Consider the following 53015-nt stretch of genomic DNA (forward strand, 5'->3'; position numbering starts at 1 on the left):
GGCCGCACGCACGCCGCACGGGCCGGCCAGCACCGCGAGCGGCAGCGGCTCGCCTGCACGCGGTGCCCAGTCCGGCGCGGCGAGCCAGGCCAGCGGCTCGGAAAACAGCAACGTGCCGTCTTCGCGCGGCGGGTCCTCGCCCGGCTCGTGCCGCACGATCACCGCATCGAACCGGCGTTCGTCGTATTGCGCGAGCAGGTTCGTCGACGTTCCGAGATGCATTTCGAGCGACAGCCCCGGGTCCTGCCGATGCAGGCTCGTGAGCACGGCCGGCAGGTCGGGCACGGCGACATGCTCGCTGACGCCGAGCGCGAGCCGGTGCGTGCCGGCCGAGATCGCGCCGAGCGCGTGGTCGTGCGCGTCGAGCAGCGCGCGGGCGGCCGGCAGGAAATTCTCGCCGTCGGCGGCCAGCTTGACCACGCGCGGCGTGCGCGCGAGCAGCGGCTTGCCGAGGTGCGCTTCCAGCCGTTTCAGCTTCAGGCTCACGGCCGACTGCGTGGTGCCGAGCGCATCGGCGGCGCGTGTGAAGCTGGCGAGATCGGCGACCAGCACGAACGCGCGTACGGCATCGAGGTCGAGGACTTTCATTTTCGATGTAAATGGATGAAATATTCATCAATGACTGTTCATTATAGTTCGGCGCGCCTAACCTGACGCTGTGTTTCCGTTCGTCAACGTCAACTTCACCGACAGGAGCAGGACCATGCCATTCACCCGTATCGCAGTCCGCGAAGGCAAACCGGCCGCGTACCGCGCGGCGCTCGTCGATGGCGTGCATCGCGCGCTGATGCACACGTTCAACGTGCCCGAGGACGACATCTTCATGGTCGTCACCGAGCATGCGGCCGAGAACTTCGTGTACGGCCGCCACTACCTCGACATCGAACGCAGCGACGATCTCGTGATGATCCAGATCACCGCGAACAATACGCGCACGCTCGAGCAGAAGCGCGCGCTGTACCGGGCGATCGCGGACAACCTCGCGCAGCAGCCCGGCGTGCGGCAGCAGGACGTCTTCATCAGTCTCGTCGAGGTGCTGAAGGAGAACTGGTCGTTCGGCAACGGCCTCGCGCAGTACGCCGTTTGACCTGCGACAGGGCGACAGGGCCAGATCGTTGCCTGCCCGTTTTTGCGGCGTGTACTATGGAAGCAGCTTCACGGACGACGCCGGCGCGATCGGAAGACCCGCCGGCGCTTCTTCATGTGCAGGAGCCTCCATGTCGCGTGTGCTGGAAATCGTGTTGTCGCTGTCGCTGTCGCTGGAAGGGTGGCCGGCCAAGGCTGCGGGTCGTGCCCGCGGCACGCAGCGTGATTTCGGTGCCGAACTCGTGCGCGCGTGGCGGATCTGCCCGCAGGTCCGGATGCGCCGCGGCCATGAGCGCGTGACGATCGAGCCGTGCCAGATCGAGGAGGCCGAGCCGAGCCCCGGCACAAGCTGGTGGACGTGGGTCGAGTCGAACGCGCATGGAAGGCGGGTCGTCGCGTCGCGCACGAAGGTGTTTGCGCCGGGGGTCACGACGCGCGAACTGTTCGACGCGGAGCATGCGGGCATCGTCGTCGCGATGCCGTTGCCCGTACCCGAGGCGGCAGGCGAAGTTGACGGCGTCGCGCCGGATACGACCGGGCGCGCAGAGGCCGGCATGCAGCCGGAATCGTCGGCGCTGCGCCTCGTCAGCGAGCGGCGGCGCGGGCGGTGGGCCGACGACAGCGGCGTCGTGGTCGAGATGACGCTCGACGACGTCACGTTGCATCGCGGCGGCGAGCCGCCGCGCCGCTATGTCGAACTGCGTCTTGCCGCGCCGGACTGGGAAACCCGGGCCGCGCGCACGGCCGCGCTGCACGCGTTGTTTGCCGCGGCGCGCGAACTGAGCGGCGCGTGGCCCGCATTCGTCCAGCTGACGAGCGTGATCGATCGCGCATGTGCGGACGAGCCGGCCGCCAGCGGGCCCGTCAAGGCGCAGCCCGTCGACCTGACCGGCGTGCGCACGCAGCGCGCCGCGCTGTTCGCGTTGTCCGGCGACATCACCGCGCAATGGCTGGGCAACGAGGGCGGCGTGCTCGAGTACGACGATCCCGAATTCGTGCACCAGATGCGGGTCGCGCTGCGCCGCCTGCGTACGCTGATGCGCTTCTTCCCGCGCTTTGCCGACCGCCAGTGGCGGGACACGCTCGGCGCGGACATGCACTGGCTTGCCGCGCTGCTCGGCACGGTGCGCGACTGGGACGTGTTCGCGATCGAGAGCCTGCCCGCGCTGATCGCAGCCGACGGCGGCGACGGCGAATGGAACGGCACGCTCGACGCCGCGCGCGCGCAGTGCGTCGCGGCACGGGGCGAGCTGCGGCAGGCGCTGCATTCGGCCCGCTACGCGCGGCTGACGCTCGGCTGGCTCGAATGGCTGGGCTCGCTTGCGCTGCCGCACGCCGAAGACGGCGACGCACCCTCGCTGCGGCGCCACGCGACGAAGCGCGTGCGGCGGCTGTTCGGCCATCTGTACGCGTCGCCATCGCTCACGTCGCTCGACACGGCTGCGCGCCACCAGGTGCGGATCGATGCGAAGCGGCTGCGCTATGCGCTCGAATTCTTCGCGTCGCTGGCGTCGCGCCGCACGCGCACCGAGACGGTCAAGACGCTCGCGCGCGTGCAGAGCGTGCTCGGCGAAGCCAACGACACGATAGTCGCGCTGCATCATCTCGAGAAACTGGCGGCGCCGCCGTACCAGCTCGGTTTCGTGCGCGGCTACGGCGCGGCGCTCGAGCAGCGCGCGGCGCGCGACGCCGAGACGCTGCTTGCCAGCCTGCGGCCGCCGAAGCTCGACGGCAAGCCGGGTTGAGCGGCACGCGCCGACTATAATGGCCGCCTGATTCCGGCCCGATTCCGGCTCCGGTCCAATTCCCGCACGTATCCCGATGACCGACGCACCGCATTCTTCCCCGTCCGCCGAACCGCTCGAACTGGGCGGCGAGCTGTGGCTGCGCGCCGGCGAGCAGACGCTCGGCGGCGCCACGCGCATCGCGCTGCTCGCGGCGATCGGCGACACCGGGTCGATCACGCGCGCGGCGAAGGCCGTCGGCCTCAGCTACAAGGCCGCGTGGGATGCCGTCGATACGATGAACAATCTCGCGGGCGAACCGCTCGTCGCGCGTTCGACGGGCGGCAAGGGCGGCGGCGGCACGACGCTGACGCCGCGCGCGACGTCGTTGATCGCCGCGTTCCGCACGATCGAGCGCGAGCATCGCCGGTTCATCGAGGCCGCGAGCGCGGCCGTGGCCGGGTTCGACGTCGACTGGGCGCTGATCGGCCGGATCGGGATGAAGACCAGCGCGCGCAACCAGTTGTTCGGCAAGGTCGCGGCGATCGTGCGCGGCACCGTCAACGACGAGGTCACGCTCACGCTGCCCGGCGGACAGCCGGTCGTTGCCGTGCTGACGCACGAGAGCGCCGATGCGCTCGGCCTGCAGGTTGGCACGGATGCCTGCGCGCTCGTGAAGGCGTCCTGGGTCGTGCTCGCGGCCGACGATGGCGAGCACGCGTTGAAGGTGTCCGCGCGGAACCAGCTGCGCGGCCACGTGGAAACCGTCGCAGCGGGCGCGGTGAACAGCGAGGTGACACTGGCGCTCGACGGCGGCGGGACGTTGACGGCCGTCGTGACCAACGACAGCGTCGATGCGCTGCAGCTCGGTGCCGGCCGGCGCGCGATCGCGCTGTTCAAGGCGTCGAGCGTGATTCTTGCGGTGACGGGCTGAGCGGCGGCGTACCGGCGCGCTTCGGCTGCCGTGTGACGGACGGAGCGAAGCCGGCGTCGCCGCTGTATCGGTACGGCGCCGGCTTCGTTTCCGCTTTCCGCTTGTGCCGCTGCTGGCGGCTTCTCTCAGGCTCCAACGTGCTTGCCACGACGACCACGACCACGGCCTCGCGTGCTCAAGCGACGCGCGTCGGCCACTCGGCGTGCGGCGTCGCCGCCTGCACGCGTCCTTCGCTCAACTGCACGACCTGGTCGCCGAACGCGGCGACATCGTCGGGATCGTGCGAGATCAGCACCATCGGGATGTCGAGCCGCGCCTGCAGCTCGGCGAGCTCGTGACGCATGCGCTGGCGCATTGCGCCGTCCAGTGCGGCGAACGGTTCGTCGAGCAGCAGGATTCGCGGCTGCGCGACCAGTGCGCGCGCGAGGGCGACGCGCTGTTTCTGTCCGCCGGACAGCTGAGACGGATACTGCCCCGCGAGCGCTTCGAGATCGAACGCTTGGAGCCAGTACGCGACTTCCGGCGGCACTGCTTTCGCGCGCGGGTTGCGTAGCCCCGGCGTGAGCCCGAACGCGATGTTCTGGCGCACGTTCAGATGCGGAAACAGCGCGTAGTCCTGGAACAGGTACGCGACGCGGCGTTCGCGGGTCGGCACGTCGATGCGGCGCGCGGCGTCGAACAGCGGTTCGCCGTTCAGCACGATCGTGCCTTCGTCGGGCGACAACAGGCCGGCGATTGCCTGCAGCGTCATGCTCTTGCCCGCGCCGGACGGCCCGAACAGCACGACGCGCTGCATCGTCGCGGTGAACGACATGTCGAGCGTGAAGCGGCGCTCGGCATTCGCGTAGGTCTTGCGGATGTCGACGACGAGGCTCATGCGGGCCTCCGCGGAAGCCGGCCGGCCACGCAAGACGATGGGCGAGGCAGGCGCGTCATGTCAGCTGGCTCCGCCGGGCACGCGACGGCACGAGCCAGCCGGTCGCGAGCAGTACGAGCACGCAGGTGATCGACGTCACCAGCACGAGGAAGTTGGCCGTGTTGTCGTCGCCGGCCTGCACGGCCGCGTAGATCGCGACCGACAGCGTCTGCGTGCGGCCGGGCAGGTTGCCCGCGATCATCAGCGTCGCGCCGAACTCGCCGAGCGCGCGTGCGAACGCGAGCAGCGCGCCCGCGAGAATGCCGCGCGTGGCGAGCGGCAGCGTCACGCGGAAGAACACCGCCGCTTCGCCGAGCCCGAGCGTGCGCGCGGCGCGTTCGAGATGCGGATCGACGCCTTCGAACGCCGCCCGCGCGGATTTCAGGATCAACGGAAACGCGACGACCATCGACGCGATCACCGCGCCTTGCCACGTGAAGACGAGCTCGATGCCGAGCCTGTCGAGCCATGCGCCGAACACGCCGCGCCGGCCGAGCAGCACGAGCAGGTAATACCCGAGCACCGTCGGCGGCAGCACGAGCGGCAGCGTCAGCACGGAATCGACGACGTCGCGCAGCGGCGAGCGCCAGCGCGCGAGCATGAACGCGGCCGCGACGCCGAGCACGATGTCGAGCGCGGTCGCCCAGCCGGCAACCTTCAGTGACAGCAGCAGCGGGACCCAGGCGTCTTGCATCGCGTTACGCTCACTTGCCCGCGGGCTTGAAGCCGAACGTCGACAGCACGGCCTGGCCTTGCGGCGACGCGACGAAGTCGATGAACGACTGCGCCTGCGTGGCGTGGCGGCTGTCCTTGACCACGGCGATCGGGTAGGTGATGGCGGTCTTGGTCGGCACCGTCAGTGCGACCTTCACGCGGCCCGGCATGATTGCCGCGTCGGTGCCGAACACGAAGCCTGCGTCGACTTCGCCGCGTGCGACGTAATCGAGGCTCTGGCGCACGTTGGCTGCCAGCACGCCCTTCGCGCTGACGGCGTCCCACACACCGGCCGCGCGCAGCGCGCCTTCGGTGTAGCGGCCGACCGGCACCGATGCCGGGTCGCCGTACGCGATGCGCTTCACGCCGGGGGTGGTCAGGTCGTTCAGCGACGTCGGCGCGGCCGCGTGGCTGTCCGCGGGCACGATCAGCACGAGCGAGTTCGCCGCGAAATCGCGACGCGTGCCGGGCACGATCACCTTTTCGTTGGCCGCACGATCCATCGCCTTCTGGTCGGCCGACGCGAACACGTCGGCCGGCGCGCCCTTGGCGATCTGCTGCATCAGCACGTCCGACGCGCCGAAGTTGAACAGCACCTTGGTATCCGGATGCTGCTTCTCGTACGCATCGCCGACGGCCTTGAACGCGTTCGTCAGGCTGGCGGCGGCCGACACGACGAGTTCATCGGCGGCGGAAGCAGGCGCGCTGAACGCGACCCCGGCGGCAAGCGTGGCGATCGGCAGCAGGCGAAGCAGGGTGCGGCGAAGCGGACGGACGGTTGAGCGCATGGCGAGTTCGTTCGAATGGGTGGAAACCGTAATCGTAATATAGGGCGGGTTATAACGCTCGACATACCGCACATGCGACGGCGCGCATGGAATGGTCAGACGTGAAAAGGAGGGCCGGCCGGGTGGCCGGTCACGTACGGAGCGTCTGCGACGACGACTGGGTGCGCTGCAGCGACGACGGCTGCGATGCGGGGCGGTAGTTCGGGTTGGCCTTCCAGCGCGCGCGGACGAACGGGCGCTCGTGGCCCGACAGCTGCAGCGCCACCTTGGTGACCCAGCGATGCGACGGCACCGTGATGCCGTGCAGCGCCACGGTGACGAGCGCGAGGCTCGCGACGACCGCGGGCACCGACCAGCGGTGCGGCACCGCGCGCCACGAACCCGCGATGAACGCGAGCGCGGCGATCGCGCCGACGATACAGCCGGTGATCGATTCGGACGGCGAATGCGCGTCGAGCGCGACGCGCGACACGCCGACCGCGACGCCGGCCGCGAGCCCGAGCGCGATGCCGGCGATCCGCACCGGCGTGCGCGTGCGGATCAGCGCCAGGAAAATCGCGACCGGATAAACCGACGTCGACAGCATCGCATGGCCGCTGAACCCGGTGAAATCCCACTTGCGGATGCCGATGCCCCAGCCGAGGAACGCGATCTTCGTCAGCGCGACCACGCCGATCGCGGCCGCGAGCACGCCGAGCCATGCGGCCGCGCGCTGCCACGAGTAGCCGAGCGCGAGCCAGACGGCGATCGTGATCGCGAGCGGCAAGGTCAGGCCGGCGCCGCCGAACGCGGTGATCATGATCCACAGGTGAGACGACAGGTCGAACATCGGGAAGGGGACGAACGAAGGCGGGGAAGATGCTTAAATCAACGCGCGAGCCGGAAAGAACGACTACAACGGATACAAGCGGCGAAGCCCCAGTATAGCGCCGCGTGCGCCCGAGCCCCGTTTTTTGCGCGGCCGGGAAATATCCGCGTGCAGGAAAAATCCCGGAAACAATGTTATGGTGCATTGCACAAAGTCGAACGCTGCATCCGCTGTGGTGCCCCTATTTTTCCTGACTGCGAGCCCGATCGATGACCAAAAGTCTGACCAAGGTGTGGCTGGGCGGCATGAAACGCATGCTGTCTCCGGCCGCCAAACGCGCGGCGCGCGATGCGCAGCGCATCACACGCGACGCACTCGAGGCAGCGGCGTCTCCCGCCGTATCGGATCTGTCCCCGCCGCGCGAATCGCGCGTGCGCCCGCGCGCGGCCGCATGGGCGGCAGGCGAATGGACGCGTGGCGAACATCCGATGGCACCCGCGCTCGGGCGCCTCGTCCAGCATCTCGCTTACGGGCTCTACGTGCCGCCCGGCCGCCGGCGTGGCGCGATGCCGCTCGTCGTGATGCTGCACGGCTGCCAGCAGTCCGTCGACGAATTCGCGCAAGGCACGCGGATGAACCTGCTGGCCGACAAGCATGGTTTCGCGGTGCTGTATCCGGAGCAGTCGCTGCGCGCGCATGCGCATGGCTGCTGGCACTGGTATGAAGATACCGACCGCGCGGGCCGCGGCGAGGCGAACGCGGTGGCGTCGCTCGTCGACGCGCTCGTCGACGAACACGGTTTCGACGCATCGCGTGTCTATGTCGCGGGACTGTCGGCCGGCGCGGGCCTTGCGTCGCTTCTTGCACTGCATCATCCCGACCGCTTCGCGGCGGTGGCGCTGCACTCGGGCCCCGCGCTCGGCGAGGCGAATTCCGGCATTACCGCGATGGATGTGATGCGGCGCGGCGTGCGGCAAAACCCGGCTGCAGCCGTCGATGCGCTGGTCGATGCCGCCGCGTATCCGGGCATGCCCGCGCTGATCGTCCAGGGCGACGGCGACCACGTGGTGGCCCCGAAGAATGCCGACCAGCTGACGGTTCAATTCATGCGCTTGAACGGGCTTGCCGACAGCCGCGGCGCACTGCGCGGTGGCGAGCGGGTCGAGACGCGCGACGCGGGCGCGCAGATCACCGATGTCTGCCGCGACGGCGAGCCTGTCGTGCGGCTCTGTCATGTGAAAGGGCTCGATCATGCGTGGGCCGGCGGCGATGAAGCCGTGCCGTTTCATGCGGCGGTCGGCCCTGATGCGAGCGCGATGATCTGGGCCTTTTTCGAGGCACAGCGGCGCACTGTGGCGACCGAACGACGCATCGTCTGATCGACGCTGGCCAAGAACTAGGGTTTTCCCTATAATCCGGGAAAACCCTAGTCAAAGAACCCTTGGATTGCGAGATCGACCATGTACCTGCTGAGCCACCTCTTCCTGATGCTGACCAAGAACGCTGAAACGGCCCGTAAAGAGCGCGCCGAGGCGTACCTGTCCGAAGCCACCGATATCTACGATCTCGAATTCCGCATGCGCAAGATCGATCGCGAATCGGCGATGAACCGCCCGTATTCGTTCGGCGCGCGCTAAGCAGCGCAGGGCGGGCCGGCCGGTCCGCCATTCCGGCGAGTCACGCAGCAGAAAAGGGCGCGTGCGGCTACATGCCGCACGCGCCCTTTTTGCATGCGTGGCGTTGCGTCGCGTCAGATGACCGTCAGGCGCACCGGTACGTTGTTGCGCGTCGCGTTCGAATACGGGCACACGTGGTGCGCCTTTTCGACCAGCGCTTGCGCGTCGGCCTTGTCGAGCCCCGGTAGCGACACGCGCAGCTCGATGTCGAGCCCGAAGCCGCCTGCGTCGTTCGGCCCGATGCCCACTTCCGCCGTGACCTGCGTGTCCGCCGGCAGCGCCTTCTTGTCCTGGCCGGCGACGAATTTCATCGCGCTCAGGAAACAGGCCGAGTAACCTGCGGCAAACAGTTGCTCCGGATTCGTGCCTTCCGCGCCCGTGCCGCCGAGTTCGCGCGGCGCGGCCAGCTTCACTTCCAGCTTGTTGTCGGCGGATACCGCGCGGCCGTCGCGGCCGCCCGTGCTCGTGGCACTGGTCTTGTACAGAATGTTCATCGTGCAGCTCCTGTCGGGAAAAGGGAGGAAAAGCGGCCCAGTCGAATGGGTGTCGCCGGCCACGAGGAAAATATAGAACACAAATGATTAGTGTGCAAATGAAATTTTGAAGAAAAAGCCCGACAGTGCCGGGCCGGTTCGCCGATGCTTTCCCGTCAGCGTTCGTTGGCGGCCGACAGCGCGTCGCGCAACTGGTGGAGATCGGCGCGCAGCCTGACCAGGAACTCGGGGGACTGCTGCATCGCGCAGAACAGATCGGCGGGTACCGAGCGCGCGCGCTCCTTCAGTGCACGGCCTTCCTGTGTCACGCGCACGTTCACGACGCGTTCATCGGCCGCGCTGCGCACGCGCTCGACGTAACCGAGCGCCTCCAGCCGCTTCAGCAGTGGCGTGACCGTGGCCGGGTCGAGGTCTAGCCGCGCGGCGATGTCCTTCACGGCGATGTCGTCGCGCTCCCACAGAACGAGCATCGCGAGATATTGGGGATAGGTCAGCGACAGCTTGTCGAGCAGCGGCTTGTACGCCTTCGTCATCGCGTGCGAAGTCGAATAGAGGGCGAAGCAGAGTTGCTCGTCGAGCGTCTGGGGCAACGGGGGCGGGCGGTCCATCATTCGGGCGGCGCGTCGAACGCGCGAACAATTTGTACGCAAATCATTTTGCGCGCAAAAGATCGGGATGAACAGGGGGGCGGCCGGCGCGGGGCGGTGGCCGACGGAGGCGGGGGAACGGAGGAGGCGCCGGGCGGTAACCCGGCGCGAGCGCGGCGGGCCGGCGACACGCGCCGGCCGGGGAGACTTCAGCGACCCGACGTGGTGGTCGTCGCGCCCGGCTCCTGGATGCCGAAGCAGCCGCGATAGGTCGCGTAGAACGAGCAGTACAGCATCGTGACGATGACGATTGTCACCGGCATCATGATCGTCAGCGCATAGGCGCCGGCGCCGAGCGCCTGCAGCAGCAGCGACAGCGCGAGCGACGTGCCGAGCGCGACGCCGAACCACAGCGCGCCGTACACGACGAACGCGCCGCGATTGCGCCAGCAGCTGACGACGCTGAAGAACAGCGCCTTGGCGGGCGGCACGTCATGCCACGCGACCAGCACCGGCGCGAACCAGAACAGCATCGCGACCGGCAGGTAGAGCAGCGTCGCGAACATCAGCGCGCCGAACGTGCCTTGCGCGGCGAGCGTTTCCGGCGTCGCGCTCGCTTCGTCGGCCGCGCCCATCATCACGTGGAACAGCGCGCCGCCGTCCACGAACGACGAGGCAGCGAACACGAGCACCATCGACGCGACGTAGATCACGCCGAGCACGAGCAGCCGCTGGGTCGCGACGGTGCCGTACGAGCGGAAGCCGTCGATGAGGATCGTCGGCATCACGGGCTTCCCGGCCACCGTATCGCGGCATGCGGCCATGAAGCCGACCGCGATGCCGGGAATGAACACCAGCGGCAGCGCGGAGCCGATCACGGGCACCTGCGACACCAGCGTGATCGCCAGCAGGTACGTGAAGAACAGCGTGATGAACGCGAGCGGGTTCCGGCGGAACAGCCAGATGCCTTGGCGGAACCAGACATAGCCCGTTTTCGCGGGCACTTCGATCAGTTGCATGCGGTTTGGATCTCGGGAAGCACGGGCGTATGCGCGATACGCTCGCGCAGGATGCGTTCGAAATGGCCGGGGTCGTGCGGCTTGAGCATCTCGGCCGCGCGCGGCAGGTAGAAGTCGTACAGGCGCGACACCCAGAAGCGGTACGCACCCGCGCGCAGCATGTCGCTCCAGTGGCGGCGCTCCTCGGCCGTGAACGGCCGCACGGTCTGGTACGCGCGCAGCAGCGCATCGGAGCGCGCGACGTCGAGCACGCCGGTCGCGAGGTCGACGCACCAGTCGTTGACCGTGACCGCGACGTCGAACAGCCATTTGTCGCAGCCCGCGAAATAGAAGTCGAAGAAGCCGCCGAGCCGCACGTCATGGCCGGTGCCGGGCGCCGCGTGCGCGAACAGCACGTTGTCGCGGAACAGGTCGCAATGGCACGGTCCGGCCGGCAGCGCCGCGTAATCGTCCGACGCGAAGAAGCTGGCCTGATGCGCGAGTTCGCTTTCCAGCAGCGCGCGCTGCGCGTCGGTGATGAACGGCGAGATCGCCGGCACGTTCTCCTGCCACCACGGCAGGCTGCGCAGGTTCGGCTGGTTGCGCGGATAGTCGCGGCCGGCGAGGTGCATGCGCGCGAGCATCTGCCCGACCTCGATACAGTGTTCGACCCCCGGCGCGAGTTCGGCGGAGCCGTCGAGCTTCGTGACGATCGCGGCCGGCTTGCCGTGCAGCTCGCCGAACAGCGCGCCGTCGTCACGCGGGATCGGATCCGGCACCGGTACGCCGTGGCCGGCCAGATGGCGCATCAGGTCGAGGTAGAACGGCAGTTGCTGCGCCGTCAGGTTTTCGAAGATCGTGAGGACGTATTCGCCGCGCGTCGTCGTCAGGAAGAAATTGCTGTTTTCGATACCGGACGGAATGCCGCGGAACGCAAGCACGTCGCCCAGTTCGTAGTGGCGCATCCATTGCGCGAGATCGGAGTCGGAAACAGCTGTGAAAACGGCCATGCGGGATGCGTCAGGTCAGGGTGTCGGCACGCGGGCGGCGTGCGTCGCGACAGCAGGTGAAGGGAAGCGGCGCGCGGCGTTCGGTGCGGCGCGCCACGGAATCAGTAGCGCAGGTTCAGCGACGGCAGGCGCGTGATCGGGATGCCCGCGTCGTGCGGCTTCGGCGACGTGTCGGGCGTCGAGCTCATCTGGTAGCGCGTGCCGAAGTTCGACTTCACGTCGATCTCGACCGGCTTGCCGCGATCGCGGTACTCGGTGACTTCGGTGCCGTTCTTGCTCTTTTCGTGGAAGCTCGGCGTGCGGCGGATGTCGGCGAAGTCGACTTTCGACGTGACTTCGGCGCCCGGCCGGTTGATCTTGCGGAGATCGGGCAGGCCGGCGGCCTCGTTGGCCTCGGCCCGTGCCTGCGCGTCGGCGTCAGGCGTGCCGCCGGCGGCGTAAGCGGCGCTGGCGGCGGCAAACGCGGCGGCAGCGACGACGAGAATGAGCGGCTTCATGATGAGTCTCCAGTGAACCCACCGATTTTAGCAAATACTGCGCACCATCCGGCCCTCGCGTGCGTGGGGGCAGCCACAAGGGCGACCGGGTTCCGTGGTAATGTCGTCGGATCAGACGAGGTGATGAAAATGAAGAACGATTTGAGCCGCCGGCACCGTGTGCTGACGCCCGAGAGCCCGTCGGTCGAGGCTTTCGACGATCCGGTCGCCGCCGTCGCGCGGCTGTCCGCCATTTACGACACGAACACGGGTTTCCTGCGTGACGCATTCGCGCGCTATCGCCGCCACGAACCGATCACCGAGCACGTGCGCGCGTGCTACCCGTTCGTGCGGATCCGCACCGATGTCAACACGCACGTCGATTCGCGCCGCTCGTACGGTTTCGTCGCGGGCCCCGGCGTGTTCGAGACGACGGTCACGCGCCCCGACCTCTTCGCGAACTACTATCGCGAGCAACTGCGCCTGCTGGCGAAGAACCACCATGTGAAGATCGAGATCGGCGTGTCGTCGCAGCCGATTCCGATCCATTTCGCGTTTCCCGAAGGCATCCATCTCGAGGGCGAGCTCGACCGCGACCGCCTGCTCGCGATGCGCGACATCTTCGATACGCCCGACCTGTCGTATCTCGACGATCGCATCGTCAACGGCACGTTCGAGCCGGCGCCGGGCGAGCCGCATCCGCTCGCGCTGTTCACGGCCGCGCGCGTCGACTTCTCGCTGCACCGGTTGCGCCACTACACGGCGACGTCGCCCACGCATTTCCAGAACTACGTGCTCTACACGAACTACCAGTTCTACATCGACGAGTTCGTGAAACTGGGCCGCACGGTGATGACGGAGAGCGACGATCCCGAGGTGCGCGCGTATCGCAGCCAGTACAGCTCGTTCGTCGAGCCGGGCGATGTCGTGACCTACAACGCGAACCTCGGCAGCGAGCCGGCCGAGGGCGCCGCGCCGCCGCGCCTGCCGCAGATGCCCGCGTATCACCTGAAGCGCGCGGACGGCAGCGGGATCACGATGGTCAACATCGGCGTCGGTCCGTCGAACGCGAAGACGATCACCGATCACATCGCGGTGCTGCGTCCGCACGCATGGGTGATGCTCGGTCACTGCGCGGGGCTGCGCAATACGCAGCGTCTCGGCGACTACGTGCTCGCACACGGCTACGTGCGCGAGGATCACGTGCTGGATGCCGACCTGCCGCTGTGGGTGCCGATTCCGGCGCTCGCCGAGGTGCAGCTCGCGCTTGAGCGCGGGGTGGCCGACGTCACGCGGCTCGATGGCGTCGAACTGAAGCGCGTGATGCGCACGGGCACCGTCGCGAGCGTCGACAACCGCAACTGGGAGCTGCGCGATCATCGCGAACCCGTGCAGCGCCTGTCGCAGAGCCGCGCGATCGCGCTCGACATGGAAAGCGCGACGATCGCCGCGAACGGCTTCCGCTTCCGCGTGCCGTACGGCACGCTGCTCTGCGTGTCGGACAAGCCGCTGCACGGCGAGCTCAAGTTGCCGGGCATGGCCGATACGTTCTATCGCGGGCAGGTCGACCAGCATCTGCAGATCGGCGTGAAGGCGATGGAGATCCTGCGCACGAACGGGCTCGACAAGCTGCATAGCCGGAAACTGCGGAGCTTTGCGGAAGTGGCGTTTCAGTGATGTGAGCGGCGGCCCCGGGTGCGGTGCGCGTCGCGATGTCAGGCGCAATCGCGAACCGGGGCATGACGGGCTTCAAGGCGGCAGGCGTGCACTTGTACCGCTCCATCTGGCCGTGCGTAGCCACTCGCGGTGGCCGCGTCGCGGCCTTAGTACTGGAACTCGATCATTTTCTGCAATTTGGAAGTTGTCCTATTGGTTGCCCTTGTCATCGAGAATATGCTCTCCTGCGCGGCGTTATTCGACGCCCGTACGAAGGAACGGCGAACAGTCGATCCGATCGATTCCTATCAAAATGAAAGAGGGCATACCTGATGAAAATCAATCTCTTGCTGGCTTCCCTGATGTTCACCACATCTCTGTCGGCAATGGCTGCAACCGCGGTGATCGGCCCGTCCAATCCTTGTGCACCCGTCGCAGTAATCGGTCCGTCCAACCCCTGCAAACCCGTCGCGGTGATTGGTCCCGGCCCTGTCAAAAAGTGTCCGTGCTATTAACCGAATAAGCGATTAAACAGGTGCGCTCGCCCTTGGGCGCATCTCGTCCGTGTATTGCTTTTTCGTGCCGTCCGGCACGCTGCTGTGCGTGTCGGACAAGCAGCTGCGCGCCGGGGTCAGCGCGCGGCTTTGGCGGCCGGTTCGTGCGATCCACTCCGAGCCGTTTCCAACATCGAATCTCGCACCGCATCGACGACCCGACCCGCATCCGCCTGTCGCTTGATCGCCAGCCGCCATTCCCCGAGCGCCCGCAGTTCGGCGCCACCGAAATATTCCATGATGTCCGGCAGGCGGCGCACGACGCCGCGGCTACCCCAGCAGCCGTCGTCGATTTCCGTTGGAAAGACCCACACGCGCGTCGCGACGGCATCGACCGGCAGGCCCTCCGCGCGCGCGACGGCAGCGGTCACGTCCGCGATCAGCCCGGCACGCGCGGCATCCGTGTACTGACCTTCCGGCACGGTCGGCACGATCCGGTAGATCGGCGCAGGCGCGACAGCCCCTGCGCGATACACGGCTGCCGGCCGATGGACGAAGATCCAGGTCACGTCCCGCGTGCGCGGATTGTCGGGATCGAGTCCCTCGTGACGGATCAGCGTTCCGGTCAGTTCTTCCATCAGTTGGGCTTCGGCCTGCGGTGCGAGCGCACCTTCGGGAATGTAGACGTCGATCATCGGCATGATGGTGTCCTGGTTCGGTGAGGATGGCGTCGCTCCAATGCCGGGCGACGTGAATCCAGTGTACGAACCGCATGCCGCCACGCGGAGTGGCGAAACTGCCATTCGACGATGCCATTTCCGACACTGCACCCGACGACGGTTGCGCGCGTTTATCGCGTGAAGCGACGGCGATACTCGCCGGGGGAAATGCCGGTCTCGCGCTTGAACAGTTGCCGGAAGCCGCTGATGTCCGCATAGCCGACGCGCTCGCAGACGGTGTCGATCGCGAGCGTCGTTTCCGCGAGCAGCCGCTTCGCGACTTCGATCCTGAGCGTCTGCAGATACCTGAGCGGCGGCGCGCCCACGGCGTCCCTGAAGCGGCGATGGAGCGTGCGTTCGCTCATCGCGACGTGATCGCTCAGCCGGGCGAGGCTGAACGGCTCGCGCAGGTGCTTTTCCATCCAGCGTTGGGCGCGTGCGATGGCCGCATCGTCGTGCCCGTCATGCCCCATCCGGCCGAGATCGATGAATGAATCCTGCGACACGCGGTTCACGTCGATCAGCATGACCTTGGCGACGGCCGCGGCAAGGCGCGCGTTCGCCAGTTTGTCGACGACCCGCAACGCGAGATTCTGATACGACGTGACGGCGCCGCCGCACAATATGCCGTCCTGTTCGGTCAGGACGTCCGACGCGCGCAATGCCACGTCCGGATAGCGTACGCGGAAGCTCGATGCTTTCGACCAGTGCGTCGTGGCGACGCGGCCGTCGAGCAGCCCGGCTTCCGCGAGCAGGAACGCGCCCGTGCAGTATGTCGCGATCAGTGTGCCGCGCGCATGTTGCCGGCGCAGCGCGTCGAACAGCGGCGCGAGTGACGCCGGCCGGGCGAGCAGCCGCTCGAGATCGGCGACGAACGGAGCGGTGAGCCAGATCGCATCGGCGGTGCCGTGACCGTCGATCGTGCCGTCGACCGCGGCGGCCTGGCCGGAAGCCGTGCGTACCGGCTTGCCGTCGATCGATTCGATGCGCCAGCGAAACGGGGCTTGCGGCCGGCCGATACGTAATGACGGGGCGAGATGATTGGCTGCCGTGAAGATGTCGGTCGGCGCGGCGATGCCAGACGCAAGGGCATGGTCGACAGCCCAGATCCGGATGAGTGGCATGGGTGGCGGGAATGGCCATGGACAGGGCCGATCCTACCATTGGTTCCCACGGTCGTGCGGGCGGTTGCAGGCACGCGCTGCACCGGCTCGCGGCGTGCGCGGCAGTCGGGCTTGCCGCTCGCATCGCCGGTGGGGGGGGGCAGGGATGGCGCGGAGCGCGCCGCTGAAAGCGGCAAGGCCGCCCGGCGCTGAAGCGCACGGGCGGCCTTGCCGGTCAGGCGATTGCGCTGTCGCTCAGCACTCGCCCTTCTTCGCGTGCCCCGGCGGGCAGTGATAGCCGCGGCGATCCGGGCCATGTTCGCGGCCGCGATAACGCTGGTGATCTTCCCATTCGCGGCGTTCCCAGTAGCGGTGGCCGTCCCAGTAGCGGTCGCCGTGCCAGCCGACGATGACCGCGGGCGCCGGGGCGACCACGACGGGCGCGGGCGCGACGACGACCGGTGCGGGCGTGCCGATGTTGACGTCGACGTTGACGGCGTGGGCGAGGCCGGACAGCGAAAGGCCGAGGCCGGCGAAGGCAAGGGCGATCAGCGAGCGTTGCATGTTCTTTTCCGTGATGTCGTTGTAAAAGGCCGGCGCGACGCGATGGAAGCGAGGGGGGATCGTTCCACCGGGGGAAACGCCGCACCGACACATGCAGTGTGCTGGTGCGCGACGGAAAACGCGAGGCGGGTTTGTTACGGCGGATTGGCGGCCGGCAGGCGCAGGGTACGGGCGTCGGGTCGCGTCATTTGACAATGGCGGCCCGCGTTTGCGGATGATTGCGCGCGTCGCACGGCACCGGCCTTGCGAATTTGACATTCGACGGCGTATGGCACGCCAGGCGCGATTAATGGCGCGTTACAAACTGACACACGGCAGGTGGCGGGATCGCCACGCCTGCCGCGCAGAAAGCGGGAAGCCGGCCCTCGGGCCGGCGGTCTTCATCGACCGGTTACAGGTAGAACATCCGGTCTTCTTCGGGGCGCGGCGGATGGCCATCGTCGTCCGAACCTTCTTCCTCGCCGCTGTCCTCGTAGAACGCGAGCACGGCGTCGAGTACCTGGTCGGGATCGTCGATCACCTGCATCAGGTTCATGTCTTCCGGATTGATGAGGCCCATCGGGATCAACTGGTCGCGGAACCATTGCAGCAGCCCCTTCCAGAACTCGCTGCCGACGAGGATGATCGGCACGAGGCGCGACTTCTTCGTCTGGATCAGCGTGAGCACTTCCGACAGCTCGTCGAGCGTGCCGAAGCCGCCCGGCATCACGATCACCGCATCCGAATTCTTCACGAACGTGACCTTGCGCGTGAAGAAGTGGCGGAAGCGCAGCGAGATGTCCTGGTAGTGGTTGCCGGCCTGTTCGTGCGGCAGCTCGATGTTCAGGCCGACCGACGGCGCCTTGCCGGCGTGCGCGCCCTTGTTCGCGGCTTCCATGATGCCGGGGCCGCCGCCGGAGATCACGGCGAAGCCGGCGTCGGACAGCTTGCGTGCGATCTGCACGGCGAGCTTGTAGTGCGGCGTGTCGGGCTTGAGGCGGGCAGAACCGTAGATGCTGACGGCCGGGCGGATCTCCGACAGGTACTCGGTCGCCTCGATAAACTCTGCCATAATCGTGAACATCTGCCACGATGCGCGCGCCTTCTTGGCCGTCGCGCGTTCTTGATCTGCGAGCGAACGCAGACTCGGAATCACTTTTCTCTTGTTCATAATGCCTGAAGAACGAAATCTGGAAGGTAAGACCCTGCTATTGGTTGACGGTTCGAGCTATCTGTATCGGGCTTACCATGCGATGCCTGATTTGCGTGGCCCTGGCGGGGAGCCGACCGGAGCGCTCTACGGAATCATCAACATGCTGCGCCGTATGCGCAAGGAAGTCAGTGCAGAGTATAGCGCTTGCGTGTTCGATGCAAAGGGCAAGACGTTCCGTGACGACCTTTATGCCGACTATAAGGCAAACCGTCCGTCGATGCCGCCCGATCTTGCGTTGCAGGTCGAGCCGATCCACGGCGCCGTGCGTGCGCTCGGCTGGCCGCTGCTGATGGTCGAAGGCGTCGAGGCCGACGACGTGATCGGCACGCTCGCGCGCGAAGCCGAGCGGCACGGGATGAACGTGATCGTGTCGACGGGCGACAAGGATCTCGCACAGCTCGTGACCGACCGCGTCACGCTCGTCAACACGATGACCAACGAGACGCTCGATCGCGACGGCGTGATCGCGAAGTTCGGCGTGCCGCCCGAGCGCATCATCGATTACCTCGCGCTGATCGGCGACACCGTCGACAACGTGCCGGGCGTCGAGAAGTGCGGGCCGAAGACGGCCGTGAAATGGCTGGCCCAATACGACAGCCTCGACGGCGTGATCGAGCATGCGGGCGACATCAAGGGCGTGGTCGGCGACAACCTGCGCCGCGCGCTCGACTTCCTGCCGCTCGGCCGTAAGCTCGTGACCGTCGAGACGGCCTGCGATCTCGCGCCGCACCTCGAATCGATCGAGGCGTCATTGAAGACGGACGGCGAAGCCCGCGACATGATGCGCGACATCTTCGCGCGTTACGGCTTCAAGACCTGGCTGCGCGAAGTCGACAGCGCGCCGGCCGAAGGCGGCGGCGCCGATGCGCCGGAAGGCGAGCCGGCGCCGGTGGTGGCAGCCGACATCGTCCGCGAATACGACACGATCCAGACCTGGGAGCAGTTCGACGCGTGGTTCGCCAAGATCGACACGGCCGCGCTGACCGCGTTCGACACCGAGACGACTTCGCTCGACCCGATGCTCGCCCGGCTCGTCGGCCTGTCGTTCTCGATCGAGCCGGGCAAGGCGGCATACCTGCCGGTTGCGCACCGCGGCCCCGACATGCCCGAACAGCTTCCGCTCGACGAAGTGCTCGCGCGCCTGAAGCCGTGGCTCGAATCGGCCGATCGCAAGAAGGTCGGCCAGCACCTGAAATACGACGCGCAGGTGCTCGCGAACTACGACATCGAACTGAACGGCATCGAGCACGACACGCTGCTCGAATCGTACGTCGTCGAATCGCACCGCACGCACGACATGGACAGCCTCGCGCTGCGTCATCTGGGCGTCAAGACGATCAAGTACGAAGACGTGGCCGGCAAGGGCGCGAAGCAGATCGGTTTCGACGAAGTGGCGCTTGCGGAGGCCGCCGCATACGCGGCCGAAGATGCGGACATCACGCTGCAGCTGCATCACGTGCTGTATCCGCAGGTTGCACGCGAACCGGGCCTGGAGCGCGTGTATCGCGAGATCGAAATGCCCGTGTCGCTCGTGCTGCGCAAGATGGAACGCACGGGCGTCCTGATCGACGATGCGCGCCTGCAGGCGCAGAGCACCGAAATCGCGACGCGCCTGATCGAGCTCGAAGGGCAGGCGTACGAACTGGCCGGCGGCGAATTCAATCTCGGCTCGCCGAAACAGATCGGGCAGATTTTCTTCGAGAAGCTGCAACTGCCGGTCGTGAAAAAGACGCCGAGCGGCGCGCCGTCGACCGACGAGGAAGTGCTGCAGAAACTGGCCGAGGACTACCCGCTGCCGAAGCTGCTGCTTGAGCATCGCGGGCTGTCGAAGCTGAAGTCGACCTATACCGACAAGCTGCCGCGCATGGTGAACCCGTCCACGGGCCGCGTGCACACGAACTACGCGCAGGCCGTCGCGGTCACGGGCCGTCTTGCGTCGAACGACCCCAATCTTCAGAACATTCCGGTGCGCACGGCCGAGGGCCGGCGGATCCGCGAGGCGTTCATCGCCTCGCCGGGCCACCGGATCGTGTCGGCCGATTATTCGCAGATCGAACTGCGGATCATGGCGCATATCTCGGGCGATGCGTCGCTGCTGCGCGCGTTCTCGCAGGGCGAGGACATTCACCGTGCAACGGCCGCCGAGGTGTTCGGCGTGACGCCGCTGGAGGTCAATTCCGACCAGCGCCGGATCGCGAAGGTGATCAACTTCGGGCTCATCTACGGGATGAGCGCGTTCGGGCTCGCGTCGAACCTCGGCATTACGCGCGATGCGGCGAAGCTCTACATCGACCGGTATTTCGCCCGTTATCCGGGCGTCGCGCAGTACATGGAAGACACGCGCTCGGTGGCGAAGGAGAAGGGCTACGTCGAAACCGTTTTCGGTCGCCGCCTGTGGCTGCCCGAGATCAACGGCGGCAACGGGCCGCGCCGCCAGGCAGCCGAGCGCGCGGCGATCAATGCGCCGATGCAGGGCACGGCGGCCGACCTGATCAAGCTGTCGATGATCGCGGTTGACGACTGGCTCACGCGCGACAAGCTTGCGTCGCGGATGATCATGCAGGTGCACGATGAACTGGTGCTCGAGGTACCCGACGGCGAGCTGTCGCTGGTGCGCGAGAAACTGCCGGAAATGATGTGCGGCGTGGCGAAGCTCAAGGTGCCGCTCGTCGCCGAAGTGGGTGCCGGCGCGAACTGGGAAGAGGCACACTGACGCACCGCCACGCGGTTCCCGATTCCTGCGGCATATTGTTGCAGGGATGCTGAATATCGAGATGGTTTGCTTGTGGTCAACGCGCAAGCTCCCGGACAATGCATGTCATGGACACGGGGGCTTGCGCGCCCCGCGTTCCCGGGGCGGTCGCATCGAAGTGCTTCGAACTGCACATCGATGATGTCCGAACCGGTTAATCCAACGGGTGGCGCGAATGCATCGCGTTCGCACTGTCCGGCGGCAGCAGTTTCGAATCGCAAAGGGGGAACAGATGCATCGGATCATCATCGTAGGCGGAGGCGCGGGCGGCCTGGAACTGGCGACGCGGCTCGGCGACCGTTACGGCGCGCGCGGCAATCGTCCCGCGCGTGCGCTTGTCACGCTCGTCGACCGCAATCCGACCCACATCTGGAAACCGCTGCTGCATGAGGTCGCGGCCGGCAGCATGGATCCGTTCACGCAGGAGCTCGAATATGCGGCGCAGGCGCGCTGGCATGGCTTCGAATTCCAGCAGGGCGAACTGACCGGGCTCGACCGCGCGGCGAAACGCTTGACGCTGTCACCCATCAACGACAGCGACGGCGAGGAACTGCTGCCGGCGCGCGAGCTGGAATACGACACGCTCGTGATCGCGATCGGCAGCACGACCCACTTCTTCGGCGTGCAGGGCGCATCGGAAAACGCGATCGCGCTCGATACGGTCGGCGAGGCCGAGCGTTTCCGCAAGCGGCTGATCGCCGCGTGCATGCGTGCGGAACATCAGGCGCCGGCGCCGACCGCGCCGGGCGAGGCGGCCGAGCCGCGCATCCAGGTCGTGATCGTCGGTGGCGGCGCGACGGGCGTCGAGTTGTCCGCCGAGTTGCGCAACACCGCGCAGGTGTTGTCGGCCTACGGGCTGCACAAGCTCGACCCGCGGCACGACGTCGGCATCGTGCTGATCGAATCGGGGCCGCGAATTCTCCCGGCGTTGCCGGAGCGCGTGTCGTCGGCGACGGCCGAACTGCTCGAAAAGATCGGCGTGCGGCTGATGCTTGCCGAGCGCGTGACCGAGGTGGCGCCCGGGGCCGTCCATACGGCGAGCGGCAAGACGGTGCGTGCCGACCTGACGGTCTGGGCCGCAGGCATTAAGGCGCCGTCCGTGCTCGCCAATCTCGATGGCCTCCAGGTCAACAAGCTCGGCCAGCTTGACGTGCGCCGCACGCTGCAGACCTTTACCGACGACAACGTGTTCGCGCTCGGCGATTGTGCGGCATGCGCATGGCCCGGCAACGAGCGCAACGTGCCGCCGCGCGCGCAGGCTGCGCACCAGCAGGCGAGCTTCCTGCTGAAGGCAATCGGCTGTCGGCTCGACGGGCGCCCGCTGCCCGAATTCACCTATCGCGACCTGGGCTCGCTCGTGTCGCTCGGCCATTTCAGCGCGGTCGGCAACCTGATGGGCGGGCTGATCGGCGGCAACATGCTGATCGAAGGGCTGTTCGCGCGCTTCATGTACATGTCGCTGTACCGGATGCACATCGCCGCGCTGCACGGCTATCCGCGCATGATGCTCGACACGGTTGCGCACTGGCTGCGGCGCACGACGCTGCCGCGCGTCAAGTTGCACTGAGCGCGCGTTCGCGCGGGAAGCGGGCGGGGAGCGCACGTCGTGCGTAGTCCCTGCCCGTCGTTCTTTGCGGGCGGCCGTGCCGGCGTGTGACGGGCAACATCGATCGCGTGTTTTTCGTTTCAATTCGCCAGCATCCGATCGCTCGACGGCGATCGACATGCGGCTTGTTGCATCGCGATTCGATGGGGCGCCTGCGGTTTTTGCGCGGCGATCGGCGTGTCGAAGCAACACGCCGTAATCGAGTCTTACATATCCGACAGTTGACGTGACAACGGATTATTGGGCATCTTGTCCGGGTTTCCGTTTGCGGCGGGGTGCCAACCGCCGCGACATCCGCGCCGCATACCGGCGCGATGCCACGTCATGCCGTATCCGCGATCGTGACGGCGGCGCCCAATCGAGGAGTGCATTCATGTTGAAACCCGAAGTCGACAGCCTGGTTCCCCACGTTCCGTTCTCGCGCCGCAAGTTCATGCAGGCCGCGCTGGGCGGTGCCTTCGCAGCGGCGGTGCTGCCCGTGTCGGCGCAGACGGTCACGACCGACAGCGAAGGGCTGGACGTCGACACCGTCGAGATCCGCTCGGGAGACGCGAGCGTGCCCGCGTATCGCGCGCAGCCGAAGGACAAGACGAACCTGCCGGTCGTCATCGTGATTCACGAGATCTTCGGCGTGCACGCGCACATCGCCGACGTCTGCCGCCGCTTCGCGAAGCTCGGTTATCTCGCCATCGCGCCCGACCTGTTCGTACGGCAGGGCAATGCGGCGAAGTATCCGACGATCAAGGATCTGTCCGAGCACATCATCAGCAAGGTGCCTGACCGGCAGGTGACCGAGGATCTCGATGCGACCGTCGCGTGGGCCGGCAAGAACGGCGGCGACCTGTCGCGTCTCGGCGTGGTCGGGTTCTGCTGGGGCGGCCGTCAGAGCTGGCTGTATGCCGAGCACAACCCGCACGTGCGTGCGGCCGTTGCATGGTACGGGTTCGTCGAAGGCAAGACCGACGAGATGACGCCGTTCAACCCGGTCGATCATGCATCGTTGCTGAAGGTGCCCGTGCTCGGGCTCTACGGCGAGAAGGACGCGAACATCACGCAGGCATCGCTCGCCGACATGCGCAAGGCGATCCAGGCGAGCGATTCGAAGCTCGCGCGCGAATCGGAGATCGTCGTGTATCCGGATGCCGGCCACGCGTTCTTTGCCGATTACCGGCCGAGCTATGTGAAGGCCGATGCGGAGGAGAGCTGGAAGCGCGCGATCGCGTGGTTCCACAAGTACGGCGTGATGTAAACGGCAAGCGGCGGCACATGCCGCCGCTGCGTTGCGACCGCGCTTACGGTGTCGGGCCGGTTGCGATCGGTCGCGACGGATCGGCGCTCCATTCGCTCCATGAGCCTGGATACAGCGACGCGCCGTGCAGGCCCGCCACCTCCAGTGCAAGCGCATTGTGGCAGGCGGTGACGCCGGAGCCGCATTGCAGGATCACGCGGTTCGGCTCGGTGCCCGCCAGCACCGCGGAAAACGCTTCGCGCAGTTCATGGCCGGTCTTGAAGCGGCCGTCCGCGGCGAGGTTGTCCTTGAAGAAGCGGTTGCGCGCACCGGGGATGTGGCCGCCCACACGATCGATCGTTTCGTTTTCGCCGCGGTAGCGGTCGGGTGCGCGTGCATCGATCACGACGCGCGTGGGTGTGCTCACGTTGGCGAGCACGGCTGCCGCGTCGACCGTCGATTCGAGCGGCGCAGCCGCGCGGAAATCGCCGGCGGCCGGGTGCGGCACGTCGGTCGCCAGAGGCTGGCCGGCTGCTTCCCAGGCCTGCAGGCCGCCGTCGAGCACGGCGACCGAATCGTGGCCGAGCCAGCGCAGCAGCCACCGCAGGCGAGCCGCATAGGCGCCGCCCTGTGCGTCGTACGCGACGACTTGCTGGCCCTGCTTGAGGCCTCGGCTCGCGAGCAGCGTGGCGAGTGCGTCGCGGGTCGGCAGCGGATGGCGGCCGTTGGTGCCCGTCTTGCGGCCGGACAGGTCGCGGTCGAGATGAAGATACTGTGCGCCTGGGATATGACCGGCCGCATACGCGGCTTCGCCGGCGGCGGGATCGACGAGATCGAAGCGACAATCGAACAGTGCGACGCTGCCGGGCGCCGCCGCCAGGCGCTCGGCGAGATTGGCGGCGGAAATGAGTGTGGTGTAGTGGGTGTGTGGCATGACGGCTCCCTGGAGTGCGAATGGCCTGACATTCCAAGTCTAAACAAAAAAAGACGGGCCGAAGCCCGTCTTTTCGTCTGCCGGATGCCGTGCGGCGTCAAAGCGCCGCACCGGCTTTCAGATGTCGCCGAGGTGGCGGCGCAGGAACTCGTGGAAGTGCTGCATGCCGTCTTCCATCGGGCTCTGGTACGGGCCGACCTGCGACTCGCCGCGTGCCATCAGCGCACGGCGACCTGCGTCCATCCGCATCGCGATTTCGTCGTCCTCGACGGCCGTTTCCATATAGGCGGCGCGTTCCGCCTCGACGAATTCGCGTTCGAACAGCGCGATTTCCTCGGGGTAATAGAACTCGACGATGTTGGTCGTCTTTTGCGGGCCGCGCGGGATCAGCCACGACACGACGAGCACGTGCGGATACCACTCGATCATCAGGCCCGGATAGTAGACCATCCAGATCGCGCCGAACTCCGGCGGCACGCCGTTGCGGAACTTGAGCACCTGCTCGTGCCATTTCTGGTAAGTCGCGCTGCCCGGTTTCGCGAGGGCGTTGTGCACGCCGACCGTCTGCACGCTGTACCAGTCGCCGAACTCCCACTTGAGGTCGTCGCACGACACGAAGCTGCCGAGGCCCGGATGGAACGGGACGACATGGTAATCCTCGAGGTAGACCTCGATGAACGTCTTCCAGTTGTAATCGCACTCGTGCACTTCGACGTGATCGAAGTGGTATTCGGAGAAGTCGAAGTGATGCTTCGTGCCGAGATGGGCGAGATCGCGCGCGACGTTCCGGCCTTCGGCTTCGAACAGCAGCCCCTGCCAGTTCTGCAGCGGGCTCTTGCCGAGGTTCAGGCACGGCTTGTCGGGGAAGTGCGGCGCGCCGAGCAACTGGCCGTCCAGGTCGTACGTCCAGCGGTGCAGCGGGCACACGATGTTCTGCGTGTGGCCGCGCCCGTTGAGCATGATCGCCTGCCGGTGACGGCAGACGTTCGACAGCAGTTCGATCTGGTTCGCGGGGTTGCGGACCAGCACGCGACCTTCCTTCTCGGACGGCAGCGCAAAATAATCCCCCGCCTCGGGCACCATCAACTCGTGCCCGACGTAACGAGGTCCTTTCTTGAAGAGGGTTTCGATCTCGCGCTCGAGTAGCGCCTCATCGAAGTATGCAGTGACTGGAAGCTGGCTGTGGGCCGACTTCAACTGAAGCGCATCGCTCAGATTGGACATTCCCACTCCCGGTGTTAGCGTGAAAGCAGTGAACAACCCAACCATCGAAAAATCGATTTAGGGAAACGCGGAATTATACCCGGTTCGCCTCGCAAGGCCAGGATTAAGTGCCTGATTTGTGTCAATTTTTTGTCGGGCGGGAATCGGAAGGCGCACAATGTGCGTCGAAGGTGGGGCCGGAATATGTAGCCGGGTGCCCAAGACGGCAGGTCGGAAAATTCTCTTTTGCCGTAGAATGTCCGACTTGTTTTGAAATTTGACACCCTCGTCCATGGCGAAAACCGCATCCCCAGGCGCCACGCCGCCCGGCAATGGCACCGAACCGTTGCCGGACAATTACGAGACGGCGCTCGCGGAGCTCGAGACGCTGGTTGCCCGGATGGAAGGCGGCGCGTTGAGCCTCGAGGATTCGCTGACGGCGTATCGCCGCGGTGCGACCCTCGTTGCGTTTTGCCAACAGCAGCTTGAGAAAGTGGAACAGCAGGTTCGCGTGCTCGACGGCGCGACGCTGAAGCCGCTTTCGTCCGGAACGGCCGCCACGGACGGCGAAGACGACGATCTATGACATTCGAACAATGGATGCGGTCCGTGCTTGACCGTGTCGAGGACGCACTCGGCCACTATTTGCCCGCTGAAACCGCGGTGCCGGCGAAACTCCACGAGGCGATGCGCTACGCGGTCCTCGGCGGCGGCAAACGCGTTCGCCCGCTGCTGTGCCATGCAGCAGGCGAACTGACCGGCGCGACGGAAGCGGCGCGCAATGCGGCGGCGGCGGCACTGGAGATGATCCATGTCTACTCGCTCGTGCACGATGACATGCCGTGCATGGACGACGACGCACTGCGTCGCGGCAAGCCGACCGTGCACGTGCAGTACGACGAGCCGACGGCACTGCTGGTCGGCGACGCGCTGCAGTCGCAGGCGTTCGTTGCGCTGACCGACGCCGCTGCGCTGTCGCCGGTGCAGCAGGCCGCGCTCGTGCGCGAGCTGGCGCTGGCGAGCGGCTCGATCGGCATGGCTGGCGGGCAGGCGATCGACCTGGCGAGCGTCGGCCTCAAGCTGACGCGCGAGCAGCTCGAGACGATGCACCGGATGAAGACGGGCGCACTGTTGCGCGCGGCCGTGCGGATGGGCGCGCTGGCCGGCGAGACGCCGTCGGCGGAAACGATGGCGGCGCTCGATGTGTACGCAGGGGCCGTGGGTCTGGCCTTCCAGGTCGTCGACGACATTCTCGACGTCACGACCGATTCGGCGACGCTCGGCAAGACGGCCGGCAAGGATGCGGCGAACGACAAGCCGACCTATGTATCGATCCTCGGCCTCGAGGCGTCGCGCGAGCTCGCAGCACAACTGCGCGCCGAAGCGCACGACGCGCTGAAACCGTTCGGCGCACGCGCTCAGCGTCTCGCCGAACTTGCCGACCTGGTAGTGAACCGGGTCAGCTGACGCGAAAGCCCGCCGCCGCGCACATGCTACGGTGCGTGCAACAGAATGCGGGCGCGTTTGATTTCCTACAATGGAACGACGATGTACGACTTGCTGAAAACCATCGACGACCCGGCGGACTTGCGCCGCCTCGATCGTCGCCAACTTCAACCGCTCGCGGATGAACTGCGCGCGTTCGTGCTCGACAGTGTGTCGAAGACGGGCGGCCATTTGTCGTCCAATCTCGGGACGGTCGAGCTGACGATCGCGTTGCACTACGTGTTCAACACGCCGAACGATCGCATCGTCTGGGACGTGGGGCACCAGACCTACCCGCACAAGATCCTGACGGGGCGTCGCGACCAGATGCATTCGCTGCGTCAGCAGGACGGCATCTCGGGTTTCCCGCGCCGTTCGGAGTCGGAATACGACACGTTCGGCACCGCGCACTCGAGCACGTCGATCTCGGCCGCGCTCGGCATGGCGATCGGCAGCCAGCTGAACGGCGACGACCGCTTCTCGATCGCCGTGATCGGCGACGGCGCGATGACGGCCGGCATGGCGTTCGAGGCGATGAACAACGCGGGCGTGTCGGAAGACGCGAAGGTGCTCGTGATCCTCAACGACAACGACATGTCGATCTCGCCGCCGGTCGGTGCGCTGAATCGCCATCTCGCACGCCTGATGTCGGGCCGTTTCTATGCGGCTGCGCGCGCGGGCGTCGAGCGCGTGCTGAGCGTTGCACCGCCGGTGCTCGAACTCGCACGCAAGCTCGAGGAGCACGCGAAGGGCATGGTCGTGCCGGCCACGCTGTTCGAAGAGTTCGGCTTCAACTACATCGGCCCGATCGACGGTCACGATCTCGATTCGCTGATCCCGACGCTGCAGAACATCCGCGAACTGCGCGGCCCGCAGTTCCTGCACGTGGTGACGAAGAAAGGCCAGGGCTACAAGCTCGCCGAAGCCGATCCCGTGCTCTACCACGGCCCGGGCAAGTTCAATCCGGCCGAAGGCATCAAGCCGTCCGCCACGCCCGCGAAGAAGACGTACACGCAAGTGTTCGGCGAGTGGCTGTGCGATGAAGCCGAGCGCGACACGCGCGTGGTCGGCATCACGCCGGCGATGCGCGAAGGCTCGGGCATGGTCGAATTCGAGAAGCGCTTCAAGGATCGCTACTACGACGTCGGCATCGCCGAGCAGCACGCGGTGACGTTCGCGGGCGGCCTCGCGACCGAGGGGCTCAAGCCGGTCGTCGCGATCTACTCGACGTTCCTGCAACGTGCGTACGATCAGCTGATCCACGACGTCGCGCTGCAGAACCTGCCGGTCGTGTTCGCGATCGACCGCGCGGGCCTCGTCGGCGCGGACGGCGCGACGCATGCGGGCGCGTACGATCTCGCGTTCATGCGCTGCATTCCGAACATGACGATCATGGCCGCATCCGACGAGAACGAATGCCGCCAGATGCTGCACACGGCGCTGCAACAGCCGAACCCGACCGCGGTGCGTTATCCGCGCGGCGCGGGTACGGGCGTGGCGACGGTGAAGGAGTTCACCGAGATCCCGCTCGGCAAGGGTGAAGTGCGTCGCCACACGTCGCAGCCGGAAGGCAAGCGCGTCGCGATCCTCGCGTTCGGCACGATGGTCGCACCGTCGCTTGCCGCCGCCGAGGAACTCGATGCAACCGTCGCGAACATGCGTTTCGTGAAGCCGGTCGACGCGGCGCTCGTGCGTGAACTTGCCGAGACGCACGACTACCTCGTCACGGTCGAGGAAGGTTGCGTGATGGGCGGCGCGGGCTCGGCCTGCGTGGAAGCCCTGATGGAGAGTGGGGTTATCCGACCCGTACTACAATTGGGCCTCCCTGACCTGTTCATCGATCACGGCGACCCCGCGAAGCTGCTGTCGCAATGCGGCCTCGACGGCGCGGGTATCGCGAAATCGATTCGCGAACGCTTTCTGAATCCGGCGGCCGATGTCGCCGGTCAGGCGAAGCGCGTCGCATAAGCTGGCGCCGCCCGCGGGCGGTGCCCGTGCGACTGGCGCGACCGGTCTTCATTGATGCGGAAAACATGGGCCTGCGGGCCCATGTTGCTTTTCCGGCTGCCGCATGACGCGGCGTGCGCGTCATCGAACGCGCGGCTTACAAGGATTGAACAAGATGAACCAGATGAATCCCGCCTTCGTGATGCCCGACGTGCAGAGCACGGTGGATACCCGCCAGATTCCGATTCAGCGCGTGGGCGTGAAGGCGGTCCGGCATCCGTTGACGGTGTGTACCGAAGGCGGCGACGTGCAGCCGACCGTCGGCGTCTGGAATCTCGACGTCCGCCTGCCGGCCGACCAGAAGGGTACGCACATGTCGCGCTTCGTCGCGCTGCTCGAAGAGAACCGTGCGCCGCTGACGGTCGAGCGTTTTCGCGCGATGCTCGCGTCGATGCTCGAGAAGCTGGAAGCCGAGGCGGGCCGCATCGAGGTCACGTTCCCGTACTTCGTGAACAAGACGGCGCCGGTGTCGGGTGTGCAGAGCCTGCTCGACTATGAAGTGACGCTCGCGGGCGAAAGCCGCAACGGCGACACGCGCCTGTTCCTCAAGGTGCTCGTGCCGGTGACGAGCCTGTGCCCGTGCTCGAAGAAGATCTCGCAATACGGCGCGCACAACCAGCGCTCGCACGTGACGATCGACGCGGAACTCGCGGCCGACCTGCCGGTCGAGGCGCTGATCCGCATCGCGGAGGAAGAGGCGTCGTGCGAGCTGTGGGGCCTGTTGAAGCGTCCGGACGAGAAGTTCGTCACCGAGCGCGCATACGAGAACCCGAAGTTCGTCGAGGATCTCGTGCGCGACGTCGCGCAGCGTCTCGACGCGGACGAGCGCGTGGTCGCGTATGTGCTCGAAGCCGAGAACTTCGAGTCGATCCACAATCACAGCGCGTATGCATTGATCGAACGCGACAAGCGGCAGGCTGCATAACGCTGCGTCGTTTTGCCGCGCCGATGAAAAAGGCCGCTCGTATGAGCGGCCTTTTCGTTTGTCGGTGTGGCGTTGTGTCGCGGGGCGTCGCTCAGCGTGCGAGCGACGCGAGATCCCAGCGCGGCTTCACCGTGAAGGCGTAGTCGGCATTCGCCTGCTCGGGCCAGCGGCCGAGCCGCAAGGCGCCCGCGAGCGCGATCATTGCGCCGTTGTCGGTGCAGAGCGCGAGGTCGGGGTAATGCACGTCGAAGCCGCGCTTGGTCGCGGCGGCCGACAGCGCGGCGCGCAACTGGCGGTTCGCGCCGACGCCGCCCGCGACCACGAGGCGCTTGAGCTTCGTCTTCTTCAGCGCGGCGAGCGACTTCGCGACGAGCACGTCGACGGCCGCGTCGACGAAGCCGCGCGCGAGGTCGGCCTTCGCGCGTTCGAGCGCTTCGCCCTCCAGCTTCGCCGCTTCGAATTTCTTCATCTGTGTGAGCACGGCCGTCTTCAGGCCGCTGAAGCTGAAGTCGAGATCGCCCGAATGCAGCATCGGGCGTGGCAGCACGACCGCACCCGGCGTGCCGGTTTCGGCGAGCTTCGAGACTTCCGGGCCGCCCGGGTAGCCGAGGCCGATCAGCTTGGCCGTCTTGTCGAATGCTTCGCCGGCCGCGTCGTCGAGCGTTTCGCCGAGCGTCTCGTACACGCCGACGTCGGTCACGCGCATCAGTTGCGTGTGGCCGCCGGACACCAGCAGTGCGACGAACGGGAACGGCGGCGGCTCGTCGACGAGCAGCGGCGACAGCAGGTGGCCTTCGAGGTGATGGATGCCGACGGTCGGCTTGTTCCAGGCAAGCGCGAGCGCATTCGCGATGCTCGCGCCGACCAGCAGCGCGCCGGCGAGGCCGGGGCCCTGGGTGAACGCGATCGCGTCGATGTCGTCGCGGCGCGTGCCGCTTTGCGCCATCACTTCCTCGAGTAGCGGCAGCGCACGGCGGATGTGGTCGCGTGACGCGAGTTCGGGCACGACGCCGCCGTACTCGCGGTGCATCGCGATCTGCGAATGGAGCGCGTGCGCGAGCAGGCCGCGCTGCGTGTCGTAGAGCGCGAGGCCGGTTTCGTCACAGGAGCTTTCGATGCCGAGAACGAGCATGGGTGCGGGCAGGGCGCGCCGTATCGAGCGCACCGCGGGAAGGTCAACGTAACCGGAAATTATAGCAGGCGGGGGCAGGTCGCCGCCGCAGGCAGCCCGGGCCGGAGGCCGGGCGGGTACAATCCGCGCCATGGAAACCTATGACATCGCCGTGATCGGCGCGGGCGCCGCCGGGATGATGAGCGCCGCGGTTGCCGGGCAGCTCGGCCGCCGCGTCGTGCTGATCGACCACGCGCCGCGGCTCGCCGAGAAGATCCGCATCTCGGGCGGCGGCCGCTGCAACTTCACGAATCTTTACGCAGGCCCCGACAACTATTTGTCGGCGAATCCGCATTTCGCGCGCTCGGCGCTGGCGCGCTATACGCCGCGCGACTTCCTCGGGCTGCTCAAGCGCCATCATGTGACCTGGCACGAAAAGCACAAGGGCCAGCTCTTTTGCGACCACGGCAGCGACGCGATCATCGACGTGCTGAAGCACGAGTGCGACGCGGGCGGCATCGCGTGGCGCAGGCCAGTCGTCGTCGACGCGGTGCGCCACGCGCCGGCCGACGGCTTCGCGCTCGACACGCAGCAGGCGGGGACGATCGGCGCGCGTGCACTGATCATCGCGACCGGCGGCCTGTCGATTCCGAAAATCGGCGCGACCGACTTCGGTTACCGGCTCGCCAAGCAGTTCGGCCACAAGCTGATCGACACGCGGCCCGCGCTCGTGCCGCTGACGTTCGCGCAGCAGGACTGGGAGCCGTTCGCGGCGTTGTCCGGTGTATCGCTCGAAGTGCGCGTATCGACCGGCGACAAGAAGCGCGGCGGAGAATTCGTCGAGGACCTGTTGCTGACCCATCGCGGCCTGTCCGGGCCAGGGATCCTGCAGATTTCGAGTTACTGGCAGCCGGGCGACCCGATCCGCGTCGACCTGTTGCCGCAACGCGATACGGTAGCCGACCTGCTCGACGCGAAGCGCACGTCGAAGCGCCAGATCGGTTCGCTGCTCGCGGACTGGGTGCCGTCGCGCCTCGCGCATGCGTGGCTCGACACGCATCGCGTTGCGGCCGACGCGCGGCTCGCGGACCTGCCCGACAAGACACTGCGCCAGATCGGCGACGCGCTGTCCGGCTGGACGCTGACGCCGAACGGCACCGAGGGCTACAAGAAAGCCGAAGTGACGAAGGGCGGGGTCGATACGCGCGACCTGTCGTCGGCGACGATGATGAGCACGCGTGTGCCGGGGCTGTTCTTCGTCGGCGAGGCGGTGGACGTGACGGGCTGGCTCGGCGGTTACAACTTCCAGTGGGCGTGGGCGTCCGGCACGGCAGCCGGGCAGGCTGCCGCGGAGTATTCGCGTGGCGCCTGACATGCCGGGCCGACGCCGTTTTGGCGGGACCAGGCCCCGTGCCTTTGGGCAATCGCTCTGCTATACTCGGTAGTCTTTCCCTGCAAACCTTTATTCGTGTCGGATCATGACGATCATTCGCGTTAAAGAGAACGAGCCGTTCGAAGTTGCAATGCGTCGCTTCAAGCGCACGATCGAGAAGAACGGGCTGTTGACCGAACTTCGCGCGCGCGAGTTTTACGAGAAGCCGACCGCGGAGCGCAAACGCAAGAAGGCGGCAGCGGTGAAGCGTCATTACAAGCGTATCCGCAGCCAGACGCTGCCGAAGAAGCTGTACTGAACGATTGGGCGCCGCGCGGTTCGCTGAGCGGCGCACCGGCGACTCCGCGCGATCGGGCGATCGCGGAAGATCGAGCATGATCGTGCGACCGATCAGGCGAGCCGCCGATGCCGGATTCGAGCAACCCGCTTGAGACACAGTCTCAAGCGGGTTTTTGTGTTGACGCCCGTATGGCGGGCGTCGGATTCACGTTTCCTTCCCGGGTGAAAGATGAGTTTGAAAGAGCAGATCAGCGAAGACATGAAGGCCGCGATGCGCGCGAAGGAAAGCGAGCGCCTGGCAACGATTCGCTTGCTGATGGCCGCGATCAAGCAGCGCGAAGTCGACGATCAGATCACCCTCGACGACGCGGGCATCACGGCCGTGATCGACAAGATGATCAAGCAGCGCAAGGATTCGATCAGCCAGTTCCAGGCCGCCGGCCGTGACGACCTCGTCGCGAAGGAGCAGGCGGAACTGGTCGTGCTGAGCGGCTACATGCCCGAGCAGCTGTCGGAGGCCGAGGTGGCCGCCGAAGTCCAGGCCGCGGTCGCGCAGACGGGCGCCGCGGGCCCGCAGGACATGGGCAAGGTGATGGGCGTCCTGAAGGGCAAGCTCGCCGGCCGTGCCGACATGACGGCCATTTCCGCACTGGTCAAGGCCGCGCTCTCGAAGTAACACCCGTTTCCTCGGCGCGCGCGGTGCGTGCGCCGGGGTGTCGTATTGTCTTTTTTCGCTCGATCCCACGGTGATTCCGCATTCGTTCCTGCAGGATTTGCTGAACCGCGTCGATATCGTCGACGTGGTGGGCCGGTACGTGCAGCTCAAGAAGGGCGGCGCCAACTTCATGGGGCTGTGCCCGTTCCATAACGAGAAAAGCCCGTCGTTTACGGTCAGCCCGACCAAGCAGTTCTATCACTGCTTCGGCTGCGGTGCCCACGGCACGGCGATCGGCTTCCTGATGGAACACGCGGGGCTCACGTTCCCGGAAGCCGTGCAGGAACTCGCGCAGTCGGTCGGCCTGACCGTGCCGCACGAGCCGTCGATGCGTGGCGGCGGTGGGGGGGGAGGCGGTGGCGGCGACTATCCGGCGCCGGTGTCGAAATCGGTTGCGACCGCGCTGTCCGATGCAATGACCGCCGCGTGCGACTACTACCGCAAGCAGTTGCGTGGCGCGACCGTCGCGATCCAGTACCTGAAAAACCGGGGCCTGACCGGCGAGATCGCCGCGCGCTTCGGGCTCGGCTATGCGCCGGACGGCTGGCAGAACCTCGAGGCTGCATTCCCCGACTATCGTGACGAGTCGCTCGTCGAGTCGGGGCTCGTGATCGTCAGCGAGAAGACCGATGCGCAGGGCGTCGCGCGCCGCTACGACCGGTTCCGCGAGCGGATCATGTTCCCGATCCGCAATGTGAAGGGGCAGGTGATCGGCTTCGGCGGCCGCGTGCTCGGCAGCGGCGAGCCGAAGTACCTGAACTCGCCTGAAACCCCGTTGTTCAACAAAGGGAGCGAGTTGTACGGCCTGTTCGAGGCGCGGCTCGCGATTCGCGAGCGCAAGTACGTGCTGGTCGTCGAAGGCTACATGGACGTCGTCGCGCTCGCGCAGCTCGGGTTCCCGAACGCGGTCGCGACACTCGGCACAGCGTGTACGCCGATTCACGTGCAGAAGCTGCTGCGCCAGACCGATACGGTCATTTTCAGTTTCGACGGCGATTCGGCAGGACGGCGGGCGGCCCGGCGCGCGCTCGAGGCATGCCTGCCGCATGCCGGCGACAACCGGACGATCCGGTTCCTATTTTTGCCGGCCGAGCACGATCCGGACAGCTACGTGCGCGAATTCGGCGCGGATGCGTTCTCCGAACAGGTTGAGCGCGCGATGCCGCTGTCGCAATTTCTGCTGAACGAAGCAATTGCCGGCAAGGCGCTCGATCAGCCGGAAGGCCGTGCGAAGGCGCTTTTCGATGCGAAGCCGATGCTGCAGGCGCTGCCCGCGAACGCGTTGCGCGCGCAGATCATGCACATGTTCGCCGACCGCCTCGATATCCCGTTCGAGGAGGTTGCGGGGCTGTCCGATGTCGATACGCGGATCGCGGCACCGCCGCGCCAGGCGCCTGCACGCAGCGAGCGGCGCCGCGTGACGGACAGCGAAAAGCGTGCGTTGCGCACGCTGGTGATGCATCCGCGCATCGCGTCGCAGCTCGACGATGAACAGCTTGCGACCCTGCGGGCGTTGCCGCGCATCGGCGAACTGTTCGCGGAGGTCGTCGATCATGCCCGCGCGCTGGGCGACGGCGCGGAGTTCCGGCTGCTTTCCGATGTCCTGCGGACGTCCTCGAATGGAGCGACTTACGAGGAAATCTTCCGCGAAATTCTGGACTATGATGAAAACGTCCGCGATTTGCTGTTACAGAATCCGGAAGACGAGACGGTGCCCGAGCGGCAGCGTGAGCAGGAACGGATCGCGGGGGAGGAGTTGCAGGCCGCGGTGCTCAAGATGCGTTACGACGCTTGTTGCGACCGGCTTGACAGGCTGGCGCGGCAATCCACCTTCACACCCGAGGAATTGGCCGAATTGACGGAATTGAACCAGCAGCGAACCGACATGAAGCGTCGGCTCGGGCTGTAGGCGGCCGGGGAGCTTAGAGAGGGTTCCCCAGCGTGCTATAATATAAGGTTTCCAGCGGTTTGTTTTCTAAGCAGAGGCGAGAATCGCGATGGCAAAGACGACAGGCGGAAAGAAAGCAACAGGCAAGGGCTCGACGGAGCCGACCAAGAAGGTCACAGCGGCCAAGTCTGCTTCTTCCACCAGGACAACGTCTTCAGCCACGTCAGCCCCAGCAGGAAAAAAAACCGCGGCCGGCACTGCTCAGGCTGCGCCGGCGCCGGCAGCCAGAACACGGGCTGCCGCCAGACCCGACTCCGGGCCGGCCAAGCCGGCGGCGAAGCGGGCAAGTGCGAAAAGCGCAAGGGACACGACTGCCGCTGCGGACGAAACGGCAGTACGTACTACTCATGCACCCACGGTTCAACCGGCTGTCGTCCAGCAGCCGCGAGTCGATATAGCCGGTACGGCGAACTCCATGACCAAAAAGCTGAACGAAGTATCCGTCGAAGACGACGCAAATCAGAGCGACGAGCAGCCCGCAGCAGCAGCAGCGGCTGCACCGGGCAAATCCAAGGTGCGCGACCGTCGCGCCAAGGAAAAGGCGCTGCTGAAGGAAGCGTTCGCGACGAGCACGCCGGGTACGGCCGAGGAGCTCGAAGAGCGCCGCGTGAAGCTGCGCGCGCTGATCAAGCTCGGCAAGGAGCGCGGCTTCCTCACGTACGCCGAAATCAACGACCACCTGCCGGACAACTTCACCGAGACCGAAGCCCTCGAAGGCATCATCGGCACGTTCAACGACATGGGCGTGGCGGTCTACGAGCAGGCGCCGGACGCGGAAACGCTGCTCCTGAACGACAACGCGCCCGCCGCGTCGTCGGACGATGAAGTCGAAGAGGAAGCGGAAGTCGCGCTGTCCACCGTCGATTCGGAATTCGGCCGCACGACCGATCCGGTCCGGATGTACATGCGCGAAATGGGCACGGTCGAGCTGCTTACGCGCGAAGGCGAAATCGAGATCGCGAAGCGGATCGAGGACGGCCTGCGCCACATGGTGATGGCCATCTCCGCGTGCCCGACGACGATCGCCGACATCCTCGCGATGGCCGAACGCGTCGCGAACGAAGAGATCCGCGTCGACGAGCTCGTCGACGGCCTGCTCGATCCGAATGCTTCGGACTCCGCCGATACCGACGGCTTCTCCGCGAAGGAAGCGGAAGCCATCGAGAACGAGGACGAGGAAGCCGAAGAGGAAGAGGAAGAAGAGGAAGAGGAGGAAGACGACGGTGCCGCACAGGCATCGGCCAACGCCGCCCAGCTCGAAGCCCTCAAGCGTGCGTCGCTCGAGAAGTTCTCGCAGATCAGCGAGTGGTTCGACAAGATGCGCCGCGCGTTCGAAAAGGAAGGCTACAAGTCGAAGGCCTACCTGAAGGCGCAGGAAACGATCCAGACCGAACTGATGACGATCCGCTTCACCGCGCGTACCGTTGAACGCCTGTGCGACACGCTGCGTGCGCAGGTGGACGAAGTGCGTCAGGTCGAACGCCAGATCCTGCACATCGTCGTCGACAAGTGCGGCATGCCGCGTTCGGAATTCATCGCGCGCTTCCCGGGCAGCGAAACCGACCTCGACTGGGCCGAGAAGATCATGGCCGAAGGCCATTCGTACAGCGCGGTGCTGTCGCGTAACGTTCCGGCGATCCGCGAACAGCAGCAGCGCCTGCTCGACCTGCAGGCGCGTGTCGTGCTGCCGCTGAAGGACCTGAAGGAAACCAACCGCCAGATGGCGGCCGGCGAACTGAAGGCGCGCCAGGCGAAGCGTGAAATGACCGAGGCCAACCTGCGTCTCGTGATCTCGATCGCGAAGAAGTACACGAACCGCGGCCTGCAGTTCCTCGACCTGATCCAGGAAGGCAACATCGGCCTGATGAAGGCGGTGGACAAGTTCGAATACCGTCGCGGCTACAAGTTCTCGACCTATGCGACGTGGTGGATCCGCCAGGCCATCACGCGCTCGATCGCGGACCAGGCGCGCACGATCCGTATTCCGGTTCACATGATCGAGACGATCAACAAGATGAACCGCATCTCGCGGCAGATCCTGCAGGAAACCGGTCTCGAGCCGGATCCGGCAACGCTCGCCGAGAAGATGGAGATGCCGGAAGACAAGATCCGCAAGATCATGAAGATCGCGAAGGAGCCGATCTCGATGGAAACGCCGATCGGTGACGACGACGATTCCCATCTCGGCGACTTCATCGAGGACACCAACACGGTCGCGCCGGCGGATGCCGCGCTGCATGCGAGCATGCGCGACGTCGTGAAGGACGTGCTCGATTCGCTGACGCCGCGCGAGGCGAAGGTGCTGCGGATGCGCTTCGGTATCGAGATGAGCACCGATCACACGCTCGAGGAAGTCGGCAAGCAGTTCGACGTCACGCGTGAACGGATCCGTCAGATCGAGGCCAAGGCGCTGCGCAAGCTGCGTCACCCGAGCCGTTCCGACAAGCTGAAGTCGTTCCTCGAAGGGAACTGATTGCCAGCGTCTCTCCTGCGAACGCCGCCGGTATCCGCGTGATGCCGGTGGCGTTTGTCTCCTTTGTTGTTACAATGCCGGCCCGGCTTCTTTGCCGGGGCAGCGTGTGACACGCTTCGATTCTTTTCAGGGCTTGTAGCTCAGCGGTTAGAGCAGTCGACTCATAATCGATTGGTCGCGGGTTCGAACCCCGCCGGGCCCACCAGATTTCATGCGCGCTCGCGCCGCATGCCGAAAACCCGCGATGGCTTCATGCATCGCGGGTTTTTCTTTGTATGGACGCGTGCCGCGATCAGGAAAGTACCGAGAGGGTGCCGCGCCGCTGTCAATCGAAGTATGCTGTAGCGCGGCCGTTCCACACGCGACACCAGGTACGGCCGAACGAATACCAGGCAGCCCCGCGATCCATCCGGCGGCGAGAACAAACAGACTTCGGCCGGGAGCGGGACGGCAATCATGACCATGCTGCGTTCGTGGGGTGCGATTCTTTCGTTGCTGGCGCTCGTCGCATGCGCGAGCCTGCCGCCGCAGGCCGATCGCGCGCCGACGCACGCGTACACCGATACGGACAACACGCGGCTGGGCGTAGCGTTCCGGCAGCAAGCCAGCGCCCATCCCGGGCAGGACGCGTTTCACCTGCTGACCGATCCGGTCGACGCGCTGGATGCGCGTGTGTTGCTTGCCGATCGCGCGGACCGGTCGCTCGACCTTCAGTACTACATCTGGCACGACGACCTGACCGGGCACGAACTGGCCGATGCGATCATTCGCGCGGCGGATCGCGGCGTCCGCGTCCGTGCGCTGCTCGACGATCTCGGCACGAACGCGGACGACCGCAAGCTGCTCGAGATCAGTTCGCACCCGAACATCGAGATCCGGCTGTTCAATCCGGTCGCCACGCGGCGGTTCAAGAAGATCGGCACGGTGTTCGAGTTCGCGCGCGTCAACCGGCGCATGCACAACAAGGCGATGATCGCGGACAACCAGGCGGCGATCATCGGCGGCCGCAATATCGGCGACGAGTATTTCGGCGCATCGTCGATGCTGGAGTTCGGCGATCTCGATGTCGTCGTCCACGGCCCGGTCGTGAAGGACATCTCGACCGAATTCGACACGTTCTGGAATTCCCCGTACGCGTATCCGATCAGCGCGCTGGTCGGGCACGAGGCGGCACCGGGCGGGCTGGACCGCGAGCGTGAACGGTTGCGCGACTACCTGAGGGCCATGGAGGACAATCCGTACGTGCTCGAGGCCAGGCAGCGACTCGACCGGATCGTTCACGGGCAGGGCACGGAACTGTCGTGGGGCCGCGCAACGGTGCTGTACGACGATCCGTCGAAGATCGCGCACGCGCCGAAGGACAGCGACGGGCATTTGATGCCGCAATTGCGGGCGCTCGCGTTGCAGCCCGAACATGACCTGCTGATCGTGTCGCCGTATTTCGTGCCGGGCAAGGAAGTCGTCGAGCGGCTGCGCGCGCTCACGGCGCGCGGCGTGCGCGTCACGGTGCTGACCAACTCGCTCGCGTCGACCGACGTGGCGGCCGTGCATGCGGGCTACCGGCATTACCGGAGCGATCTCGTGGCAGCCGGCGTGCGGCTTTACGAACGGCGGCCGTCGGGCGACAAGAGCATCTCGAAGCAGGTCATCATCGGATCGTCACGTGCGTCGCTGCATGCGAAGACCTACGTGTTCGACCACAAGAGCATTTTCATCGGATCGATGAATCTCGATCCACGTTCGCTGAACCTCAATACGGAGATCGGCGTTTACTGCGAGAGCCCGGCGATTGCGTCGCAGGTGGCGAACGATCTGGAAGCGCGGCTCGATCTAATCGCGTGGCGCGTCGAGCCGAGGACCGATGCGGCGGGCAAGGGGCAGCTCAAGTGGATTCAGACCGATTCGAACGGGAAGGTCACCGAGCTCGATCACGAACCGGAAGTGTCGGCCGGGCGTCGGATGGAAGTCTGGTTTCTCGGGCTGTTTCCGCTGGAGTCGCAACTGTAGGCGACGATGCCGCGTGTGACGCTCAGCCGCGCGTGCGGCCCTGCGCGTCGATGACCGCAGCGAGCTGCATCGTCGCGGTCTCGATCGTCGCATCGCTCAGCCCGGAGTATCCCAGCACGAAGCCGTTGTACGGCCGGCCGTCGCCGACCCGGTAGCTGCTCAGCGGCTGAAGCAGCAGGCCACGCGCGGCTGCGGCGCGGGCGACGTCGGTATCGCGCAGCGGGAGCGCGAGGTCCGCCGACAGATGCATGCCGCCCGGGCTTTCCCGAACGCTCAGCGCTGTGCCGAGGTGGCGGGCGAGTGCCGTTTCCAGGTTGTTCCGCCGCTCGGCATACAGCGTCCTCATCCTGCGCAGGTGCCGTGCAAAGAGGCCGGTGTCGATGAACTCGGCCATCGCGAGTTGATCGGCCGAGTGGCCGCGATGAACGAGTTCGCGCAGCGTTCGGGTGAAGCGTTCGACCAGAACCGGCGGAACCACCATGAAGCCGAGCCGAAGGGCGGGAAACATCGTCTTGCTGAAGGTGCCGAGATAGCAGACCGGTGCGTCGGCATGCAGGCCCTGGATCGCGGGCAGCGGCTCGCCGTCGTGGCGGAACTCGCTGTCGTAGTCGTCCTCGATGATCCACGCGCCGCACGCACGTGCGTGCTCGACGAGCGCCGCTCGTCGCCGGGGGCTCATCAGCGCGCCGAGCGGGTATTGATGCGATGGCGTCGTATAGATCAGCCGGGGCGGCCGGGTGCGCCACTGTTCGTCGGTGGGCGCCATTCCTTCGCGGTCGACCTCGATCGGCACGATATCGAGGCCGGTCGAGCGGAATGCGGTATGGGCGCCGTTGTAGCAGGGGTTCTCGAGCCAGCCGGGTTCGCCGGGATTCGCCAGCATGCGCGCGCACAGTTCGAGGCTGCCTTGCGTGCCGTCGGTGATGAATACCTGGCCTGTTTCGCAGCGCACGCCTCGCGAGACGCGGATGTAGGCCGCCACGGCACGCCGCAATTCGGGCAGCCCTTCGACCGGACCGTATGCGAGCTGCGCGGGCTTGATGATTTTCCATGCGCGCTCGATGCAACGGCGCCATTGGGCAACCGGGAATTCATCGAGCGACGGAAGACCGGGGACGAACGGCAGCATGCGTTCGGGTTCGGGATCGGCGTTCTCCAGCCCGTGCACGCGCTCGGACAAGCGAACCGTGGCCGGCCCGCTCTCGAGCCCGGTGCTCGAACGGCCGCATCCGTCCCAGCGCGTGATCGTACCGTTGCGCGTGGCCGCCACGAAGCCTTCCTCGGCAAGTCGCTCGTACGCATAGACGGCCGAATTGCGCGCGATGCCCAATTCCGCCGCGAGCACGCGGGTCGACACGAGCCGTGTGCCGGACGGGATGTGCCCGTCCAGCAGCATGTTGCGCAGGCTCCGGTAGAGGGCTTCCTGCTGGCTGTGGCGCGTCGTGCCCTCCTGTCTGGAAAGCGATGAGAGGAGCAGCGCGAGATCCATGGGCTGGTTCCAGAATTTTTCGGTGAGCTGGTTCTTTTGAAGATTCGGCGCGCATCGTATCGTTCACGTTCTCGCGGTGCCGGCCGGTGCGCGGGGTCTTCCGGCGATTGTCCCTAATTGCGGCACGCGCGTATTTTGATCGATTTGAAGCGCGGCTGTCGATGGGCCGATCGACCGGTTTTTCAGGCTTGGAAGCTGCACGCGTTCAATTCGATTAAATTCGCAGTGCAAATATATTCCAGGCGGATCGTTGAGCCTTGCCGGAACGCGGGCCGCTCGATGTGCGCAAGGGCGCGCGAACAGGAAAACGAAACATGAAAGATCAGACCGTCATCGCTTCCACACCCCGCACCACCATTCGCCGCCTGCCGGAATTGGCGAATCGCGATCGCACGATGCTTCATCGCATCGTGGACGAAGCGTACGTCTGCCACATCGCGTTCGGTGCAGGCGAGAACACGCATTGCATCCCGACCGCGCACTGGAGACGGGGCGATGACCTCTATATTCACGGGTCCAACGGTAGCCGGATGATCAAGGCGCTGTCGGCGGGCGCGCCGGCCTCCGTCGCGATTACGTTGCTGGACGGGCTCGTGCTGGCCAGGTCGGCCTTCAACCATTCGATGAATTATCGATCCGCGGTGATCTACGGGCGGTTCGACGTCGTGGCGGGCCGTGACGACAAGCTGGCGGCGCTGGATGCGTTGATGGACAAGATCGCACCCGGTCGCAAGCATGACGCGCGGCCCGGCAACGAGAAGGAAATCAATGCGACCAGCGTGTTGCGGATTGCCCTTGCGGAAGCGGCGGTGAAAGTCAGCGATTCGCTGCCTTCCGACAAGGATGAAGATCTTGCGCTTGCTGTCTGGACGGGGATCCTGCCGCTGAAGACGACGCGCGGCGCACCGGTTCATGCCGACGGCAACATGCCGGTGCCGGACTACGTCCGGAACTGGGCCGAGTGAGTTGTGCGGCAAGGCCGCGCGGTTTCGCGGAAGACGGCGGAGAACGGCGTTTGGCGCGTGCTCGCGTCGCATGGCGGCACGACGCGCGTTTCGTCGGCAGGCAGCGCGAATACCGCGCTGCCGTGACGGGGTGCGTTTCACTCGGTGCGATGCTCATGCACGGGTATTGGACGTTAAAGTCGCTTGCGCAACGATTGAAAGGCCGGCGAGTGCGTCGTCGCACCGGCTGCTGCTCCGCGAGATCGCGCGAAACGCTAAAAAACCCGCGACGGCCTGGCGGTTATCGCGGGTGATTTGAACGACCGCATCCGGTTCCCTGCGTGCGCCTCGGAGCACACGCGGAACCGGGGCGGTCATCGGTTCATCAGCGTGCGAAATCCGGCGTGCTCTGGATGAACGCGTTCAGCTTCGAGATGTTCACGCTGCCGAAGCCCGTCGTCGCGTCCCAGCCGGCCTTCGCCTTGTAGCCGTAGGTGCCGCTGCCGTTGTTGCCGGACGTGACATCGTGCAGCAGCGCCGCGTTGCTCGGGAAGTACTTGTAGAGGCTCGACGCGGGGAACCCGAGCGCATTGTTGTTCGCGGACTGCAGCCGCGCCCAGATGCCCGTGAAGATCGGTGCGGCGAGGCTCGTGCCGCCTTCGTTGTTCAGGTAGCCCGAGCCCCACAGCGTGTCGGACGTCTGGCCGTTCACGACGAGAATCGCGCCGGTGCGCAGGTCGGCATCGAAGCCGACGTCGGGCAGCGCGCGCTTGGTCGATCCCGTGAGGCTCGACGATTGCCACGACGGCGCGGCTTCGTACTTGCTGTACCCGCCGCCTGTCGACCACACGGTGCCCGGCTGCCAGCTCGGATCGTTCCAGACGATCTCGCTGTTGTAAGCGTTGGTCGACGTATTGGTGAACAGCGTCGTGCCGCCTACTGCGATCACGTAAGGCGACGTTGCCGGCTCGCTCACCGTGTAGGTCGAGCGCGAAGGCGTGCCGCCCGCGCATTCGTATGCACCGTGGTCGCCGGCGGATACCGAGAAGGTTTGCCCCTGCGCGATCGCCTGCTTGAAGATGGTGTCGTCGGTTGCCTGCGAGCCGGTGCTGTTCGCGGACGATTCGCACACGCCGAGCGACACGTTGATTACCTTCGCGACGTTGTCGGTCACGGCCTTGTTGTACGCGGCGGTGATCGCCGTGAGCGTCATCGACGGTGCGACGTAGAACACGACCTGCTTCACGCTGCCGCCGGCCGCGCCGACGATCGACTGGCTGTCGAGGTTCCATTCGACGGTGCCGTCGGTGTCGGTGTACGAGCTGCCGGACGGGCCCGTCTTCACGATGCTGCTGCTGATCGTGCCGAGGCTGTTGTTTGCGGCGAACGTGTTGAGGTCGCTCACCGTCTGCGACAGGTCGCCTTCGGAGATGATGCCGACGGTGGTCTGCGAGGCCGTCGGCGTACCGTTGCCGCCGTAGATCGACGAGAACTCGGTCGGGTTGTGCGGCACCGCCGATGCGCCGGCCGGAATCGTCAGGTTGCTGGTGTTGCCTTGCGGCTTGCTGCCCGCGCCCGTGTGCATCAGTTCGACGTTCTGCAGGCCCAGCACCGCGCCCACGACGCTGCCGATCGCGTTCGGCACTTGCGCGGCGTCGGTATTCGCATAGACGCTGCGGCCGTTGCGCGTGAAGCGCTTGAGCGTCGTGCGGAACGCGGACTTGATGGTCGCCGCGGTGCCGGACGCGGATACCAGCAGGCGGTTCGGTGCGACCACGATGTTCACGAAGCCTTCCTTGCGCAGGTGCGCGACGACCGAGGCGACCTGCTGGTCGGTCGGCGCATATTGCGCGGCGAACTGCGCCGGCGTGAGGAACTGCCGGTAGTGCGGCGAGCCGGGCGTATGCAGGTCGTGCAGGTATTGGTCGAGCTGTGCTTCGTTGCGCAGGTTCAGCCCGAGCACGATGTCCACCGATTCGCCGGGTGCCATCTCGATGGCTGCCGTGGCAGCGGCGGCCGTGCTTGCGGCAGGTGCGCCGGCCGTACCGGCTTCGTTCTGCTGCACGAGCGGCAGGAAGCCCTTGGTGCGCGTTTCCGTCCAGCCGGCCGCGGGCGCGGCGTGGACGGTCGCGATGCCGAACGATGCGGCTGCCGCGGCGGCGAAGGCGAGCTTGATGAAGCGATTGTGCTTTTGATTCTTGTCTGCAACCTGATTCATTTGAATTACCCCTCCGGTTGAACATCGAACGGCACGAACAACAACGGTCGACAGCGGTGCGGATCGTGCACCGCCGGTTTCTGTCGCAGGCGTGCGGATGGCGCGGACGCGACAGGGCCTTTCGCCCGATCCGGGCAGGTGTTTTTTCCCCGGGGGCGAAATTCGGAAAATGCGGTAGCGAGAGGACTGCGTCGCGATACGGCACAGTCGCGCGGACAGGGCGCGGGCGGGATTGCTAGAGCAACAGTTTCGTTATCCTGCTCATTTGATTCGATCCTTCGGCCCGCTGCCGGATGGCAGTCGTCCAATGAAATGCATCGGGATGTTGCATGGCCGGCGCGCGAACGATACGGCCGGCGGCTGGCACTTCGGTGCGGCGGAAGCGAAAAAAACGTGGAGCGGAAGCGATTGCGCAGTGAGCAATTTGTCAGATTGCTTGCATCGGACGGTATCAAGAACGAAAGCGGGGTGTCAAACTTTTTTTGGTTATATGAAACAAATTTAAAGCGAATAAATGCAATGTTTTTGAAAATTTTGGCAGTAATTTGTAATATTCGACGCCAACGAAGAAAGTAATGCTGAATGCGGTTCGCCGATCGTTTCCGGTTCGATGCGTAATTGGCGCGACTGCGTCGACCGTATTCGAGGCGCGACTCGAATCGCCGATGCGAGATATCGAAGCCGATCTCGTCAGTGAATGGGTCGCGCCTTTCTTCGACCGGTACGGAGTCGGGCAGCCCGATCCGGGCCGGATCGCTTTCTACCGGCTGCTCGACGAGTTTTTCTGATTCATCGGGTGGTCACGGGCGGCGCGCGAAACGTTTTTCTGTCCCGCGCATCGCTGTTGTCGATGCGTTGCAGCCGCGACAAACCCGCCCGTACGGCACTGCTCGACTCACCATCAACCCGCGCCCGCCTGCCACCCGAGCCCGAGGCTCTTCTGCACCGACACGTAGTCCTTGATCAGTTCGGCCTGCCCGGCGATTACGTTCTGCTGCGCGGAAAGTGCTTCGCGTTGCGTATCGAGCAGGTCGATCATCGATGCGACGCCCGCGCGATAGCGTTCATCCATCAGCGATCGCGAATGCACGGCGGAGGTTTGAACCTTGGTGAGCGCAACGACGTGCTCACGCTGGTGTCCGTAGCGCTGCAATGCCGTGTTGGCGTCCTGCAACGCACCGAGCACCGCCTTCTGATAGTTCGCTTCCGCTTCGTCGCGCGATGCTTCGGCCGCGCGCACCGCGCCACGCGTGCGCCCGAAGTCGAGAATGTTCCATTGCAGATACGGCGCGCCGACCCACGTGAAGTTCTGCTTGCGGAGCAGGTGGCCCGGGTCCGCCGCGCTGAAGCCGAGATCGCCGAGCAGCGTCACCTTCGGGAAGTAATCGGCGACATGCTCGCCGATCTGCGCATTGCTCGATGCGAGCCGGCGCTCGGCCGCGCGAATGTCGGGGCGCTGCTTCAGCAGCGTGGCCGGATCGCCGATCGCGACGCTGCCGGGCAGCGTCGGCAGCGGCGCGGCCGGTGTCGTCAGCGTCGCGTCGAGCGCACCCGGTGCGCGCCCCGTCAGGATCGCGAGCCGGTCGAGCGATTCCGTCACCTGCGCGTCGAGCGGGATCAGCGAGGCTCGCGTGTTCTCGACCTGTGTCGTCAGGCGTTCGATGTCGACATCGGCCGCGACGCCGCGCGCGCGGCGCTGCTGCGTGAGTTCGAGCATCTTCTGCTGCAGCTCGGCGGTGCGTCGCGACAGCGCAAGCCGCTGCTGCTGGTCGCGGAGGTCGACATACGCGTTCGCGACTTCTGCCGCGATCGACACCTGCGTGTCGGCGAGATCGGCGTCGACTGCTTCCGCTTGAGCGGAAGCGGCTTCGACCGCCCGGCGCGTGCCGCCGAACAGGTCGATTTCCCAGGTTGCGTCGAAGCCTGCCGAATAGAGCTGCAGCGGACCCGAGCCGCCCAGCGACGGCGATGCACTGCCCGACTGGTTCGAGCCATTCGACGGCAGCAGCGAACCGAGCGCGCTGACGTCCGGCTCGCGCATGCGGATGGCGGCGACGGTGGCGGACGATTTCGGCAACTGCGCCGCGCGCTGTTGCGAGAGCTGCGCGCGCGATGCGCGCAAGCGTGCCTGCGCAGCGTGCAGATCGGGGTTGTACGCGAGCGCCGCAGTGATCAGGTCGTCGAGCTGGCGATCGTTGAGTGCGTGCCACCACGCGCTTGGCGCGGGTGCGGCGGTGTCGACACCGGAGGCCGGCGCGCGCACGAAGACCGGCGCATCCGGTGCGGCGGGCGCGCCGCGGTAGTCGGGGCCGACCGTGCAGCCGGCGAGCAGGCACGCGGCCGCACACAGCGTGAGCACGGGGCGGCGGGGCAGGGAGAAGGGTTTCATCGCGTAAGACGGTTCAGTGGCCGGACGACATCGGCTGCGGCCCGCGCGGCGTTCTCAGCAGCAGCGCGAGCGGCACGCAGGCGAGCAGTGCAAGGCCCAGCAGATAGAAGGTTTCGGAATAGGTCATCACGACGGCCTGGACCTGGATCTGCTGCGCCAGCTGTCCGAGCGCGCGCATGTTCGAATACGCGAGATCGCCGGTGTGTGCGAACCAGTTGGCCGCGTAGGCCGACAGCCGGTCCTGCCCGATCAGCGAGTTCGCCGTCACCGATTCGCGCAGCGCGGCCGTGTGGAAGGTCGTGCGCCGGTCGATCACGGTGCCGATGATCGCGAGCCCGATCGAGCCGCCGAGGTTGCGTGCCATGTTGTAGAGCCCGGCTGCATCGCCGGAGTCTTCGCGTGCGACGGCTGCCATCGATGCCTGGTTGAGCGGCATCATCGCGAGTATCTGCGCGACGCCGCGAATCAGTTGCGACCAGACGAAGTCGTGGCCGACGCTCTGCGCGGTCAGGCTGATGTCGAGCATGCAGCTCAGGCAGAACAGCAGCAGCCCGGAGATCACGAGGATGCGGAAATCGACCTTGCCGAGCAGGCGCGGCAGGATCGGCATCACGAGAAAGGCCGGCAGCCCCGACAGCAGCATGATTGCGCCCGCCTGTTCCGCGTTGTAGCCGGCGACGATCGCGAGGAATTGCGGCAGCAGGTAGGACACGCCGTACAGGCCGGCACCGACCGCGGACACGATCACGATCACGCTCGCGTAGCGCGGATTGCGCATCAGCGACAGCCGCACGATCGGCCGCTTCGCGAAGCGTTGCGACAGCGCGATCAGGATCATCCCGGCGAGCGATACCAGGCTCAATGTGACGATCATCTGCGATTCGAACCAGCGTTCGCGCTGGCCTTCCTCGAGCACGACGGTGAGCGAGCTCAGCCCGATCGCGAGGCCGGCGATCCCGAGCCAGTCCGCGTTGAAGAACGTGCTCCATTGCGGACGGTCGGACGGCAGCCCGAACCACAGCAGCCCCATCAACAGCAGGCACACCGGCAGGTTCAGGAAAAAGCACCAGCTCCAGTTCACGTTTTCCGCGAGCCAGCCGCCGAGCACCGGGCCGAACAGCGGCCCGAGCAGCACGATCAGGCCGAACAGCGTCATGCCGACCGGCAACTGCGACAGCGGCAGCCGCGTGCGGATGATGGTCTGCGCGGTCGGGATCAGCGCGCCGCCGGTGAAGCCCTGACCGATCCGGCCGGCGATCATCATCGGCAGCGAATGCGACCAGCCGCACATCATCGAGAACGCGATGAACAGCGCGGAGTTCGTCAGCAGGAAATTGCGCAGCCCGAACACGCGCGTGAGCCACGCGGCGAGCGGGATCATCACGATCTCCGACATCAGGTAGCCGGTCGAGATCCACGTGCCTTCGGTGCCGGTCGCGCCGATTTCACCCTGGATCTGCGGCAGCGCGGAATTCGTGATCGAGATGTCGAGCGTCGCCATCAGCGCGCCGAGCGCGCCGGCCGCGACCGCGATCCAGTCGGTCACGCTCGCGCGGCCTTCGTGCGGCGGCGCGGGCATCGTGGCGGACGGTTCAGCCATGATGCGTCTCGTCTCGGGCCGAGCGCGTATCGACGTCGACCGTCACCGACAGCCCCGGCAGCAGCATGCGCTGCGCGCGGGCGTTCGCGGCGAGGCGGATGCGCACCGGCACGCGCTGGACGATCTTCGTGAAGTTGCCGGTCGCATTCTCGGGCGGCAGGAGGGCGAACTGCGCGCCGGTGCCGGGTGCGAAGCTGTCGACGACGCCGGACAGCGCACCGTCCGGCAAGGCGTCGACATGCAGTTCGACCGGCTGGCCGATACGCATGTTGCCGATCTGAGTTTCCTTGAAGTTCGCGACGAGGTAGATCGAATCGACGGGCACCACGGTCAGCAGGCGCGTGCCGGGTTGCACGTATTGACCGACGCGCACCGTGCGATCGCCGACGCGGCCGGCGAGGGTGCTGCGCACGATCGTGTTGTCGAGGTCGAGCTGCGCCTGCGCGGCACTGGCCTGCGCGGCTTCGAGCTGCGCGCGCGCCTGCTGGAGCTGGGCGGTGAACGACGCGATCTGCGTGCGTGCGGCCGCGATCGACGCATTGTTCGCGGCGAGCGTCGCGACCGCCTGATCGCGCGTGCTCTTCAGGTCTGCCACACGTTCGTGCGTCTCCGCACCGGTCGCCGCGAGCGGCGCATAACGCGCGTATTCGTCGCCGGCGTGCTGCGCATTGATCCGCGACACCTTCGCCTGCGCGTCGGCCTGTTCGAGATTCGCACGCTGCTGGCTGATGTCGGCCTCGGCGCGTGCGATATCCGCGCGGCGTGCATCGACGGTCGCAAGCGATTGCGCGAGCGCAACCTGGTACTGGCGGACGTCGAGTCGCACGAGCGGATCGCCGGCCTTCACGGCCTGGTTGTCGCGGACATACACATCGGTCACGTAGCCGGCGACCTTCGGCGCGGCAGTCATGCTGTCCGCCTGCAGGTACGCGTCGTTGGTACTTTCGATGAAACGGCCGACCGTCCACCAGCGGCCGAGCCAGACGGCGCCGCCGATCGCCGCGAGCACGGCGACGACGAGCAGGATGCGCCGTTTCGATCCGTTTCCGGATTTGCTTCCGTTTCGCGGTGTTGTTCCGTTTTCCTGACGATCTGCTTGCTGTGGCGGGTCTTGCGGCGTCGACATTCCGGTGTCCAATTTATTCCAAGTGGAAGAATTATTCCAGTTGATAAAATTGTGTCAAGTAGAATATCGATCGATCGAATGACGGGGAAGGCATGAACGAAGCGAAGAAGCTGCGCCGGACGTCGGCGGGCGGCTACGCCCGCGGCGACGAAACGCGCCAGCGGATCATCGAGGCGGCGATCGAACTGTTCGGCGAGCGCGGGTTCGCGGGTGCATCGACACGCGAGATCGCCGCGATGGCCGGCGTGAACGCGCCGGCGCTCCAGTACTACTTCGAGAACAAGGAGGGCGTGTACCGCGCGTGCGTCGAGGCGATCGCGGAGAATGGCAGGGAAGTGTTCGCACCGTCGGTCGGCCATGCGAGGGCGATGCTCGATGCGGACGCGGACGTCGACGTGCTGATCGACGCCTTCATCGGGCTGCTGCGCGCGCTGTCGGACCGGATGTTCACCGCGCCGAAGACGATGAACCAGCGGATGTTCTTCGCACGCGAGCAAGGCGGCCAGGAGCCGGCGAGCGCGAGCGAGATCCTGATGAAGCGCATGCGCAAGCCGCTCAACGACGTGAGCGCCGAACTGATCGGCCGTATCTCGGGCCGGCCGGCCAACGATCCCGTCACCCGATTGCGTGCGCTGAGCTTGTTCGGGCAGATCACGGTGTTCCACATCGCGCAGCGTTCGGCGCTGCAGTTGCTCGAATGGGAGGCGTTCGAGGGCGAGCGCGCGGCATTGCTGGTCGACACGATCGCCGACCAGACACGCCTGCTGCTCGAGCAATGGCATGCGCAGCGCGACGTATCGGCTGGTGATCCGGAAGCCGGCGCGAAGCGCGGGCAGGGCGCGGCGGCGAAACGTGCGGTTAAGGCGAAGGCGGGGGCATCGGCGCCCGGCGCGAAAAGCACGCGGCGCGTGAACAAGCCCGCCGCGCGTTGAGCGCGGCGCGGCATCGCCCCCGGCCGGTCAACCCGGCTTGCGCTCCGGTTCGGCGGGCGACGGCGGCCGGGCCGCCGGTTCTGCGGCATTGCCGTTGCCGCTGTTGTCACCGTCGCTGCCATTGCCGCCGTTTTCGCCTTCGACGACAGGCCGCGATCCGTCCGCATAGGCGACGACGCTGCGCTGCGGATTGGCGATCCGGATGCCGCGTTCGCGGAACGTCTCCGCGATCCGCCGGTTGAATTCACGCTGCACGCTCCAGCGCGTCGAGTCCGTGCATTGCATCTGTCCAGACAGCGCGAGTGCCGCGCCGTCGACCTGGTCGATCCCCCAGTAGCTGAAGTCCGACAGGATGCCGTCGCGGTATTTCGGATCGTCGCGCAACGCCGCGCCGATCTCCTTCAGCGTCGCGATCGCGCGATCGATATCCTCGCCGTAGGCAATACTGATCTTGACGGCGGCGTTGCCGAGCCCGCGGTTCGTGTTGTTGACGGTCGTCACGGAGCTGAACGGGATCGTGTACAGCGACCCGTCGCCTGCGCGCAGTCGCACGGTGCGGATCGACAGGTACTCGACCGTACCCGACACGCCGGCGAGCGTGACCCAGTCGCCGACCTGCATCGCGTTTTCCATCAGCAGGAAGATCCCGGTGATGAAATCCTGCACGAGCTTCTGCGAGCCGAAGCCGAGCGCGACACCGAAGATGCTCGCGCCGGCAAGCAGCGGGCCGACGTTCACGCCGAGCTGGCTGAGGCCCGTCAGCACGACGACGAGCGCGATCATCACGAACAGCAGCGAGCGCAACATCGGCAGCAGCGTGCGCAGTCGCGCCGCGCGCACGAGATTGCCTTCGCGCGTCCACCGCTGCAGGCGGCGCTCGATCGCGATGTTCGCGGCTTCCCACACGAGGAGCGCGACGATGGCCGCGATCGCGATCGTCACCAGCGCCGACGCGAGCCGGTGGCCGATGGTGCCGGTTTCGAACGCGCGGAAGATCGGCACACCCCAGATCTGCAGCAGCAACACGACGGTCACGATGCCGATCGCGCCCGACACGATCTGGCGCAGCAGCGGGTAGTAGCGGTACGCGTGCAGGTGGACGAGCGTGCGGTCTTCGTCGCGGCCCTGGAACAGCCGCGCGAGCGCGCCGAACACGACGATCGAGACCATCCGCATGCCGATCATCACGGCGATCGAGCGGCCGCCGAGCGTGATCAGCACGCGATAGCCGTTGTGGACGTCGAGCGCCCACACGAACCACAGCGCCATCACGATGAATACCGACACGGGGGCCCACGCGTCCGCGAGCGCATTCGCGACCATCTCGAAGGACGCACGGTCGTCGCCGGCCGCGCGGATCCGCGCGGCGACCGGCTGGCGGCTCCGCAGGATCAGCGCCGATACCATCAGGTGCCCGACGAGCGCGACGGCTTTCAGCAGGGCGACATGACCGGCCTCGCTGAGCCCGAAGCTCGCGGCGATCTCGACAGCGGCCGTGCAGGCGCCGACCACGATCACGATCCGCGCGATCGAACGTTGCGCGAAATCGGCCCACGCATCGCTGATGTGCAGCAACCGCAATTGCCGCGCATCGGGCTGGAAGAACAGCCGGCTGACGATCGTGACGAGCCGGCAGATCACGTAGATGTCGATCAGCGCTTCGAGCGCGGATTCGATCGGGGTGCCCGTCTCTCCGATCGCCGACATCGTCAGGCTCGCGACACCGACGAACACGAGCAGCGGCACGGCTCGCAACGCGAGGCTGACGAGCGCGCGCGGCATCCGGTGCAGCAGCGTGGTGTGGCGGCGCGCGTGGCCTCGGCCTTGTGACGATGCGGGGGCGGTGTCAGGGGCATCGGCGGGATCGGCGACGTCGGGTTTGGCGAGGGTGTCCGGCGGCGCGTCGTCGTCATCGGGCGTGGCGGAGTCCGGCGCGGTGCGGGGCGACGTGTCGGCACGCCGTGCGGCCACTGCGGCCAGCGCGCGTCGCAACAACCGCTTTGCCAACCATTCGACGAAGAGCGCGGGCACGAGCACGGCGACGATGATCCAGAACGCGTGCGCGAGATCCGCGCGCTCGTCGGCTCGCACCAGCCTGTCGTGCCACCAGCTTCCGACCGAGCCGACATCGAGCAGCGAGTGCAGCGACTCCTTCAGCGCGCCGCCGATTTCGGTGGCCCAGCGCGATCCCTGCCGGACGAGCATCGACGCGAGCCCGTTCGACGTGAGCGCGCCCGGGGCCGCGGCCGCCGATGCGCCGCTGGCCGCCGCCGCATCGCTGGCAACGACCGCGGGTGCGCTCAGCGCGCCGA

The 53015-nt window shown here is 66.3% G+C and carries 45 protein-coding genes and 1 tRNA gene; 23 read left to right on the forward strand and 23 right to left on the reverse strand.

Annotated features, from left to right (window positions below):
- On the reverse strand, positions 1-588 hold a 588-nt coding region (locus DPV74_RS09750), incomplete at its 3' end, for a LysR family transcriptional regulator (RefSeq protein ID WP_162923003.1).
- A 115-nt stretch (positions 589-703) separates the two neighbouring features.
- On the opposite strand from DPV74_RS09750, the gene DPV74_RS09755 reads away from it, so the two are divergent.
- The 3 genes from DPV74_RS09755 (at position 704) to DPV74_RS09765 (ending at position 3744) form a co-directional block, all read left to right on the forward strand.
- On the forward strand, positions 704-1087 hold the full coding sequence (locus tag DPV74_RS09755; protein WP_059649181.1) for a tautomerase family protein: 384 nt from the start codon (positions 704-706) through the stop codon (positions 1085-1087).
- 130 nt (positions 1088-1217) lie between these two features.
- The gene (locus tag DPV74_RS09760; protein ID WP_119337069.1) at positions 1218-2831 is read left to right on the forward strand and encodes a CHAD domain-containing protein; all 1614 of its coding nucleotides are present in this window, start codon (positions 1218-1220) and stop codon (positions 2829-2831) included.
- 76 nt (positions 2832-2907) lie between these two features.
- Complete coding sequence (locus DPV74_RS09765) at positions 2908-3744, forward strand: TOBE domain-containing protein (RefSeq protein WP_119337070.1); 837 nt, start codon at positions 2908-2910, stop codon at positions 3742-3744.
- A gap of 175 nt (positions 3745-3919) precedes the next feature.
- Here the strand turns inward: DPV74_RS09765 and DPV74_RS09770 are convergent, their stop codons facing one another.
- From DPV74_RS09770 to DPV74_RS09785, 4 genes are all read right to left on the reverse strand, one after another.
- Positions 3920-4621 carry a sulfate/molybdate ABC transporter ATP-binding protein gene (locus DPV74_RS09770; protein WP_027791060.1) on the reverse strand — a complete coding sequence of 234 codons (702 nt, stop codon included), beginning with the start codon at positions 4619-4621 and terminating at the stop codon, positions 3920-3922.
- 55 nt (positions 4622-4676) lie between these two features.
- The gene (modB, locus tag DPV74_RS09775; protein ID WP_027791061.1) at positions 4677-5354 is read right to left on the reverse strand and encodes a molybdate ABC transporter permease subunit; all 678 of its coding nucleotides are present in this window, start codon (positions 5352-5354) and stop codon (positions 4677-4679) included.
- Positions 5355-5364: 10 nt separating this feature from the next.
- The gene (modA, locus tag DPV74_RS09780) at positions 5365-6162 is read right to left on the reverse strand and encodes a molybdate ABC transporter substrate-binding protein (RefSeq protein ID WP_059693924.1); all 798 of its coding nucleotides are present in this window, start codon (positions 6160-6162) and stop codon (positions 5365-5367) included.
- Between the two features lie 130 nt (positions 6163-6292).
- Positions 6293-6991, reverse strand: coding sequence for a phosphatase PAP2 family protein (locus DPV74_RS09785; RefSeq protein ID WP_060173131.1), 699 nt, complete (start codon positions 6989-6991; stop codon positions 6293-6295).
- A gap of 248 nt (positions 6992-7239) precedes the next feature.
- Here DPV74_RS09785 and DPV74_RS09790 point away from each other — a divergent pair, with 248 nt between their 5' ends.
- Together DPV74_RS09790 and DPV74_RS09795 are read left to right on the forward strand one after the other, a co-directional pair.
- Entirely contained in the window at positions 7240-8349 is a 1110-nt protein-coding gene (locus DPV74_RS09790; protein ID WP_060194897.1) for a PHB depolymerase family esterase, read from the forward strand.
- A gap of 81 nt (positions 8350-8430) precedes the next feature.
- Complete coding sequence (locus DPV74_RS09795) at positions 8431-8607, forward strand: DUF3563 family protein (RefSeq protein WP_021156289.1); 177 nt, start codon at positions 8431-8433, stop codon at positions 8605-8607.
- Between the two features lie 113 nt (positions 8608-8720).
- On the opposite strand, the gene DPV74_RS09800 is transcribed toward DPV74_RS09795, so the two are convergent.
- The 5 genes from DPV74_RS09800 to DPV74_RS09820 form a co-directional block, all read right to left on the reverse strand.
- A complete protein-coding gene (locus DPV74_RS09800; RefSeq protein WP_027791065.1) occupies positions 8721-9140 on the reverse strand; it encodes an organic hydroperoxide resistance protein in 420 nt (139 codons plus the stop codon).
- A 155-nt stretch (positions 9141-9295) separates the two neighbouring features.
- Positions 9296-9748, reverse strand: a complete 453-nt coding sequence (locus tag DPV74_RS09805) for a MarR family winged helix-turn-helix transcriptional regulator (RefSeq protein WP_027791066.1) — start codon at positions 9746-9748, stop codon at positions 9296-9298.
- 188 nt (positions 9749-9936) lie between these two features.
- Positions 9937-10746 (reverse strand): BPSS1780 family membrane protein, encoded by an 810-nt coding sequence (locus DPV74_RS09810; RefSeq protein WP_027791067.1) that lies wholly within the window; start codon positions 10744-10746, stop codon positions 9937-9939.
- Complete coding sequence (locus tag DPV74_RS09815; RefSeq protein ID WP_119337071.1) at positions 10737-11735, reverse strand: homoserine kinase; 999 nt, start codon at positions 11733-11735, stop codon at positions 10737-10739. Before DPV74_RS09815 ends, DPV74_RS09810 begins: the two co-directional genes overlap by 10 nt.
- A 101-nt stretch (positions 11736-11836) precedes the next feature.
- Positions 11837-12232 carry a hypothetical protein gene (locus DPV74_RS09820; RefSeq protein ID WP_021160838.1) on the reverse strand — a complete coding sequence of 132 codons (396 nt, stop codon included), beginning with the start codon at positions 12230-12232 and terminating at the stop codon, positions 11837-11839.
- A 129-nt stretch (positions 12233-12361) separates the two neighbouring features.
- On the opposite strand from DPV74_RS09820, the gene DPV74_RS09825 reads away from it, so the two are divergent.
- Positions 12362-13888 carry an AMP nucleosidase gene (locus DPV74_RS09825; RefSeq protein WP_027791069.1) on the forward strand — a complete coding sequence of 509 codons (1527 nt, stop codon included), beginning with the start codon at positions 12362-12364 and terminating at the stop codon, positions 13886-13888.
- 610 nt (positions 13889-14498) lie between these two features.
- Here DPV74_RS09825 and DPV74_RS09830 read toward each other — a convergent pair.
- The 4 genes from DPV74_RS09830 to DPV74_RS09845 form a co-directional block, all read right to left on the reverse strand.
- Positions 14499-15062, reverse strand: coding sequence for a Tautomerase enzyme (locus tag DPV74_RS09830; RefSeq protein ID WP_027791070.1), 564 nt, complete (start codon positions 15060-15062; stop codon positions 14499-14501).
- A gap of 149 nt (positions 15063-15211) precedes the next feature.
- Positions 15212-16204 carry a GlxA family transcriptional regulator gene (locus tag DPV74_RS09835; RefSeq protein WP_027791071.1) on the reverse strand — a complete coding sequence of 331 codons (993 nt, stop codon included), beginning with the start codon at positions 16202-16204 and terminating at the stop codon, positions 15212-15214.
- A 234-nt stretch (positions 16205-16438) separates the two neighbouring features.
- Positions 16439-16747, reverse strand: coding sequence for a hypothetical protein (locus DPV74_RS09840; RefSeq protein ID WP_027791072.1), 309 nt, complete (start codon positions 16745-16747; stop codon positions 16439-16441).
- A gap of 391 nt (positions 16748-17138) precedes the next feature.
- Positions 17139-17897 (reverse strand): TIGR00730 family Rossman fold protein, encoded by a 759-nt coding sequence (locus DPV74_RS09845; RefSeq protein ID WP_027791073.1) that lies wholly within the window; start codon positions 17895-17897, stop codon positions 17139-17141.
- A gap of 1 nt (position 17898) precedes the next feature.
- On the opposite strand from DPV74_RS09845, the gene polA reads away from it, so the two are divergent.
- The 3 genes from polA to DPV74_RS09860 all read left to right on the forward strand — a co-directional run bounded on the left by polA (position 17899) and on the right by DPV74_RS09860 (position 23546).
- Positions 17899-20652 carry a DNA polymerase I gene (gene polA, locus DPV74_RS09850; RefSeq protein WP_027791074.1) on the forward strand — a complete coding sequence of 918 codons (2754 nt, stop codon included), beginning with the start codon at positions 17899-17901 and terminating at the stop codon, positions 20650-20652.
- Positions 20653-20923: 271 nt separating this feature from the next.
- Positions 20924-22258, forward strand: coding sequence for an NAD(P)/FAD-dependent oxidoreductase (locus DPV74_RS09855; RefSeq protein WP_042975832.1), 1335 nt, complete (start codon positions 20924-20926; stop codon positions 22256-22258).
- A 412-nt stretch (positions 22259-22670) separates the two neighbouring features.
- Positions 22671-23546, forward strand: coding sequence for a dienelactone hydrolase family protein (locus DPV74_RS09860; RefSeq protein WP_021160848.1), 876 nt, complete (start codon positions 22671-22673; stop codon positions 23544-23546).
- A 43-nt stretch (positions 23547-23589) separates the two neighbouring features.
- Here the strand turns inward: DPV74_RS09860 and DPV74_RS09865 are convergent, their stop codons facing one another.
- Both DPV74_RS09865 and DPV74_RS09870 read right to left on the reverse strand, forming a co-directional pair.
- Complete coding sequence (locus DPV74_RS09865) at positions 23590-24459, reverse strand: sulfurtransferase (protein ID WP_119337072.1); 870 nt, start codon at positions 24457-24459, stop codon at positions 23590-23592.
- 117 nt (positions 24460-24576) lie between these two features.
- Complete coding sequence (locus DPV74_RS09870; RefSeq protein ID WP_027791078.1) at positions 24577-25683, reverse strand: aromatic ring-hydroxylating dioxygenase subunit alpha; 1107 nt, start codon at positions 25681-25683, stop codon at positions 24577-24579.
- A 271-nt stretch (positions 25684-25954) separates the two neighbouring features.
- Between DPV74_RS09870 and DPV74_RS09875 the strand changes: the two genes are divergently transcribed.
- From DPV74_RS09875 to folE2, 4 genes are all read left to right on the forward strand, one after another.
- Positions 25955-26248: an exodeoxyribonuclease VII small subunit gene (locus DPV74_RS09875; protein WP_027791079.1), complete on the forward strand. Its 294-nt coding sequence runs from the start codon at positions 25955-25957 to the stop codon at positions 26246-26248.
- Complete coding sequence (locus tag DPV74_RS09880) at positions 26245-27129, forward strand: polyprenyl synthetase family protein (RefSeq protein ID WP_027791080.1); 885 nt, start codon at positions 26245-26247, stop codon at positions 27127-27129. Before DPV74_RS09875 ends, DPV74_RS09880 begins: the two co-directional genes overlap by 4 nt.
- An 81-nt stretch (positions 27130-27210) precedes the next feature.
- A complete protein-coding gene (gene dxs / locus DPV74_RS09885; protein ID WP_021160852.1) occupies positions 27211-29115 on the forward strand; it encodes a 1-deoxy-D-xylulose-5-phosphate synthase in 1905 nt (634 codons plus the stop codon).
- A 154-nt stretch (positions 29116-29269) separates the two neighbouring features.
- Positions 29270-30079, forward strand: a complete 810-nt coding sequence (folE2, locus tag DPV74_RS09890) for a GTP cyclohydrolase FolE2 (RefSeq protein WP_021160853.1) — start codon at positions 29270-29272, stop codon at positions 30077-30079.
- A gap of 91 nt (positions 30080-30170) precedes the next feature.
- Here the strand turns inward: folE2 and tsaD are convergent, their stop codons facing one another.
- Positions 30171-31211 (reverse strand): tRNA (adenosine(37)-N6)-threonylcarbamoyltransferase complex transferase subunit TsaD, encoded by a 1041-nt coding sequence (tsaD, locus tag DPV74_RS09895; RefSeq protein WP_027791081.1) that lies wholly within the window; start codon positions 31209-31211, stop codon positions 30171-30173.
- A gap of 130 nt (positions 31212-31341) precedes the next feature.
- Here tsaD and DPV74_RS09900 point away from each other — a divergent pair, with 130 nt between their 5' ends.
- From DPV74_RS09900 to DPV74_RS09930, 7 genes are all read left to right on the forward strand, one after another.
- A complete protein-coding gene (locus DPV74_RS09900) occupies positions 31342-32562 on the forward strand; it encodes an NAD(P)/FAD-dependent oxidoreductase (RefSeq protein WP_027791082.1) in 1221 nt (406 codons plus the stop codon).
- A 106-nt stretch (positions 32563-32668) separates the two neighbouring features.
- Positions 32669-32881, forward strand: coding sequence for a 30S ribosomal protein S21 (rpsU, locus tag DPV74_RS09905; protein ID WP_006479415.1), 213 nt, complete (start codon positions 32669-32671; stop codon positions 32879-32881).
- Positions 32882-33091: 210 nt separating this feature from the next.
- A complete protein-coding gene (locus DPV74_RS09910; protein ID WP_021160855.1) occupies positions 33092-33538 on the forward strand; it encodes a GatB/YqeY domain-containing protein in 447 nt (148 codons plus the stop codon).
- Positions 33539-33608: 70 nt separating this feature from the next.
- Positions 33609-35486 (forward strand): DNA primase, encoded by a 1878-nt coding sequence (dnaG, locus tag DPV74_RS09915; RefSeq protein WP_059694334.1) that lies wholly within the window; start codon positions 33609-33611, stop codon positions 35484-35486.
- An 88-nt stretch (positions 35487-35574) separates the two neighbouring features.
- Positions 35575-37998 carry an RNA polymerase sigma factor RpoD gene (rpoD, locus tag DPV74_RS09920; RefSeq protein ID WP_081064669.1) on the forward strand — a complete coding sequence of 808 codons (2424 nt, stop codon included), beginning with the start codon at positions 35575-35577 and terminating at the stop codon, positions 37996-37998.
- A gap of 129 nt (positions 37999-38127) precedes the next feature.
- Positions 38128-38203: transfer RNA gene (locus DPV74_RS09925), tRNA-Ile, on the forward strand.
- A 251-nt stretch (positions 38204-38454) separates the two neighbouring features.
- Positions 38455-40005, forward strand: a complete 1551-nt coding sequence (locus DPV74_RS09930) for a phospholipase D family protein (protein ID WP_060314241.1) — start codon at positions 38455-38457, stop codon at positions 40003-40005.
- A gap of 22 nt (positions 40006-40027) precedes the next feature.
- Here the strand turns inward: DPV74_RS09930 and DPV74_RS09935 are convergent, their stop codons facing one another.
- Complete coding sequence (locus DPV74_RS09935; protein WP_119337073.1) at positions 40028-41494, reverse strand: PLP-dependent aminotransferase family protein; 1467 nt, start codon at positions 41492-41494, stop codon at positions 40028-40030.
- 314 nt (positions 41495-41808) lie between these two features.
- Here DPV74_RS09935 and DPV74_RS09940 point away from each other — a divergent pair, with 314 nt between their 5' ends.
- Positions 41809-42459 (forward strand): pyridoxamine 5'-phosphate oxidase family protein, encoded by a 651-nt coding sequence (locus DPV74_RS09940; protein WP_119337074.1) that lies wholly within the window; start codon positions 41809-41811, stop codon positions 42457-42459.
- A 364-nt stretch (positions 42460-42823) separates the two neighbouring features.
- Here the strand turns inward: DPV74_RS09940 and DPV74_RS09945 are convergent, their stop codons facing one another.
- A complete protein-coding gene (locus tag DPV74_RS09945) occupies positions 42824-44656 on the reverse strand; it encodes a protease pro-enzyme activation domain-containing protein (RefSeq protein WP_119337075.1) in 1833 nt (610 codons plus the stop codon).
- A 665-nt stretch (positions 44657-45321) separates the two neighbouring features.
- Here DPV74_RS09945 and DPV74_RS09950 point away from each other — a divergent pair.
- A complete protein-coding gene (locus tag DPV74_RS09950; RefSeq protein WP_257943087.1) occupies positions 45322-45444 on the forward strand; it encodes a hypothetical protein in 123 nt (40 codons plus the stop codon).
- Between the two features lie 113 nt (positions 45445-45557).
- Here the strand turns inward: DPV74_RS09950 and DPV74_RS09955 are convergent, their stop codons facing one another.
- The 3 genes from DPV74_RS09955 to DPV74_RS09965 are packed head-to-tail and all read right to left on the reverse strand — an operon-like array spanning position 45558 to position 49771.
- Positions 45558-47045, reverse strand: a complete 1488-nt coding sequence (locus DPV74_RS09955) for an efflux transporter outer membrane subunit (protein ID WP_119337076.1) — start codon at positions 47043-47045, stop codon at positions 45558-45560.
- Between the two features lie 13 nt (positions 47046-47058).
- Entirely contained in the window at positions 47059-48645 is a 1587-nt protein-coding gene (locus DPV74_RS09960) for an MDR family MFS transporter (RefSeq protein ID WP_119337077.1), read from the reverse strand.
- Entirely contained in the window at positions 48638-49771 is a 1134-nt protein-coding gene (locus DPV74_RS09965) for an HlyD family secretion protein (protein ID WP_060083415.1), read from the reverse strand. The genes DPV74_RS09960 and DPV74_RS09965 overlap by 8 nt, the downstream gene beginning before the upstream one ends.
- 92 nt (positions 49772-49863) lie before the next feature.
- On the opposite strand from DPV74_RS09965, the gene DPV74_RS09970 reads away from it, so the two are divergent.
- The gene (locus tag DPV74_RS09970) at positions 49864-50703 is read left to right on the forward strand and encodes a CerR family C-terminal domain-containing protein (protein WP_119337078.1); all 840 of its coding nucleotides are present in this window, start codon (positions 49864-49866) and stop codon (positions 50701-50703) included.
- 27 nt (positions 50704-50730) lie between these two features.
- Here the strand turns inward: DPV74_RS09970 and DPV74_RS09975 are convergent.
- Positions 50731-53015, reverse strand: a 2285-nt coding sequence (locus DPV74_RS09975; RefSeq protein WP_119337079.1) for a mechanosensitive ion channel family protein, incomplete at its 5' end; no start/stop codon positions are given.

It is taken from the genome of Burkholderia sp. HAN2018, from assembly GCF_024704855.1.
Classification (GTDB): domain Bacteria; phylum Pseudomonadota; class Gammaproteobacteria; order Burkholderiales; family Burkholderiaceae; genus Burkholderia; species Burkholderia cepacia.

Bases quoted from the DNA above. Each gene is read 5' to 3' on its own strand.
- DPV74_RS09755 (WP_059649181.1), top strand. From the start codon at position 704: ATGCCATTCACCCGTATCGCAGTCCGCGAAGGCAAACCGGCCGCGTAC.
- DPV74_RS09760 (WP_119337069.1), top strand. From the start codon at position 1,218: ATGTCGCGTGTGCTGGAAATCGTGTTGTCGCTGTCGCTGTCGCTGGAA.
- DPV74_RS09765 (WP_119337070.1), top strand. From the start codon at position 2,908: ATGACCGACGCACCGCATTCTTCCCCGTCCGCCGAACCGCTCGAACTG.
- DPV74_RS09770 (WP_027791060.1), bottom strand. From the start codon at position 4,621: ATGAGCCTCGTCGTCGACATCCGCAAGACCTACGCGAATGCCGAGCGC.
- modB (WP_027791061.1), bottom strand. From the start codon at position 5,354: ATGCAAGACGCCTGGGTCCCGCTGCTGCTGTCACTGAAGGTTGCCGGC.
- modA (WP_059693924.1), bottom strand. From the start codon at position 6,162: ATGCGCTCAACCGTCCGTCCGCTTCGCCGCACCCTGCTTCGCCTGCTG.
- DPV74_RS09785 (WP_060173131.1), bottom strand. From the start codon at position 6,991: ATGTTCGACCTGTCGTCTCACCTGTGGATCATGATCACCGCGTTCGGC.
- DPV74_RS09790 (WP_060194897.1), top strand. From the start codon at position 7,240: ATGACCAAAAGTCTGACCAAGGTGTGGCTGGGCGGCATGAAACGCATG.
- DPV74_RS09795 (WP_021156289.1), top strand. From the start codon at position 8,431: ATGTACCTGCTGAGCCACCTCTTCCTGATGCTGACCAAGAACGCTGAA.
- DPV74_RS09800 (WP_027791065.1), bottom strand. From the start codon at position 9,140: ATGAACATTCTGTACAAGACCAGTGCCACGAGCACGGGCGGCCGCGAC.
- DPV74_RS09805 (WP_027791066.1), bottom strand. From the start codon at position 9,748: ATGGACCGCCCGCCCCCGTTGCCCCAGACGCTCGACGAGCAACTCTGC.
- DPV74_RS09810 (WP_027791067.1), bottom strand. From the start codon at position 10,746: ATGCAACTGATCGAAGTGCCCGCGAAAACGGGCTATGTCTGGTTCCGC.
- DPV74_RS09815 (WP_119337071.1), bottom strand. From the start codon at position 11,735: ATGGCCGTTTTCACAGCTGTTTCCGACTCCGATCTCGCGCAATGGATG.
- DPV74_RS09820 (WP_021160838.1), bottom strand. From the start codon at position 12,232: ATGAAGCCGCTCATTCTCGTCGTCGCTGCCGCCGCGTTTGCCGCCGCC.
- DPV74_RS09825 (WP_027791069.1), top strand. From the start codon at position 12,362: ATGAAGAACGATTTGAGCCGCCGGCACCGTGTGCTGACGCCCGAGAGC.
- DPV74_RS09830 (WP_027791070.1), bottom strand. From the start codon at position 15,062: ATGCCGATGATCGACGTCTACATTCCCGAAGGTGCGCTCGCACCGCAG.
- DPV74_RS09835 (WP_027791071.1), bottom strand. From the start codon at position 16,204: ATGCCACTCATCCGGATCTGGGCTGTCGACCATGCCCTTGCGTCTGGC.
- DPV74_RS09840 (WP_027791072.1), bottom strand. From the start codon at position 16,747: ATGCAACGCTCGCTGATCGCCCTTGCCTTCGCCGGCCTCGGCCTTTCG.
- DPV74_RS09845 (WP_027791073.1), bottom strand. From the start codon at position 17,897: ATGAACAAGAGAAAAGTGATTCCGAGTCTGCGTTCGCTCGCAGATCAA.
- polA (WP_027791074.1), top strand. From the start codon at position 17,899: ATGCCTGAAGAACGAAATCTGGAAGGTAAGACCCTGCTATTGGTTGAC.
- DPV74_RS09855 (WP_042975832.1), top strand. From the start codon at position 20,924: ATGCATCGGATCATCATCGTAGGCGGAGGCGCGGGCGGCCTGGAACTG.
- DPV74_RS09860 (WP_021160848.1), top strand. From the start codon at position 22,671: ATGTTGAAACCCGAAGTCGACAGCCTGGTTCCCCACGTTCCGTTCTCG.
- DPV74_RS09865 (WP_119337072.1), bottom strand. From the start codon at position 24,459: ATGCCACACACCCACTACACCACACTCATTTCCGCCGCCAATCTCGCC.
- DPV74_RS09870 (WP_027791078.1), bottom strand. From the start codon at position 25,683: ATGTCCAATCTGAGCGATGCGCTTCAGTTGAAGTCGGCCCACAGCCAG.
- DPV74_RS09875 (WP_027791079.1), top strand. From the start codon at position 25,955: ATGGCGAAAACCGCATCCCCAGGCGCCACGCCGCCCGGCAATGGCACC.
- DPV74_RS09880 (WP_027791080.1), top strand. From the start codon at position 26,245: ATGACATTCGAACAATGGATGCGGTCCGTGCTTGACCGTGTCGAGGAC.
- dxs (WP_021160852.1), top strand. From the start codon at position 27,211: ATGTACGACTTGCTGAAAACCATCGACGACCCGGCGGACTTGCGCCGC.
- folE2 (WP_021160853.1), top strand. From the start codon at position 29,270: ATGAACCAGATGAATCCCGCCTTCGTGATGCCCGACGTGCAGAGCACG.
- tsaD (WP_027791081.1), bottom strand. From the start codon at position 31,211: ATGCTCGTTCTCGGCATCGAAAGCTCCTGTGACGAAACCGGCCTCGCG.
- DPV74_RS09900 (WP_027791082.1), top strand. From the start codon at position 31,342: ATGGAAACCTATGACATCGCCGTGATCGGCGCGGGCGCCGCCGGGATG.
- rpsU (WP_006479415.1), top strand. From the start codon at position 32,669: ATGACGATCATTCGCGTTAAAGAGAACGAGCCGTTCGAAGTTGCAATG.
- DPV74_RS09910 (WP_021160855.1), top strand. From the start codon at position 33,092: ATGAGTTTGAAAGAGCAGATCAGCGAAGACATGAAGGCCGCGATGCGC.
- rpoD (WP_081064669.1), top strand. From the start codon at position 35,575: ATGGCAAAGACGACAGGCGGAAAGAAAGCAACAGGCAAGGGCTCGACG.
- DPV74_RS09930 (WP_060314241.1), top strand. From the start codon at position 38,455: ATGACCATGCTGCGTTCGTGGGGTGCGATTCTTTCGTTGCTGGCGCTC.
- DPV74_RS09935 (WP_119337073.1), bottom strand. From the start codon at position 41,494: ATGGATCTCGCGCTGCTCCTCTCATCGCTTTCCAGACAGGAGGGCACG.
- DPV74_RS09940 (WP_119337074.1), top strand. From the start codon at position 41,809: ATGAAAGATCAGACCGTCATCGCTTCCACACCCCGCACCACCATTCGC.
- DPV74_RS09945 (WP_119337075.1), bottom strand. From the start codon at position 44,656: ATGAATCAGGTTGCAGACAAGAATCAAAAGCACAATCGCTTCATCAAG.
- DPV74_RS09950 (WP_257943087.1), top strand. From the start codon at position 45,322: ATGCGAGATATCGAAGCCGATCTCGTCAGTGAATGGGTCGCGCCTTTC.
- DPV74_RS09955 (WP_119337076.1), bottom strand. From the start codon at position 47,045: ATGAAACCCTTCTCCCTGCCCCGCCGCCCCGTGCTCACGCTGTGTGCG.
- DPV74_RS09960 (WP_119337077.1), bottom strand. From the start codon at position 48,645: ATGGCTGAACCGTCCGCCACGATGCCCGCGCCGCCGCACGAAGGCCGC.
- DPV74_RS09965 (WP_060083415.1), bottom strand. From the start codon at position 49,771: ATGTCGACGCCGCAAGACCCGCCACAGCAAGCAGATCGTCAGGAAAAC.
- DPV74_RS09970 (WP_119337078.1), top strand. From the start codon at position 49,864: ATGAACGAAGCGAAGAAGCTGCGCCGGACGTCGGCGGGCGGCTACGCC.